The 57,671-nt window shown below is 63.3% G+C and carries 44 protein-coding genes (2 of these 44 running past the window's edge); 19 read left to right on the top strand and 25 right to left on the bottom strand.

Annotation, left to right across the window (positions count from 1 at the left end; translation table 11 throughout):
- The 4 genes from CQW31_RS05885 to CQW31_RS05870 form a co-directional block, all read left to right on the top strand.
- Positions 1–591, top strand: partial view of a glutamine synthetase family protein gene (locus CQW31_RS05885; protein ID WP_054885413.1) — the 3' portion only. It extends 768 nt beyond the left edge of the window; only the last 591 of its 1,359 coding nucleotides appear in the window; its start codon lies beyond the left edge, outside the window; it ends in the stop codon at positions 589–591.
- A 67-nt stretch (positions 592–658) separates the two neighbouring features.
- Positions 659–1,747, top strand: a complete 1,089-nt coding sequence (locus tag CQW31_RS05880; RefSeq protein ID WP_054885414.1) for a polyamine ABC transporter substrate-binding protein — start codon at positions 659–661, stop codon at positions 1,745–1,747.
- Between the two features lie 14 nt (positions 1,748–1,761).
- The gene (locus CQW31_RS05875) at positions 1,762–3,057 is read left to right on the top strand and encodes an FAD-binding oxidoreductase (protein WP_099814040.1); all 1,296 of its coding nucleotides are present in this window, start codon (positions 1,762–1,764) and stop codon (positions 3,055–3,057) included.
- A 205-nt stretch (positions 3,058–3,262) separates the two neighbouring features.
- Positions 3,263–3,940 (top strand): DUF3313 domain-containing protein, encoded by a 678-nt coding sequence (locus CQW31_RS05870; protein ID WP_099814039.1) that lies wholly within the window; start codon positions 3,263–3,265, stop codon positions 3,938–3,940.
- Between the two features lie 111 nt (positions 3,941–4,051).
- Here CQW31_RS05870 and CQW31_RS05865 read toward each other — a convergent pair whose 3' ends face one another.
- Positions 4,052–5,428: an L-serine ammonia-lyase gene (locus CQW31_RS05865; RefSeq protein ID WP_099814038.1), complete on the bottom strand. Its 1,377-nt coding sequence runs from the start codon at positions 5,426–5,428 to the stop codon at positions 4,052–4,054.
- Between the two features lie 146 nt (positions 5,429–5,574).
- Here CQW31_RS05865 and CQW31_RS05860 point away from each other — a divergent pair, with 146 nt between their 5' ends.
- Positions 5,575–6,519, top strand: a complete 945-nt coding sequence (locus CQW31_RS05860) for a LysR substrate-binding domain-containing protein (RefSeq protein ID WP_054885417.1) — start codon at positions 5,575–5,577, stop codon at positions 6,517–6,519.
- Here CQW31_RS05860 and CQW31_RS05855 read toward each other — a convergent pair whose 3' ends face one another.
- The 11 genes from CQW31_RS05855 to CQW31_RS05805 all read right to left on the bottom strand — a co-directional run bounded on the left by CQW31_RS05855 (position 6,520) and on the right by CQW31_RS05805 (position 18,633).
- The gene (locus CQW31_RS05855; RefSeq protein ID WP_249341971.1) at positions 6,520–8,172 is read right to left on the bottom strand and encodes a phosphoethanolamine transferase; all 1,653 of its coding nucleotides are present in this window, start codon (positions 8,170–8,172) and stop codon (positions 6,520–6,522) included. It lies immediately after the preceding gene.
- Positions 8,173–8,210: 38 nt separating this feature from the next.
- Positions 8,211–9,632, bottom strand: a complete 1,422-nt coding sequence (locus CQW31_RS05850) for an undecaprenyl-phosphate glucose phosphotransferase (RefSeq protein WP_099814037.1) — start codon at positions 9,630–9,632, stop codon at positions 8,211–8,213.
- A 185-nt stretch (positions 9,633–9,817) separates the two neighbouring features.
- Positions 9,818–10,579, bottom strand: coding sequence for a WecB/TagA/CpsF family glycosyltransferase (locus CQW31_RS05845; protein ID WP_099814036.1), 762 nt, complete (start codon positions 10,577–10,579; stop codon positions 9,818–9,820).
- Positions 10,579–11,766, bottom strand: a complete 1,188-nt coding sequence (locus CQW31_RS05840) for a glycosyltransferase family 2 protein (RefSeq protein ID WP_099814035.1) — start codon at positions 11,764–11,766, stop codon at positions 10,579–10,581. Before CQW31_RS05840 ends, CQW31_RS05845 begins: the two co-directional genes overlap by 1 nt.
- Entirely contained in the window at positions 11,760–12,965 is a 1,206-nt protein-coding gene (locus CQW31_RS05835) for a glycosyltransferase (RefSeq protein ID WP_054885421.1), read from the bottom strand. The genes CQW31_RS05840 and CQW31_RS05835 overlap by 7 nt, the downstream gene beginning before the upstream one ends.
- A gap of 22 nt (positions 12,966–12,987) precedes the next feature.
- Positions 12,988–13,935 (bottom strand): DUF535 family protein, encoded by a 948-nt coding sequence (locus tag CQW31_RS05830; RefSeq protein WP_054885461.1) that lies wholly within the window; start codon positions 13,933–13,935, stop codon positions 12,988–12,990.
- A 7-nt stretch (positions 13,936–13,942) separates the two neighbouring features.
- On the bottom strand, positions 13,943–14,920 hold the full coding sequence (locus CQW31_RS05825) for a glycosyltransferase family 2 protein (RefSeq protein ID WP_054885422.1): 978 nt from the start codon (positions 14,918–14,920) through the stop codon (positions 13,943–13,945).
- A 28-nt stretch (positions 14,921–14,948) separates the two neighbouring features.
- Positions 14,949–15,473, bottom strand: coding sequence for a serine O-acetyltransferase (locus CQW31_RS05820; RefSeq protein WP_054885423.1), 525 nt, complete (start codon positions 15,471–15,473; stop codon positions 14,949–14,951).
- 8 nt (positions 15,474–15,481) lie between these two features.
- Positions 15,482–16,438, bottom strand: a complete 957-nt coding sequence (locus CQW31_RS05815; protein ID WP_054885424.1) for a glycosyltransferase family 2 protein — start codon at positions 16,436–16,438, stop codon at positions 15,482–15,484.
- Entirely contained in the window at positions 16,431–17,048 is a 618-nt protein-coding gene (locus CQW31_RS05810; protein ID WP_054885425.1) for a transferase, read from the bottom strand. Before CQW31_RS05810 ends, CQW31_RS05815 begins: the two co-directional genes overlap by 8 nt.
- Before the next feature lie 121 nt (positions 17,049–17,169).
- Entirely contained in the window at positions 17,170–18,633 is a 1,464-nt protein-coding gene (locus CQW31_RS05805; RefSeq protein WP_054885426.1) for an FAD-dependent oxidoreductase, read from the bottom strand.
- Positions 18,634–19,115: 482 nt separating this feature from the next.
- On the opposite strand from CQW31_RS05805, the gene CQW31_RS05795 reads away from it, so the two are divergent.
- From CQW31_RS05795 to galE, 3 genes are all read left to right on the top strand, one after another.
- A complete protein-coding gene (locus tag CQW31_RS05795; protein WP_099814034.1) occupies positions 19,116–20,642 on the top strand; it encodes an O-antigen ligase family protein in 1,527 nt (508 codons plus the stop codon).
- A 4-nt stretch (positions 20,643–20,646) separates the two neighbouring features.
- The gene (locus CQW31_RS05790) at positions 20,647–23,247 is read left to right on the top strand and encodes a glycosyl hydrolase family 5 (RefSeq protein ID WP_099814033.1); all 2,601 of its coding nucleotides are present in this window, start codon (positions 20,647–20,649) and stop codon (positions 23,245–23,247) included.
- A gap of 75 nt (positions 23,248–23,322) precedes the next feature.
- Positions 23,323–24,285, top strand: a complete 963-nt coding sequence (galE, locus tag CQW31_RS05785; protein WP_099814032.1) for a UDP-glucose 4-epimerase GalE — start codon at positions 23,323–23,325, stop codon at positions 24,283–24,285.
- Between the two features lie 47 nt (positions 24,286–24,332).
- Here the strand turns inward: galE and CQW31_RS05780 are convergent, their stop codons facing one another.
- From CQW31_RS05780 to CQW31_RS05755, 7 genes are all read right to left on the bottom strand, one after another.
- Positions 24,333–25,139 (bottom strand): CpsD/CapB family tyrosine-protein kinase, encoded by an 807-nt coding sequence (locus tag CQW31_RS05780; RefSeq protein WP_099814031.1) that lies wholly within the window; start codon positions 25,137–25,139, stop codon positions 24,333–24,335.
- Positions 25,140–25,150: 11 nt separating this feature from the next.
- On the bottom strand, positions 25,151–26,716 hold the full coding sequence (locus tag CQW31_RS05775) for a Wzz/FepE/Etk N-terminal domain-containing protein (protein WP_099814030.1): 1,566 nt from the start codon (positions 26,714–26,716) through the stop codon (positions 25,151–25,153).
- Between the two features lie 20 nt (positions 26,717–26,736).
- Positions 26,737–27,855, bottom strand: coding sequence for a hypothetical protein (locus CQW31_RS05770; RefSeq protein ID WP_178075556.1), 1,119 nt, complete (start codon positions 27,853–27,855; stop codon positions 26,737–26,739).
- 25 nt (positions 27,856–27,880) lie between these two features.
- Positions 27,881–28,426 (bottom strand): polysaccharide biosynthesis/export family protein, encoded by a 546-nt coding sequence (locus CQW31_RS05765; RefSeq protein WP_054885433.1) that lies wholly within the window; start codon positions 28,424–28,426, stop codon positions 27,881–27,883.
- Between the two features lie 287 nt (positions 28,427–28,713).
- Positions 28,714–28,890, bottom strand: coding sequence for an EPS-associated small membrane protein EppA (gene eppA / locus CQW31_RS31295; protein WP_177332388.1), 177 nt, complete (start codon positions 28,888–28,890; stop codon positions 28,714–28,716).
- Between the two features lie 215 nt (positions 28,891–29,105).
- A complete protein-coding gene (locus tag CQW31_RS05760) occupies positions 29,106–30,242 on the bottom strand; it encodes a glycosyltransferase family 61 protein (protein ID WP_054885434.1) in 1,137 nt (378 codons plus the stop codon).
- Between the two features lie 74 nt (positions 30,243–30,316).
- Positions 30,317–31,474 (bottom strand): hypothetical protein, encoded by a 1,158-nt coding sequence (locus tag CQW31_RS05755; protein WP_099814029.1) that lies wholly within the window; start codon positions 31,472–31,474, stop codon positions 30,317–30,319.
- Between the two features lie 341 nt (positions 31,475–31,815).
- Here CQW31_RS05755 and CQW31_RS05750 point away from each other — a divergent pair, with 341 nt between their 5' ends.
- Positions 31,816–35,415, top strand: a complete 3,600-nt coding sequence (locus CQW31_RS05750) for a dermonecrotic toxin domain-containing protein (RefSeq protein WP_099814028.1) — start codon at positions 31,816–31,818, stop codon at positions 35,413–35,415.
- A gap of 11 nt (positions 35,416–35,426) precedes the next feature.
- Here the strand turns inward: CQW31_RS05750 and CQW31_RS05745 are convergent, their stop codons facing one another.
- The gene (locus tag CQW31_RS05745; RefSeq protein WP_099814027.1) at positions 35,427–37,028 is read right to left on the bottom strand and encodes a bifunctional diguanylate cyclase/phosphodiesterase; all 1,602 of its coding nucleotides are present in this window, start codon (positions 37,026–37,028) and stop codon (positions 35,427–35,429) included.
- A 138-nt stretch (positions 37,029–37,166) separates the two neighbouring features.
- On the opposite strand from CQW31_RS05745, the gene CQW31_RS05740 reads away from it, so the two are divergent.
- From CQW31_RS05740 to CQW31_RS05730, 3 genes are all read left to right on the top strand, one after another.
- Positions 37,167–38,786, top strand: coding sequence for an NADP-dependent glyceraldehyde-3-phosphate dehydrogenase (locus tag CQW31_RS05740; protein WP_099814026.1), 1,620 nt, complete (start codon positions 37,167–37,169; stop codon positions 38,784–38,786).
- 111 nt (positions 38,787–38,897) lie between these two features.
- Complete coding sequence (locus CQW31_RS05735; protein ID WP_099814025.1) at positions 38,898–39,365, top strand: VOC family protein; 468 nt, start codon at positions 38,898–38,900, stop codon at positions 39,363–39,365.
- Between the two features lie 63 nt (positions 39,366–39,428).
- Positions 39,429–40,616, top strand: coding sequence for a hypothetical protein (locus CQW31_RS05730; RefSeq protein WP_054885440.1), 1,188 nt, complete (start codon positions 39,429–39,431; stop codon positions 40,614–40,616).
- Between the two features lie 175 nt (positions 40,617–40,791).
- On the opposite strand, the gene yiaY is transcribed toward CQW31_RS05730, so the two are convergent.
- The 3 genes from yiaY to CQW31_RS05715 form a co-directional block, all read right to left on the bottom strand.
- A complete protein-coding gene (gene yiaY, locus CQW31_RS05725) occupies positions 40,792–41,940 on the bottom strand; it encodes an L-threonine dehydrogenase (RefSeq protein WP_054885441.1) in 1,149 nt (382 codons plus the stop codon).
- Positions 41,941–42,018: 78 nt separating this feature from the next.
- A complete protein-coding gene (gene ilvA / locus CQW31_RS05720) occupies positions 42,019–43,581 on the bottom strand; it encodes a threonine ammonia-lyase, biosynthetic (RefSeq protein ID WP_099814024.1) in 1,563 nt (520 codons plus the stop codon).
- Between the two features lie 184 nt (positions 43,582–43,765).
- Positions 43,766–44,197: a PACE efflux transporter gene (locus CQW31_RS05715; RefSeq protein ID WP_099814023.1), complete on the bottom strand. Its 432-nt coding sequence runs from the start codon at positions 44,195–44,197 to the stop codon at positions 43,766–43,768.
- A 273-nt stretch (positions 44,198–44,470) separates the two neighbouring features.
- Here CQW31_RS05715 and wecB point away from each other — a divergent pair, with 273 nt between their 5' ends.
- From wecB to CQW31_RS05690, 5 genes are all read left to right on the top strand, one after another.
- Positions 44,471–45,625, top strand: a complete 1,155-nt coding sequence (wecB, locus tag CQW31_RS05710) for a non-hydrolyzing UDP-N-acetylglucosamine 2-epimerase (protein ID WP_099814022.1) — start codon at positions 44,471–44,473, stop codon at positions 45,623–45,625.
- A complete protein-coding gene (gene nrfB, locus CQW31_RS05705) occupies positions 45,622–47,796 on the top strand; it encodes a cyclic di-3',5'-guanylate-activated glycosyltransferase NrfB (protein WP_099814021.1) in 2,175 nt (724 codons plus the stop codon). The genes wecB and nrfB overlap by 4 nt, the downstream gene beginning before the upstream one ends.
- The gene (locus tag CQW31_RS05700; protein ID WP_099814020.1) at positions 47,793–50,795 is read left to right on the top strand and encodes a phage receptor; all 3,003 of its coding nucleotides are present in this window, start codon (positions 47,793–47,795) and stop codon (positions 50,793–50,795) included. The genes nrfB and CQW31_RS05700 overlap by 4 nt, the downstream gene beginning before the upstream one ends.
- Positions 50,795–51,634: a DUF4434 family protein gene (locus CQW31_RS05695; RefSeq protein ID WP_054885446.1), complete on the top strand. Its 840-nt coding sequence runs from the start codon at positions 50,795–50,797 to the stop codon at positions 51,632–51,634. The genes CQW31_RS05700 and CQW31_RS05695 overlap by 1 nt, the downstream gene beginning before the upstream one ends.
- Before the next feature lie 141 nt (positions 51,635–51,775).
- Positions 51,776–52,867 (top strand): GGDEF domain-containing protein, encoded by a 1,092-nt coding sequence (locus CQW31_RS05690; RefSeq protein WP_099814019.1) that lies wholly within the window; start codon positions 51,776–51,778, stop codon positions 52,865–52,867.
- Here the strand turns inward: CQW31_RS05690 and CQW31_RS05685 are convergent.
- Both CQW31_RS05685 and CQW31_RS05680 read right to left on the bottom strand, forming a co-directional pair.
- Positions 52,842–54,140, bottom strand: coding sequence for an ATP-binding protein (locus tag CQW31_RS05685; protein ID WP_054885448.1), 1,299 nt, complete (start codon positions 54,138–54,140; stop codon positions 52,842–52,844). The two genes, CQW31_RS05690 and CQW31_RS05685, sit on opposite strands and share 26 nt — an antisense overlap.
- 6 nt (positions 54,141–54,146) lie before the next feature.
- Positions 54,147–54,848 (bottom strand): response regulator transcription factor, encoded by a 702-nt coding sequence (locus CQW31_RS05680; RefSeq protein WP_099814018.1) that lies wholly within the window; start codon positions 54,846–54,848, stop codon positions 54,147–54,149.
- 270 nt (positions 54,849–55,118) lie between these two features.
- On the opposite strand from CQW31_RS05680, the gene CQW31_RS05675 reads away from it, so the two are divergent.
- Together CQW31_RS05675 and CQW31_RS05670 are read left to right on the top strand one after the other, a co-directional pair.
- Positions 55,119–56,288 carry an efflux RND transporter periplasmic adaptor subunit gene (locus CQW31_RS05675; RefSeq protein WP_099814017.1) on the top strand — a complete coding sequence of 390 codons (1,170 nt, stop codon included), beginning with the start codon at positions 55,119–55,121 and terminating at the stop codon, positions 56,286–56,288.
- An 11-nt stretch (positions 56,289–56,299) separates the two neighbouring features.
- Positions 56,300–57,671 carry the 5' end (the start) of an efflux RND transporter permease subunit gene (locus tag CQW31_RS05670; RefSeq protein ID WP_099814016.1) on the top strand. 1,751 nt of this gene lie beyond the right edge of the window, so the window shows 1,372 of its 3,123 coding nt (coding positions 1–1,372); it begins with the start codon at positions 56,300–56,302; its stop codon lies beyond the right edge, outside the window.

The following is a 57,671-nucleotide window of genomic DNA, read 5'->3' as shown; positions in this document are numbered from 1 at the left end:
GGCAGCGCCATGCACCTGCACCAGAGCGTGGTCGACATTGCCACCGGCAAACCGGTGTTCGCCAATGACGATGGCAGCATGAGCGAACTGTTCCTGCACCACATCGGCGGCCTGCAGAAGTACATCCCCAAGCTGTTGCCGATGTTCGCACCCAACGTCAACTCGTTCCGTCGCTTCCTGCCGGACACCTCGGCACCGGTCAACGTCGAATGGGGCGAGGAAAACCGCACCGCCGGCCTGCGTGTGCCAACGTCCAGCCCCGATGCGATGCGCGTGGAGAACCGCCTGCCGGGCGCCGACGCCAACCCCTATCTGGCGATCGCCGCCAGCCTGCTGTGCGGTTACCTGGGCATGGTCGAGCAGATCGAGCCGAGCGCGCCGGTCCAGGGCCGTGCCTATGAACGGCGCAACCTGCGGCTGCCGATCACCATCGAGGATGCGCTGCAGCACATGGAAGACTGCGAAACCGTGCAGCGCTACCTGGGCAAGCAGTTCGTCCAGGGCTACGTCGCGGTCAAGCGTGCCGAGCATGAAAACTTCAAGCGCGTCATCAGTTCGTGGGAGCGCGAGTTCCTGCTGCTGAGCGTGTAATTCTCCGGGGGCGCCAAGCGCCCCCCCTTGCACCGAACTCAAAGAACAAGACCAACGAGGTGTCGACATGCGTCATCTGCAAGCCCTGATCCCCGCTACCTTCGCCCTGCTGTTCTGCGCCGCCGCACAGGCCACGCCCAGCGTCAGCGTGTACAACTGGACCGACTACATCGGTGACACGACCCTGGCCGACTTCCAGGCCAGCAGTGGGATCAAGGTGGTCTATGACGTGTTCGACTCCAACGAAACCCTGGAAGGCAAGCTGCTCGCCGGCCGCACCGGCTACGATGTGGTGGTGCCCTCCAACCACTTCCTGGCCCGCCAGGCCCAGGCCGGTGCGTTCCTGCCACTGGACCGCAGCAAGCTGCCGAACTGGCAGCACCTGGACCCGAAGCTGCTCAAGCAGCTCGAGCAGAATGACCCCGGCAACCAGTACGCAGTGCCCTATCTTTGGGGAACCAACGGCATTGGCTATAACGTCGACAAGGTCAAGGCCGCACTGGGTGTGGACCATATCGACTCCTGGGCAACGCTGTTCGAGCCAGAGAACCTGAAGAAGCTCAAGCAATGCGGCGTGGCCTTCATGGATTCACCCGACGAGCTGTTTCCGGCAATGCTCAACTACCTGGGCATGGACCCACGCAGCGAAAAACCGGGCGACTATGCCAAGGCTGAAGCGCGCCTGCTCGAACTGCGCCCGTACATCACCTACTTCCATTCCTCCAAGTACGTCTCGGACCTGGCCAACGGTGATATCTGCGTGGCCTTCGGCTATTCCGGCGACGTGTTCCAGGCGGCCAACCGGGCCGTGGAAGCGAAAAACGGGGTCAAGATCGCCTACAGCATTCCAAAGGAAGGCAGCAACCTGTGGTTCGACCTGCTGGCAATCCCCAAGGATGCGCAGAACCCTGAGCAGGCCCTGGCGTTCATCAACTACCTGCTTGACCCGAAAGTGATCGCCAAGGTCAGCGCCACGGTCGGCTACGCCAACGCCAACCCGGATGCCCAGGCCTACATGGACACGTCACTGGTCGACAACCCGGAGATCTACCCACCCCAGGAAGTGCTGGACAAGCTGTACATCTCCAGTACCCCGAGCCCGAAGATCATGCGGGTCATGACCCGCTCCTGGAGCAAGATCAAGTCCAACCGTTGAACCGAGAACGCATCATGTCTTTCGATACCCAACATACCGCGTCGTACTACGCCGCCACGGCGCGCAACGCGGCGCCCTACCCCTGCCTCGACGGCGAACTGACGGCTGACGTGTGCGTAATCGGCGGCGGGCTGACCGGGGTCAACACCGCGCTGGAACTGGCTGAGCGCGGGCTTTGCGTGGTGCTGCTGGAGGGCCGTCGCGTCGGCTGGGGCGCCAGCGGGCGCAACGGCGGCCAGCTGATTCGCGGCATCGGCCATGATGTCAGCGGCTTTGCCCGCTACGTTGGCCAGGATGGCGTGCGCTACCTGCAGCAGGCCGGCATCGAGTCGGTGGCACTGGTCGCTCGCCGCATCGAGCAATACGCGATTGCCTGCGACCTGCGCTGGGGCTTCTGCGAACTGGCCAATACGCCGGCACAGTTCGCTGCCTTCAAGGCTGAACAGGAAGACCTCGCCAGCCTGGGCTACCGCCCCCAAACCCGCCTGGTCGGGCCCGAGGGCATGCATGAAATCGTCGCCAGTGACCAGTATGCCGGCGGCCTGGTGGACATGGGTTCAGGCCACCTGCACCCGCTCGACCTGGTCCAGGGCGAAGCACGCGTGGCCCATGGCCTGGGAGTACGCATCTTCGAGCAGAGCCCGGTGCTGCGCATCGAGCATGGCCCGACCGTGACCGTGCATACGGCACGCGGCAAAGTACGGGCACAGAGCCTGGTTCTGGGCTGCAACGCCCACCTCGACGACCTGGAGCCACGGCTGAGCGGTAAAGTGCTGCCGGCCGGGAGTTACGTGGTGGCCACCGAGCGGCTGCCGGAAGCCGTGGCCAGCACGCTGATCCCGCAGAACATGGCCCTGTGTGACCAGAAAGTCGGCCTGGACTACTACCGCCTCACTGCCGACCGACGCCTGCTGTTTGGCGGTGCATGCCACTATTCCGGCCGCGACCCCAAGGACATCGCGGCCTACATGCGGCCCAAAGTGCTCAAGGTGTTCCCACAACTGGCCAACGTGCGCATCGACTACCAGTGGGGCGGCATGATCGGCATCACCGCCAACCGCTTCCCGCAAGTGGGGCGCTTGAGCCAGCACCCCAACGTTTTCTATGCCCAAGGTTATTCCGGGCATGGGCTGAACGTAACCCACTGGACGGCGAAGCTGCTGGCAGAAGGTATCGCGTTGGGGCAGAGCCAGGGGCTGGATGTGTTCAGCGCGGTGCCGCACCTGACGTTCCCGGGCGGCAAGGCGCTACGCTCGCCGCTGCTGGCGCTGGGGATGTTGTGGTATCGGTTGCGCGAGGCGCTCGGGTAACAGGGCGTACGCCTTGAAAGCTGCGCCGTGCTTGAGATCGAGCGCCGCCCGCGCGGCGCTCGATGTCAAAGGCACTACAGTTTTCAAGACATGCACAACCATAAAACACCAGGCAAGACCTCAAGGGTTTTCAAACGTTCACTGGCCATCTGCCAAGCACCTGCTAGCGTTGTTCTGGCCGACCCATCATGGATGCAAAACCATCATGAAATCCCTGCCCCGCGTTACCCTGTTGTGCGCCGCTTTGCTCGCTGTGGCCGCCTGCTCCAGCAACCGCGTGGACCCCAAGGACTATTCCGGCTTTCTCAAGGACTACAGCCGCCTGCAGGAAGCGAAAAGTCCATCGGGTGCATCGGTGATGCGCTGGATCGACCCCAAGGTCAATATCAACCAGTATTCGCAAGTCTTCATCGAGCCGAGCCAGTTCTACCCCAAGCCGCAGGCCACGGCGGTCATTTCCCAGCAGACGCTGAATGAAATCACCCGCTACTTCAACGATGCCCTGCGCCGTGAAATGGGCAGCGTGCTGACCCTGGCCAAGGCGCCCGGGCCGGGCACCATTGTGGTACGCCCGGCAATCACTGCGGTGTCAACCAGCAATGAAAGCCTCAAACCCTACGAATTCATCCCGATCGCGCTGATTTCCGCAGGCGTCAATACCGCCATGGGTGGCCGCGACCAGCAAGTGGATGTCGGTGTCGAAGCGGCCTTCCTCGACGGCGGCAACCAGAAGGTACTGGCCCAGGTAGTGCGCAAGGGTACCGGCAAGGAGCTGGAAAACGACAAGACCAAGCTGACCCTGAACGACGTCAAGCCAGTTCTCGACGGCTGGGCCAAGGATATGCGCGCCAGCTTCGTCACCCTCAAGAACAAGGGCAAGTAGCGTCAAGGTACCCTGTGTACACCATAGATCGAGCGCCGCCCGCGCGGCGCTCGATTTACGCCTCACGCCCAATTCAAGGCAGGCACTGGCATCTTGCCGGCGAAACGCCAATCAACATTCGACGAATGCGACCGCCAGGCCACCCCGCGAGGTTTCCTTGTAGTTGGCATGCATGTCGGCGCCGGTGTCGCGCATGGTGCGGATCACCCGGTCTAGCGAGATGAAATGCTCGCCGTCACCGCGCAGGGCCATCTGCACGGCATTGATCGCCTTTACCGCAGCAATCGCATTGCGTTCGATGCACGGCACCTGGACCAGCCCGCCGACCGGGTCGCAGGTCAGCCCGAGGTTATGCTCCAGGGCAATCTCGGCGGCGTTTTCCAGTTGCGGCGGTGTGGCCCCCAGCACTTCAGCCAGACCGGCAGCGGCCATCGAACAGGCCGAACCGACTTCCCCCTGGCAGCCGACTTCAGCCCCGGAGATCGAGGCATTCTTCTTGCACAGGATGCCGACGGCGGCGGCGGCCAGCAGAAACGCCACCACATCGTCGTCACAGGCACCTGGGTTGAATTTCATGTAGTAGTGCAACACAGCCGGGATAATGCCGGCGGCGCCATTGGTGGGCGCGGTGACCATGCGTCCGCCAGCGGCGTTTTCTTCGTTGACCGCCAGGGCAAACAGGTTGACCCACTCCATGGCGCTCAAGGTCGAACCGATCACATTGGGCTGGCCAGCTTCCTGCAAGCTGCGGTGCAGGCGCGCAGCACGGCGCTTGACGTTGAGGCCACCGGGCAGGATGCCTTCGTTGCGCAGGCCGTTGTCGACGCAATCGCGCATCGCCGCCCAGATCCGCAGCAGGCCTTCGCGCACTTCGGCTTGCGGGCGCCAGGCGCACTCGTTGGCCATCATCAGTTGCGCCACACTCAGCTGGTTGGCCTTGCACAGTGCCAGCAACTCTGCAGCGCTGGAAAACTCGTACGGCAGCTGGACCGCATTGTCTTGCGCCTGAGGCGCATCGATCTCGCCCTGCTCGACGATGAAACCGCCACCGATGGAATAGTAGGTCTGATGCAACAGACGACCCTGCCCGCCCAGGGCCTCGAGGGTCATGGCATTGGGGTGGTATGGCAGGCTTTCGTCCAGCAGCAGCAGGTCGCGGGCATTATGGAACACCAGCGGATGGCTGCCATCGAGCATCAGGCACTGCTCCTGCAGCAACTGGCTGATGCGCGGCTCGATGGTGGCCGGGTCGATACGATCCGGCCATTGTCCCATCAGGCCAAGCAGGCAGGCGCGATCCGTGGCATGGCCTACCCCGGTCGCTGACAGCGAGCCGTACAGGCGTACTTCGATGCGCTGCACCTGGGCCAGCAAGCCCTGTTCGCGCAAGGCTTGGGCAAAGCTCGCCGCTGCCCGCATCGGGCCTACGGTATGGGAGCTGGACGGGCCGATGCCAATCTTGAAAAGGTCGAAAACACTGATAGCCATACTAATGCCTGACCGTGTCGGCGCTGTACTGTGCCGCACGGCTGTCTGAGAAAATTGAGTGGTACTGCCAATTTGCGCGATACTGCCGCGATCACTGACCGATGACCAACGAAACTTCCTAAGCAAGGCTTTAGCGATACTAAACGATGCGACGACAACTCAATGGCCAACTGTTCGTCTGGCTGCATGTCTTCTCCTGCGCAGCGCGGCACCTTTCGTTCACCCGCTGTGCCGACGAACTGCACATCACCCCCGGTGCTGTCAGCCAACAGATGCGCCAGCTGGAAGAGCGCCTGGGCTACAAGCTGTTCCTGCGCCGGGCACGCGGTGTGGAGCTCAGCGCCGAGGGCCAGCGCCTGGCACAGACGGTCACCGAGGCCTATGGCAGCATCGAGGCCGAACTGTTGCGCCTGGATGCCGGTGAAATCCGCGGTACCTTGCGCCTGCGTTCGATCCCGTCGTTCCTGGCCAAGTGGCTTACCCCTCGATTGCCGCGTTTCCAGCAGCGTTACCCGGACATCGAACTGCGCCTGGTCGCCGAAGACAGCGCCCATGCCTTGCACCCCGGCGACTTCGACCTGGCCATCGACCTCAACGACGGCAGCTACCCGGGCATGCTGTCGACGCCTTTGCTGGACGAACAGATCTTCCCGGTCTGTTCACCTGCGCTGCTGCGTGGTCGCCCACCGCTGCATGGCCCGGCCGACCTGGCGCATTATCCGCTGCTGCACGACATCACCGCCTGGCGCGGCAGCTCGGAATATGCGGAGTGGGAGTTTTACCTGGAGGGCATCGGCGCCGGCGGGCTGGACGTGCGCCGGGGGCATACCTTCAACCGCAACCACCTGACCATCGAAGCGGCGATCGCCGGCGTCGGCGTGGCGATTGCCCGGCGCACGCTGCTCAATGACGAGCTCGAACGCGGCGCCTTGATCGTGCCGTTTGGCCACCCGATAGCCAACCACAAGCGCTACATGGTGCACTACCCCCCAGGCGGGCTGAACCAGCCGGGCGCGCGAGCGGTGCATGACTGGCTGGTGGAAGAAGCGCAAGGCTTTCGCGCCTTGCACCCGCTGACGCTACCGGCCTGATCACTCGACGGCTATGTGCTTGATGTCGAAGTCGAACGACGGCACAAAGCCGGTCGCGAGCAGGTGTGGGCATTCCGAGGGCTTGTAGTCATCGCTGAGCAAGTCCTGGCTGCTGTCATAGCCAGGCATGGATATCCCGGCCATGTTCAGCAGCATATGCGGCAGCGAGCCGATGCTGACCTGCTGGTCCTCCCTGGCCTTCAACTTTTCCAGTTTAGCCATCTGCTCTGGCGAGAGGTTGCCGCTGGACCAGACAAACGCCGATGTCGACAGGTCGTACTGGTTACCGATGCCGTGGCCCAACAGCTCTCGGCTGTCATCCAGCAGGTTCTCGCCATGGTCCGACGCGTAGACCAGCAGTGCTTTCTTGTGCCTGGCCGCCAGCGTTTGCATGATCGAGAACAGCAGCCAGTCGGTGTACAGGACCGAGTTGTCGTAATCGGCCGTGATCCGGTCTTTCTGGCTGCCGCTGGCCGGCTTGAACCGGGCGAAGTCGCCTGGGAAGCGCCGAGCGTATTCGAAGTGGCTGCCCTTGATGTGGATGAATATCGCCTGGCGGCGCCTATCGGCCTTGCCCAGCACCTGCTGCAAGACCGGCACCAGCGCACCGTCATAGCTGCGCTCCAGGTACTGGCGGTAGTGAGCTTCTGCGGCGATCTGCGGAATGATCCCGCCAAAGCTGTCGACCTCCTGCGAAGACAGCCAGTACGTGTCGTAGCCGGCCGCACGCAAGATCCCGACCAGCGACTTGTTCGATGCAATCAGGTCCCAGTCGCGGATGGGGTACAGGCTGAGCAGCGAAGGCACGGCAACCGACGTGTAAGGCGCGGTGGTGCACATGCGCTTGAGCTTGAACAGCCCCGCCTGCTGATCGAGGTGGGGCGTGGTGCTGTTCGGGTAGCCGTACAATGACCAGTTGTGCGGGCGCGAAGACTCGCCGATGACGAACACCAGCGTCTCGATGTCGGCCTGGTCGGAGATGCGGGTGATGTTCACCTGCGCCGCCATGCGTTGCTGGATATACCCCTTGGATTCCCAATACAGGGCCGCCGTCAGGCCGAGCTGCGACAGGTAGCCTACGGGCGTGCTCTGGTCTTTCGCCAACAGGTCGAGTACTGCGCCCTTGCTCAGTGAGTTGAGCGTGACGGTCTTGTAGAAATAAGCCCCATAGCCCAGCAGCAAGCCACCGAGCGCCAGCGCCAGCACGGCCTTGTTGCGGTGCTGGCGGCGGCCGTGAAGCCCGGCCAAGCCCACCCCGTAGCACACTGCGAACACCGCCAAGGTCGCAGCGATCGAGCGCCAGTAGGTGGCGAAAAAGTCCGTCGCTTCCTTGTAGTTGGTCAGGGCAATGTACAGGTAGGCCGCCGTCAGCCGCGAACCGAAGTTCAGCACCACGAACAGGTCGATGCTCGCCAGCAGGTAGAACGGCAACAGCAGCACATGCACCCTGAACGGGTTGGCCGATATGAAGCGGATTGCCAGCAGCCACAGCAACGAAATGGCAAAGGTGTACAAGACCAGCAGGTCGATTTTCGCGCATTGGCAATCCGCCAACAGCCTGGCGAATTGCGGCGAAAACAGAAAGGCCCAGAGCAGCAGCGAGGGCCACTCGGCTTTCAACAGCCTGGCGATAACGGCTCCTCCCGCGGACAAGATGATGATGCCCCTCCCCGCCCCGCTGGCCTGCGGCGTCAATAAGCCTGCTTGCCAGTGAAGGCATTGAGGGTTCTTATCAGGATCACGAAGTCGAGCCACAACGACCAGTTGTTGATGTACTCGATGTCCGAATTGACCCGCTGGATCATCTGCTCGATATCCTTGGTTTCCCCGCGATACCCGCGTACCTGCGCCAGGCCCGTCATGCCGGGCTTGATGTTGTGGCGGGCGAAGTAATCGACGATGTCCTGCGAGTACAACGTGTCGTGCTGCAAGGCATGGGGGCGCGGGCCGACCAGCGACATGTCGCCGGTCAGCACGTTGAACAGCTGCGGCAGCTCATCGAGGCTGGTGCGCCGAATGAACGCTCCGACCCGGGTCAGGCGCGGGTCATTGCGCTGCGCCTGCTCGACCACGCCGTTTTCCGGCTGATGCACATGCATGCTGCGGAATTTCCAGATACGAAACGATTCCCCGGTCCAGCCGGTACGGTCCTGGCGGAAGAACACCGGCCCGGGGCTGTCGAACTTGATGATCAACGCGACCGCCAGCAACACCGGCGAGGCGCACAGCAGGATGAGCGCGGCCAGCACGCGGTCTTCCAGGTTCTTCAGGAACAGGCTGGTCCCGGTCAGCGGCGTTTCCGACAGGGTCAGCACCGGGATCCCGGCAATTTCGCGCACGCTATGGTTGATCAGGCGCAGCGAGAAGATGTCCGGAACCCAATTGACCGCAATGCACTTGTCGAGCAACTTGAGGTACACATCCTGAATCACTGCCGACCCGCCAAGGGGCGTAACCAGGTAAACCGTGCGGATGCCATGCTGGGCGATGATCTCGTCGAGATCGGCAATGCTGCCCAGCACGGGCAGGCGCAGCTTTGCATCCTGCCCCTCGCGGGCCTGATCTTCTTCCTGATCGACCCAGATGCACCCCATCACCCGCTCGCCGAACCACGGGTTGTTGCTGATCTTCTGATACAGGAAGTTGGCCAGGTCGCCATTGCCGATGATCAAGGCATTGTCCAGCCGCGCATGGGCGGTGAAGCGCTTTTGCAGCTCGCGCATGGCCACGTGCAGGAACAGCTGGACGATGTAGCCGATGACAAACAGTTGAACGACCAGCAAACGTGAATAGGTTTCGCTCTGCTTGGTCAGGAAGGCGATCACCACCAGGAAACAGAACGTCGCCGACCAGGCCTTGAACAGCCGGAAGGCCTTTACCGATAGCCCCACATTGCTGCGGTAGATGGCGTAGTGGTCATAAATGACCGCCAGCGCGCCAATCAGCAACAGCAGCATGATCACGTAGTCCGAGGTGATGTAGCCAAACTGGTCGTAGATCAGGTACCACGCCACACTGGTGACGGCAATCCCATCAAGGCCGGCTTGCACGGCGTTGCTGACGCTACTTCTTCGCTGGAGTAACGACCGACTGCTTCTGGGTTCGAACACCATCGTAAGGCCTCACTGAACTGTGTGTGGCAAAAGCCTGACCATCACAACGAAGCGATGGAAACTCACCTCAGGTAGCTGAAAAACCTTTGAAAATTCGCAGCACGGCGCCCCGCCTCGATTGATATCACTGTAGCAGTACCCGGCGTTTGCTGCGGGGGCTCATCGACCGCCCCGACAGGCAGCATTCAGCTTCGCCGTTGTGCTCGCTGCCCAAGCGCTCTGGCATAAAGCAGCGCACGCAACAGGAACAACGGATTACCCAGCACATAACGGGCAAACAGGCGCTTGGGCTCTTTGAGCAACCGGAACACCCACTCACCGTTCAGGCGGCGCACCCAGGAAGGCGCTCGCGCCACCTTGCCACCCAGAAAGTCGACAATGGCACCGCCGCAGACGATCAGGCAGGGGCAATCCAGCGCCGCCAGGCGAGCGGCGAGCTGTTCCTGCTTGGGCATTCCCATGCCCAGCACGATCAGCGCAGGCTGTTGTGCCTGGGCAAGGCCTAGGTAAGTGTCGAGTTCGGCGAAACCCTCATGCCGTGACACCACGTGCACGCCATAGCGCGCTTCGCAGCGTTGCGCGGCCTCGGACAGGAACGGTTCACGGGTTCCCCAGAATGCCACGCGCCTGCCATTGAAGGCCGTCAGCAGCTTGGGGATGAAGTCCGTGCCATTCATGTTCAGCCCAGGAGGCAGTCCCAGGCGCCGCAGCAATATCGCCATGCCGGCACCGTCGCGCAGCAGCACGTCAGCGGCCGAGAGTGCCTGGCAGTAATCAGCCTTGCCGGCAACCAGGTTCATGGCATGGGCGTTGACGAAAGCCAGTATGGTTGCCCGCTGAGGTGAACCTAACGTCGCGAGCAGACATTGCTCATCCGTTGCATCCTGGACCAACCGCAGCTTGCCGATGACCGTGTCCCAGCGTTGCAACCCTGTCCAATCCCGCATCAGCTGTCATCCCGCTTCGATCGCACCCAGTCGACCTGGCGCTTGAGTAGGAACCCCAGGTACAGGGGGATTTTCCTCGCCGCATAGAACGGCGCGTACAGCAGTACCGAAAACGGGATCAGCTCCCGTGCAAAGCGCCCCCACGCCAACAATACAGCGGCCCCGAGCAGGCCCGACGCCAGCGTGGCAAGTAGCGCCGGCAGCAGCACGCCGAACACGCCGAATGCCAGCCAGGTGACCGCAAACAGCACCATCAGCAGCAAGGACAGCAAGGCCAGCGGCGGTACCAGAAGGTCCATGGCCATGCCCAACAGCGGCCAGTTACGTCGCACCAGTGCCTGGCCGAAAAGCCTGGGCCCCTCAGCCAGCACAACACCCAGGTACCCATGCTCCCAACGCTTGCGCTGGATGTTCAGGCCTTCCTGGCTGGTCGGGAAGTGACTGTTGACGACGGCGGCCGGGCAAAACAATGGCGGTTTTCCCAGTGCGGCACACTCCAGGCCCAGCTTCAGGTCTTCGACCAGGTGCCCGGTCGCCAGGTTGAGGGCCGACAGGTCTTGCCAGGCAAATGCCATGCCCGCCCCCATCAGCTGGCAAGGCATCCCCAGCCGAGCCCAGCCCCGTGGGCGGACCAGGTTCTTCACGCGCCAGGCAAAGGCAGCCACCTGCACCTTCAACCCTGCACCGGCAGGCGCATGCATCAGATACAGCGCTTGTGCCGGCCGGGCATAGTCGACACAACAGTGCGCCAACTGCTCGAGCGCACCCGCGCCGAGCTGGCAGTCGGCGTCGATGATGATCAACACCTCTGGGGGCGACTGGCGCAGGTGCTGCACCCCGAAGTCCAGCGCGTAGCCCTTGCCACGCCGCTGGAGATCCTGGCGCTCGACCACTTGCGCGCCCGCCGCGCGGGCCAGGTTCGCAGTCTGGTCCGTGCAGTTGTCGGCGACCACCAGCAACTGGTCGCCCTCGCGCAATTGCGGCGTGATACTGGCCAGCGTGGAGGTGATCAGCGTTGCCTCGTTGTGCGCCGGCACCAGCACTGCCACCCTGGCACGCGTAGCTTGCCGGGCAACCCGCGCAGGCGCAGGCAAACAGGCGAGCACCACCTGGGTAAACAGCACCAGGGTCGGCATCAGCACCAGCAACGCCGCCAAGCCCAGCAACCCGCTCAACAGGTTCAGCATGTCGGCCCCCTGAAATGGCTGACCAACCGCGCTGCTTCGGTGTCGATGTCGTGGCGCTCGAGCACGCGCTGGCAAGCAGCCTCGCCCATGCGTTGCAGCACCTCCACCGGTTGCTGCAGGGAGTCGAGCATGGCCTCGGTCAACGCCTCGACGGAACCTGCCGCGAACAACCAGCCGTTGTCACCCTGGCAGACCAGTTCGGGAATGCCTGCCACGTAAGTGGTAAGGACCGGCCGACGCAACGCCATGGCCTCCATGATGACCACCGGCAAGCCCTCGGCAAAGCTGGGTAGCACCAGGGCACGCGCGGCGAGGATTTCATCGCGCACCTGCGCACTGCTGATCCAGCCCGTGATACGCACCTGCGCCTGCAAGCCGTACCGGGCGATCAACGCCTCGATCGGGCCGCGCATCTCACCATCGCCAGCCAGCACCAGCTTAAAGTCCACGCCCCGGCTCGCCAGAGCGCGGGCCGCCTCGACCAGCAGCAACTGGCCTTTCTGCTCGCACAGCCGCCCCACGCATACCAGCCGGGGCGCGGCGGGCGGCGCCAGTGCAACCCCCTCGTGGAAGCTGCGCTCCAGGCCACAATGCACCACCTTGACCTTGTCCCAATGCTCATGGGCCACCCAGCGATACAACTGACTGCGACCGAAAGAGCTGACAGCCGCCACGAAAGCGGCCCGGCGCACCTTCTCGCCCAGATGCAGGATCTGCGCCTTGTCGAACTCTTCCGGTCCATGCACGGTGAAGCTGTAGGCCGGCCCGCCGAGGGCATTGGCCAGCATCACCACCTCGGTCGAGTTGGTGCCGAAATGCGCATGCACATGTTCCGCAGCGGATGCCTGCAGCCATTGCAGCAAACGGCATGCTTCGGCCAGGTAGACCACGTGGTAGGGCCATGGGCGGTCAGCGCGCCAGCCCAGGCGAAGCGCCAGGCGCAGTGCGCCAAGAAAACGCTTGGGTTGTGCCCGCACGACGTCGAACAGCGGCCTCAGCAACCCCTTCAACCCTTGCTCCAGCACATAGCGGGTCTTGCCCCGTTCGGCCAGGTCTTCAGGGTCGTGCAGTTCGGCATCCCAGCCTCGCAGGGCGATGCGCTGAACCTCGATGCCCTGGCGCTCCAGCGCCTGTATTTCGCGGCGGATGAAACTGTGGCTGACCTTGGGATACTGATTGATGAAATAGGCGATACGCATAGAGCCCCGAATCTGTGTCCGTTTACGGGATGACCAGGTCTGCCCTGGCCTGCTGCACCGGGCTGTCGGCCAAGGCGGCCTGTATCTGGCCAAACACGTCATCCAGCAACGCATGGCGCCTGCGGTACATGGCCCGTTTCTTCGCCGCAACGTCCTCTGCCGCGCGTTGTGCGGGGGCCAAGGGAATGCTGAAGAAGTCTTCGCGGTCCGATGGCCCGGCGCCATTTTCCTGCCAGATGACATCGTAGTTGGCCGCCAGGTCCTGGTGCTTGTCGGCGCCAAAATAGGGATGGCGATGGTGGCGGTATTGGTCCCCCACCGCGTAGATACGCTCGGCCCCCACCGTCCTCGCCACGCATTTGATCGCCTCGATCAGCAGGCTCCTGGGGCGCAAGCCTTCGAAATCCTTGGTCAGCTCCCGGTAGATGGTCAGCGAGGTGTCGCTGTCCACGCCCTTGTGGATGCCCTGCACGGCGCCGATGTACAGGCACACGCCCGCCGCTTCCCGGCACAGGGTAAAGGCCAGCGAAGCCACCCGCAGATCGCCCTGGAACAGGTTGACCACCAGCTCGCCTTCGCGCTGAAACCAGATCGGCCGGTCGAGCACCAGGCTGCAACCGCTGGCGTATGCCGACAGGTCGCACAGCTGCCGATGCTCGTCACGTCGCAACAGCAGCAACGGGGCACAGTGCGCGGCCACCACTTCGTAGTGCGACGCCACCGCTTCAAGCCGCTGCGGGGCGCCCCAGCACTTGCTGATGTAAGGCCACTGAACCACGCCGATGCAGTCGACGCCCAATCGCTCGAAGCGCTCCTGGCCCAGGGCCTGCGACATGCGCTGGGCGAACGCCTGCAGGCCGGACCACTCCCGGGCCATGGCTACTGTCAGCTTGAACTTGTTGTTGAGCGCACGCAGCGAATAGCCGGGCTGCAAGGTGAGCACGCTCCTGGCCAGCGATCTGAACGTCATCGTCATGTCATTTGTACTCGATCAGCAGCGCCTTGCCGGCCGCATGCCTGTTGAGCAGGAACTTCGCCTGGCCGAGCATTTCCGGAAACTTGCCCACTACCAGGAACACCGCCTGCCACCAGTTCTCCCGCGTCGAGCGCCCACCGCGGCGGGCCAGGCGCACGATCTGCATCGGATAGACCAGCAACAACCACAGCCCCCAGCCGCCCGACAACAGGCTCACCGCCAGGATCGCCAGTGGCAGGTTCAGGCCCCACAACCAGGCGCGCCGTGACTCGCGCAGCCAGTGGCGCTCCGGCGTCTGCCCATGCAGGTAGGCGCCTTCGGCATAGGCATAACCGGCACGCAGGCTTCGCCGCCACCATTGCCCGAATCGGGTCATGGCGGCATCGTGCAGAGTCATTTCATCGGCCAGGCGCCAGACCTTCCAGCCCCCTGCACGCAGGCGCACGCACAGCTCCGGCTCTTCACCGGCAATCAGTTCCGGACGAAAACCGGACACCGCCATGAAGGCATCGACTCGCATCAGGGCATCGCCCCCACAGGCCTTGGCTTCCCCTACGGGGGTATCCCATTCGAGGTCGCAGAGCAGGTTGTACACCGAACGCTGAGGGAAGCGTTCGCGTCGGCGGCCACACACCACCGCCACGTCCGGGTGCTGGTCGAGAAACGCCTGGGCCTTGCCCAGCCAGCCGGCATCCACTTCGCAGTCACCGTCGACGAACTGCACATGGCGGATGCCGGGCACGATGCCTTGCAGGCAGGCAAAGCCTTCATTGCGTGCGCGTGCGGCGGTAAAGGGTTGCGTCATGTCCAGCGCCACCACTTCAACGCCCAGCCGCTTCGCCAGCTGTACCGAGCCATCGGAGGAGCCGGAATCCACATACACCAGCTGATCCGCACGCCCCATCAGCGACAACAGGCAGCGCTCCAGGCGCTGGCCTTCATTGCGGCCGATCACCACCACTCCAATGCCTGTCTTCATCGGCGTCACTCGTCAGTTGCGGGCCAGGTCAGGTGTACTGCATCGCATCACTGTGCTTGCGTGCCTTGATGGTCGCGGGTACCCCTACTGCCAGGCAATTGTCCGGCACATCGGTCAGCACCACCGCGTTCGAGCCTATCGCCACGTTGTTACCGATGCGTATATTGCCCAGCACCTTGGCGCCAGCGCCGATGTCGACGTTGTTGCCGAATACCGGGGCAATGGGTTCGTCGACATTCTTCAGGCCTACCACCACGCCGTTGCGGATCCGGCAATCGTCGCCAAAACGCGCATAGCCACTGATGACGATGCCGCCGAAGTGGTCGATGACGAAGTTGCGGCCGATCACCACCTCACAGGGCAGCTCGACCCCGGTGATGATCTGCACGAACTTGAACAGCACCTTGTAGACCAAGGAGCACGGTTTGCGCAGCAAGGCCGGGCGCACGCCATAGCGCCAGCGGCCAAAGCGGTAGACCAGCAGTACCCAGAACCCCTGGGCGCCCCAGTCACCACCATGAGCGCGCAAGTCTGCACGGATGTTATCGAACATGGTTTCACCTACCGTGTGGGCTGGCTGGCAAACTGGGTCTTGAACAACAGTGACCAGGTGGCGCGGGTATGCCGCCAGCACGCCTTGATCGCGGCCAGGCCGCGGCCCTTGAGCAATGCCTTGAGCGCCAGCACCAGGTCGCCCAGGCTCACCAGCAGCATGTGCAAGGCCAGCCCCGCTGCACCGTGATGCTTGCGGAAATACAACAGTTCGCTTTCGATCTGGTAGCCGGAGATCTGCCGGCTCGCCGCTTCCAGTTCAGCCACCGACTTGGAGCTTTCTCCGCCGATGTGCACCACGGTGGTATCGGGGAAGTACACCACTTTCCAGCCGGCCGCCTTTACCCGCTTGCAATGGTCCACTTCCTCGTAATAAAGGAAGTAGCGCGGGTCGAACAGGCCTACCTGATCCAGCACTTCGCGGCGCACCAGATAGAAGCAGCCGGGCAGCCAGTCACACTCACGCACCGAGGCGTGGTCCCAGTCCATTTCATCGACCATTTTCAGCCCGGGGAAGAAACGCTGGAGCCCGGTGCGCCCGACGAACACGTTCAAGGGGGTCGGGAAATAGCGACAGCTCGGCTGCAGGTCACCCTCCCGGCCTACCAGGCGCACCCCGAGAATGCCGCACTCAGGGTGTGCGTCCATGTAGTCGATGGTTTTCTGCAGACTGTCGGCGGCCACAAAGGCGTCAGTGTTGAGCAGCAGCGCGTACTTGCCCTGCAAGTGTGCCAGCAACTGGTTGTTGGCGCGGCCGAACCCGACATTGAGCTTGTTGCTCAACAACAGGGCTTGCGGGCAGACCTTGCCCAGACGCTCCACAGAATCGTCAACCGAGGCATTGTCCACCACCAGGTAGCTGGCCAATGCCTCACCCCCTGCGGCGCGCAGCGCATCGAACATCGGTTGCAGCAACGCTGCGGTGTTAAAGTTGACCACCATCACGTCGACAGGCTTCTTATCCATTGCTGCCGTCCCCGAAGAAATAGCGACGCCTGTGCATCGCCAGGGTTGACTCCAGCGACGGGTCGAAGGAGCCTTTGCGTTGCTTGATCAGGTCTATCCAGGGGTAGGCGTTGCAGCGCGCTTCGACCCGCTTGATCAGGTCTTCGGTGGTACAGATGAACTTGGCCGGGTTGCCGCCGACCACCGTCCCGGGCGCTACGTCTTTGGTCACCACCGCACCGGCAGCCACCACCGCATCTGGCCCGATGGTCACTCGCGGCATGACGATTGCGCCGTGGCCCACGAAACTGTTGTCCTTGACGTCGATGACACCGACCGAGTCGAGCTTTCTGCCATAACAGAGTTCGATCAGCGCCACCACGCCGTCATGGCCAATCAATGTGCAGTCGGACAAGCCGACGTTATTGCCGATGCGTACCAGGGCCGGGTCGGTGACGTTGCAACCGACATTCATGTGAAAGTTGCTGCCCACCGAATAGAACTTGCCCCATCGATGCTGAAACTCGCCCCATTGCCGCGGAGTGGGTTTACAGAGTTTCAGGTAGGCCGTCACGCCCCGCCCGGTGGTGTTGGCATAATGCGCCACTGCACTGCGTATCCATCCAAACATATGGCAAGCCTCGCAAATCAAGCAACCCTGGACTGTCCCTGAGGCGAACACGGTCTCGTTCTTGTGAGTGTTGACCCTGTTGCACTCAACCCTTGCACACCGCTGTTTCAGTTCAACCGGCTCAGGCCGCCGCCTTTGCCGCACGCATCTTCTCGTTGAGGTGGTCGGCCAGCCTCAAGGCGAATTGCAGCAGTGGCATGGTCGGGTTCGAAGCCCCGCCGGTAGCGAACACGCTGCTGCCGGCGACATAAAGGTTTTCAATGCCAAACACCTTGCAGTTGGTATCGACCACCCCGTCCTTGGCATTGGCCGCCATCCGCGTGGTGCCCATGTGATGCGCATGCGGTGACAACCTCAACGGCAGGCTGGTGTCGTAGACGTAGTCGTTCAGTTTGACGAACCCCAGGCCCATTTCTGCGAACTGCTTGGCCAGTTCACTGCCGATGCACTTGATCGTGTGCCGGTCGCTGGCGCTCAGTACCCAGTTGACGTTGACCTTGGCCACCCCCAGCTCGTCCTGCTCGTCCAGCAGCGATATGCGGCTCTGCACGTTGGGGAACTGCTCGATCAGGGTGCTGATCACGCCATCGCCGGGGCAGCTGAACTTGGCAACGAATTCGATCTTGCTGGCCACGCCCATTTCGCAGGCCAGGTTTTCCAGGAAGTACTTCACCTCAGCCGTACGCCCGTAGGTGCGCACATCGGCCAGCACAGACGCCAGGACATTGCCTTTACCGGCGTGATACTCGGCGACGAAGGCATCGGTGGTGAAATACTGGCGGGGCTCCGTGTCTTCGCCGCTGCGCAGGACGAAGGTACCCATGTCGATATTCAGGTGCTCCATGAAGCACCGCCCAACCAGCCCGTCCTTGTGCACCACGCCGGCCTGCACCAGCGACTGGCTGTTTAGCAGTTGCCTGGCGTTTTCAATGGCCCCCATGGCGAGGATGTAATTGCGCGCGTTGACAGGCTGGCGCTTGCCGTCGTAGTCGGAAACCTGCACGGCCTTGAGCTGCCCAGCGGCCTGATCGAACAGCAGGTCGACACAGTTGCAGTTGATGAATACATCCAGCCCAGGCGTTTCGTTGAGCGCTGTGGCGTACTTCTGCGCAAAGCGCGTTGGCGGGCTGAGCAGAAAGCGGTCGGCATCGAAATCGCCACCGTTGAGGCCTGCATTCACCGCGCGAAATTCCGCGCCCTGTGGCAGATCGACGATTTCCATGGCGCCTGGCAGATAGCGTTCGACTTCCGCATAGGGGATTGGCCAACCCGGCATGTCGACGGGTGGTGGCACGGCAAAATCAGAAGCAGTGAAAGGCCGGCAGCGGCCCATCCAGTGATTGGAGGTGCCGCCCAGGTAACGCAGGCGGGCTTCCCCGGGGTACAGCTCGAGGCCAGTGGAGGTGCACTTGTACAGCGCCTGCGAGCGCGGCGTGTATTCGCGCCCGCCACCTTCGAGCAAGGCTACGCTCCAGCCGGCCGCGGCCAGGCGCAACGCCAGGGTGATCCCCGCAGGGCCTGCGCCCAGGATGCAGAAATCGTAGGCGTTTCGCAGGCTTTTGTCGGCGTCGTAATCCTTGATCATGAGCGTCCATCCTGGAAGTATCCGACCGGCAATACCCAACCATTGATGATGACGAAACCGCCCTTGGGCTCAGGGTTGCGCGCTGCCCTGGCGTTGGCGCAGACACCGAACACGGCCGCCCCGGCACTCAACAAGACACAACTGCGAACAAAGCTTCTGCGCCCCAGCGAAGAAGTACAAAACTGCAGCTTCCCCATGATCACAGCCCCATACCGTTGGTTTTTTCTTATGCCCCGCGCACTGCTGCGGGCCTTGCCGGGCGACCATCAGGATCAATCGGAAACGCGCGTCAACAAGGCACCCCTATCGCAATCATAGGCATAACCAACGCCACTCGCCTGTGCTGGAATGTTCGCATCGCCATGACTCCAATCGACTGCATGACTTCAATCTCCGACCGAATGGCTAGAAGTCACTATAGTTTCATTTAGCCACGATGCTAGCCTCCATCCAGCCCACCGAGGGATAGGTGCCTACAGCCCATGCCAGAACATTTGCGAGCCCTGGTCGTCATTCTGCTTGTGGCCAGTGTGGTTTTCTTCATGGCCCGCCGTCCGGCGGCCGATCTGATCGCCGTTGCGGACTTCAAACGGCGCCGCAATCTATGGTTCACCCTGACCCTGATGGCGTTCTTCGCCCACAGTTTCTGGGTGTATGCCGCAGCCGCCACGGTCATCCTGCTGGTCGCCAGGCGACGTGAGCACAACCCGCTGGCGCTGTTTTTCATGCTGTTGTTCCTGATCCCGCCGGCCATGACCGAAATACCTGGCTTTGGCGTGGTCAACTACCTGTTCGACATCAATCACCAACGGGTACTGACCCTGTGCGTACTGCTCCCGGCGGCGCTGGTGCTGAGCAGGCAAAGCGAGAGCGTTCGCTTCGGCCGGCTGCTGCCCGACAAGCTGCTACTGGCCAGCCTGGTACTGACCAGCGTGCTGGCGCTACGCGAGACGACGGTCACCGACACGCTGCGCCAGGTGTTGAGCCTGTACATCGATGTGTTTCTGCCTTACTACGTGGCCAGTCGTGGCTTGCGCGAACTCAATGACTTCAAGGACGCCATGCTCGCGTTCGTCCTGGTTGGCTTCCTCCTGGCGCTGCTCGGGGTCGCCGAGTATGTCCGTCACTGGCTGCTGTACAACGCCCTGCTCGATGCCCTGGGCCTGCAATGGGACATGAAGGCCTACCTGAGCCGTGGAGGCTCGCTGCGTGCCAGTGTCACCACCGGCCAGGCCATCGTGCTCGGCTACGTGATGGCGGTGGCCGTGGGTTTGTTCCTGTTCGTCCAGCACTTCGTGCAGCGGCCTGCGCACCGCTACCTGGGCGCCCTGCTCCTGGCTGCCGGGCTGTTTGCGCCACTGTCGCGCGGCCCGTGGATCGGCGCCGGGGTGATCGTGGTGGTGTTCATCGCCCTGGGCCGGCACGCGGTGTCACGCCTGGCATTGCTGGCCCTGGCCGGCGTATTGAGCATACCGCTGCTGAGCGTGATGCCCGGTGGCGACAAGATACTCGACCTGCTGCCCTTCATCGGCAAAGTGGACACAGAGAACATCACCTACCGCCAACGCCTGCTCGACAATTCGTGGATCGTCATCCAGCGCAATCCGCTGTTCGGCTCCTTCGATTACCGCAGCACCCCGGAAATGCAGTCCATGATCCAGGGCGAAGGGATCATCGACATCGTCAACACCTACGTCGGCCTGGCCCTGCGCATCGGCTTGGTGGGGCTGGGGCTGTTCCTCGGCTTTTTCGCCTGCATCCTGCTGGGTATCTACCGGGCGGTACGCGCGGTCAGCGATAACGCTGACCCATACCGCCTGCTAGGGCGTGTTTTGCTGGCGACCTTGCTGGGGATCCTGGTCACCATTTTCACCGTCAGCAGCATCACCGTCATCCCGATCGTGTACTGGTCGATAGCCGGGCTCAGCGTCGCCTACATACAGATGATGCGCCGACAGGCCATTGAAGAGCCCCGCCAGGTGACCACCATCAGCCTTCAACCGAGGTAGTTCGATGCCCAGCCTTGCCCTGTGTACATGGACCCGCACATCGCTACTGGTCGGCCTGCTGGCATTGCCAGTGGGCGCCTGGGCATCCGAGTGGGTGGTGCGTGTCGACGAACAGAACGGCCTGCCCACATTGACCCACGGGGGTGGCCCGGCGTTTGTTTCCAGCTTTGACTTCTGGGGCGCGAACTGGGGCTGGACCGGGTTCTATCCGACGCTCAAGGTCGATGGCCCCTACCGTTACATGCTGAGCGGCACCAACAAGGACCTGGACTTCGACCTCAAGGCCGTCATCCACAAGCCCCAGGCACAAACCCTCAGCTGGGACTTCGACCTGCAGGCGCACAGCCGGCAGAGCGACGTGATGGGCGGCGGTATCGTCTGGCGCTTCGACCCCACACTGATTGCCGGGGAAATGGGCGACCCGGTGCTGTTGCCCGACAACCGCGGCTGGGCGTGGGGCAAGAACCCCCAAGGGCCGCACGTCGAAATGCGCTTCGATCCACCGCTGGCCAAGGTCTATTTCGAACGCGGCAACACCGACCAGGTGCGCACCTTCTTCTACACCGACCCGATCAAGCCTGGGCAGCAGCAAATCAAGGCGCAACTGAGCGTGACCGGGGATATCACCATCGGCCAGACCGCCACGGAACGCTTCGGCATGAGCGACCCCACCACCTGGCCAGATGACCAGCTCGACTGGCGCACCTCGCCGGTTGACCTGTCGTTCCTCAACGCGCCGGAGAAACCGGCCGGCAAGCGCGGCTTCGTCAAGGCCGAGGGTGAGCAGCTGGTGTTTGCCGACGGCACACCGGTACGCTTCTGGGGGACCAACCTGTCGGCCTATTCGCTGTTCCGTACGCCCGACGAGGAAATCAGGCTGCAGGCCAAGCGCCTGTCGGCGCTGGGTTTCAACCTTGTGCGCCTGCACCATCACGACTCCCCTTGGGTGACCCCCAACATTTTCGGCGACCTGCAACAGATCAAGGACACGCAAACGCTCAGCGCCGAGTCGTTGAAGAAGATCGACCTGTGGATCAAGAGCCTCAAGGACGAAGGCATCTATGTCTGGCTCGACCTGCATGTGTCGCGGCCAGTCACGGCCGCTGACAACATTTATGGCTTCGACGAGTTGCCCAAGGACCATGGTGTCGCCGGCCTCAAGGGCTACCTGTTCGTCAACACCAGCATGCAGCAGGCCTTGAAGCGCTTTGCCGAACAGTACCTGACCCACGTCAACAGCTACACCGGGCTGGCCTACAAGGATGACCCGGCGATTGCCGCCGTGCTGATCACCAATGAGAACGACGTCACCCACCACTTTGGCAACGCGCTGCTACCCGACAAGGATGTACCCAGGCACAGCAAGCTCTACATGGACCAGGCCAAGGCCTTTGCCGAGCGCCATGACCTGCCCGCAGACAAGACCTGGCGTGCCTGGGAGCATGGCCCTTCGAAGCTGTTCCTCAACGACCTGGAGCAGCGTTTCTATGCCGACATGATCGGTTACCTGCGCACGCTGGGCGTCAAGGTGCCGATCGCCACTACCAGCACCTGGGGCCTCAATGGCTTGTCCTCGCTGCCTGCACTGACTGCAGGTGATGTGGTCGACGCCCACAGTTACGGCGGCCTCGGCCAACTGGAGAAGAACCCGCTGAGCAGCGACGGCATGATCAACTGGCTGGGTGCGGCGCAAGTACTGGGCAAGCCGATGACCGTCACCGAGTGGAACGCCGAACCCTTCCCCCTGCCTGACCGCCACACGCTGCCGCTGTACGTGGCCGGCACCGGCAGCCACCAGGGTTGGGACGCGATCATGCAGTACGCCTACAGCCAGCAGGCATTCTTCGAACAATGGCGCCGGGCCGACAACTGGAACGCCTACAACGACCCAGGGCTGATCGCCACCCTCCCCGCCGCCGCCCTGCTCTATCGGCGCCAGGACGTGCACCAGGCCAAGACCCGCTACGTCTTTGCGCCCACGGCAGAAACGCTGTTCAACCAGGACATCTCGCCGGCCAATTCGGTGATGTTGCGCACGGCCATGGAAAAAGGCCGCCTGCAGATCGCCATGCCGCACACCCAGCAGTTGCCGTGGCTGCAGGCCGGCACGCTGCCGGCTGACGCGCAGGTGCTGAAAGACCCGGGGCAGTCACTGATCGATGCCAATGCCAGCGAAGCCGTAAGCGACAGCGGCGAGCTGCGCCACAACTGGCAGGAGGGCCTCTACACCATCGATACGCCCATGACCCAAGCGGCGAGCGGCTGGCTGGGCGGCCAGTCGCTCAATGTCGGTGACATTCAGGTCCAGCTGAAAACCGGCTATGCCAGTGTCGTGGTGCAAAGCCTGGACAGCAAGCCGCTTGCCCAGTCGCGCAGCCTGCTCATTTCACTGGGCAGCCGCGCCATCCCCAGGCCCGAAGACGTCACGCCCTTCCATGTCGAACCACTCGAGGGCAGCCTGAGCATCAAGGCGCCGGCAGGCCTGAAACTCTACAGCCGCAGCAGCGATGGCAAGGAAAATGCCTTGCCGGCGAGCTACAAGGATGGGCGCTACCTGATCACGTTCGATGGCCAGCACATGGCCAACTGGCTGTTCTTGAAATAGGGCATATCGCCATCTACAGTCATTGAAGCCCTGTACGCCAGGCATTCAACGCTGCGTCTGCTCCAGGAGGATTGGATGAAGTATCTGGTTGTCGGTGGTGCAGGTTATATCGGCTCACACATGGTCAAGCACCTGCTGCGTGCCGGCCATGACGTGGTGGTGGCAGACCTCGAGGCGCCGGCATCCGGCGTCGAATGGGTGTGCCTGGACATCGCCGACGGCCACGCGCTGGACACCCTGTTCGGCGATTACCACTTCGAGGCCGTGTTCCACTTCGCCTCGTTCATACAGGTCGGCGAGTCGGTGGCAGACCCCGACAAGTACTACCTGAACAATGTCTGCTCGACCCTCAGCCTGTTGGAGGCCATGGTACGGGCAGGCATCAAGCGGCTGATCTTCTCCTCCAGCGCCGCCGTATATGGCGACCCTCTGTCTGTTCCCATCGACGAGCAACACCGCAAGCTGCCGATCAACCCCTACGGGCGCACCAAGTGGATGGTGGAGCAGATGCTCGAAGACTTCGACCGGGCCTATGGCCTGCGTTCGGTCAGCTTGCGCTATTTCAATGCCGCAGGCGCTGACCCGGACGGTGAGCTGGGTGAATGCCACGAGCCGGAAACCCATCTGATTCCATTGATCCTGCAGGCAGCCTCCGGGCGGCGCGAGGCCGTGACCGTGTTCGGCCATGACTACGACACCCCGGATGGCACCTGCATCCGCGACTATATCCACGTTGCCGACCTGGCTTGCGCGCACGCCCTGGCCGTGGAGTACCTGCAGGCCGACGGCGCGACGACGGCGTTCAACCTGGGCAACGGGTTGGGGTTCTCGGTGCAGGAAGTGATCGATACTGCGCGGTCGGTTACCGGGCGGCAGATCAATGTGATCGAGGCCCCCCGCCGCGCTGGCGACCCGCCCCGGCTGGTGGCGGATGCCGAGAAAGCCAGGTCCGTGCTGGGCTGGCAGCCCGCGCTCAGGTCACTGGATGAGATCGTCAGTCATGCGTGGGCGTGGGAGTTGAAGTATCCCTGGAGGTGACAGCCAGCCCCTTCACGGTTGCTCGACGCGAAGGGGCCACCTCTCACTCAATAGTAGGTCCGCGGTTGCTCATCCGCCTTGTTCAACACCGCTCCCACCAGGTTCGATGAAGCCAGGTGATACAGGCAATCCTCGATGTCCTTCTTGCTGTTCATGCCATTGGCCACCACCAGCAGCACGCAGTCGAACCGCGGCAGCACGGTGATCGCATCGTCCGAACTCAGCAGTGGCGGCAAATCGAAGATGCAGATCCGCGATTCATAACGGTCGCGCAGCTCGCCGATCAGGGTGTTCACCTTGGGCGACGACAGTACCTCGGTAGACATCGGTACCGGCTCGCGTGTCGGCAGCACGACGAAGCGTGGCAGGGTCGGATTGACCAACGCCTCTTCGAGCCAGGCCTTGCCATCGAGCACGTCGTTCAGCGCCTTCTCCATCGGCAAGCCGAGGCTGCTGCCAACCCGTGGGCGACGCAGGTCGAAGTCCACCAGCAAAGCGGTCTTGTTGGTGTGGTGGGCGATACTCATGGCCAGGTTGACCGCCAGCACCGTCTTGCCCGCCTCGGGGGTTGGCGAAGTGATCGCCAGGGTGCGCCAGCCATTGTCCTCCATGGCCTGCAGCACCTGGGTGCGCAGCAGATCGATCGCCCCGCTCAGGTTCGAGTTCTTGTTGAAGGAAACGATCCGGTTGCGCTCCAGGTGGTCCGCATTCAGCGGCACCACCTTGGTCTGCACATAATCGAACAGCCCGAGTTCCCCAGGTTTGTCCATGACCGATGGCACCTGCGCCGTATCGGACGTGGCTGGCGAAACCTGATGAATGTTCTTACCAATAGCCGGCGTACTTCTGTCCATCGCTGCGCTCCCTATTCAAACCGAGCCATAGCTTTGAAAAGCAGGAGGTCCAGAGGCATGTAGAACATGTGGACACCCACCAACAGGATAGCAACCACCAGCAAAGCGGCAGCGATCATCATGGTCAGCAGCCGCTTGCGCCTGGCCTTTTCCGCCTTGGTCGCGATATACGGCACAGCCACCAGCACGCGCCGGCCCAGTACGCTCTCCAGGGCACCGACACCGCGCACGCGCTGATTGAGCATTTCCAGCAGCATCACCAGGCCACCGCCAGCGGCCGGGGCCAGTACCAGGCCAAGGGCGACGATCTTCTTGCGGTTGGGTTTGACCGGTTTTTCCGGCATCAGCGGCGGCTCCAGCAGCACGAAGCGCTCGGCCTTGTTCTCCTGCTCGAGGCTTTCGGTGATTTTCGCGCCCATTTCCTTGTTGCGGATTTCCTCGTACTTCTTGCGCGCGTTGTCGTGATCGCGCATCAACGTCACCAAGCCGCGCTCGACTTGCGGTGCCTCGAGGATATCGGCCTCGTAGCCTTCCATCTTGGTGGTCAGCTGGCGCTTCTGCTCGGCCAGCGAGGCGATGCGCGATTGCGCGGCAGCCATCTTGGTACGGACCCTGGCGGCATCCAGGTTGGTGGCTCCCGCGGCGGCGATCCCCTGGTCGCCAGAAGCCTTGAGCGCGTCGATCTTGCGCTTGACCGCCACCACATCCGGGTGCGCTTCAGTGTACTTGGTCAGCAGGCGTGCATACTCCGCCTTCAGGCCTGGCAGGTCTTGCGGATCGGGTGCAACGGCCCTGCCGTTGGCCGTCTGGGCCGGCGCGCCGGCGTTGGCTGCGGCCAGCTCCAGCTCCAGGTAGCGCAGTTCTTCCTGCGCAGACTTGTAGTCGCGGTCCACTTCGCGGAACTCAAGCTCCGAACGCGAGAGCATGCTCATGCGCAGTTGCTGGTTCTCGGGCAATGCGTTGGCGTGGGTCTGCTTGAAATCGGCCAGCTGGTTTTCCAGGTCGGCCAGCTCGGCACCAAGCTTGTTGGCTTCCTGGGTGAGGAATTCGGTGGTTTCGGTGGCGCGTTCGGTGCGCTGCTTCATGTTCTCGTTGAGGAACAGCGACACCAGTTCGTCAGCCACTTCCTTGGCCACTTCGGCGCGTTTGTCTTCGTAGGAAACCGTAAAGGCCACGGTGGCCTCGCCGCGCCCCTTGACGTAGGTGCTGAGCGTGGCGACCACGATCGCACTGCGCATCTGCTCGATCTTGTCGGTTTCGCTGAAGCGGCTGCCGCGGTCGGCGAACAGCTTGTACTTGTCGATGATCCGCAGCAGGTTCTCGCGAGTCATCACTCGCTGGCGGATGACCTCGATACGCTCATCGGCAAAGGTATTGTTGCCGGCCGAGACCAGGTCCGGGGAGATCTGCTGCGACTCCACCAGAATGGTCCCGGTCGACTGATAGATCGGCGGAACGCTGATCGCCACCCCGATGGTTGCGGCCACCACGACCACTATGACGATCCCCAGCAACAAGGCACGGTCCTTGATGATGGCGATGTAATCTTTGATAGAGAGCTCGTACTCAGATTTCATAGTGGCCACCAATCCGAAATTCAGATGTCGGGGTATCGGTACGTCAGCGTCAAACCAGCGATGGTAGCGTCGGCATTGGGCAGGCCCTTTTGCTGGCGCTCCTTGTACAACAACGAAAACCGCAGGTCCCAGGCCGGCGAAAACGCCCGGCTGGCCCAGACGCTGTAGGTTTGCAGGGTATTGGGGTTCTGCCCTTTGCTGTCCTGCCACCAGGCGTCTGCGCCGACCCGGGTGGTTTCAGTGAGCAGGTAGCTCCAGCTGCCACGCACCATGTCCATCTCGGCGGCACCGCCCTGGGCGTTGGACATCGTGCTACGGTCGGCGCTGAAACTGGCCTCGTGGCGTGAGCCGCGGTAGGTCAGCGATGCGCCGCCTTCACCACGGCGCTGAGTCCCGGCACCGTTGGTCTGGTTGACCCCGACATGCATGGCGCCGACCAGGCTGTCGGAGAACTGGTACTTCAGACCGATGCTGGGGACATAGCTGTTGGTGGCGACTGCCGTGGTGGTGTCATCCGGCTCGTAACGCCGCGCTTCGAAACCGGTGATGATGTCGGTACGTTCGCTCCAGGCGTACGTCCAGGTGAAATCGTTGGCGTACTCGTCGTAACCGGTCAGCGTACTGATGTTGTAACTGGCGTGGGAGTAGCGAAGTTCGTTGGCCAGGGTGCTGCGCTCGCTTACCGCGCTGCTCCAGTTGCCTGTGAGCCGTGACATCTTCTGGGTGCCGTCGGTGGTGGTCACCACACCGGTATCCTGCACCGCGCCAGAAAGCGTCGAGCTTTCATCGTACTGCGCCAGCAGGCCAAAGCCACCGCTTTCGGTTTCGCGTTGCCAGCCCAGGCTCAGGTTGGGGTCTTCACGGTCATCCATCACCGAACGGTCGGATGAGCGCAGCACATGCATGCCCACGCCCATGCGCAGCTGGTCGCGATCGAACTGACCTACCAGGGTGTAATCAGGCGCAATGATGGTACGCGTCACACCTTTCTCCTTGGAGGTAAGGAGCAATGGGTTGCTGTCGTACTCGACAGTCGTGGGAACCTCGACTGAAGACTGCCAGTTGGCGGCATCAACCACCCCGGAGAACGGCATCATCATGATCGCCGTTACAACACTCGTCGTTTTATTGATAGGCACAAGTCGTTCTTAATTATTAGGAGAGTCAGGGTACGACCAGCGTATCGCCAGCCTGAAGTTGGAAGTTGGTGGACATGTCACGCCCAGAAACCAGATCCTTGTAACGCACCGGCATGACCTTTTGGCCGCGGATGACCTTGATGGCGCTTTCGTCGGCGAATTTGTCCATTCCACCCGACATGCTCAGGGCCTGAAGCACCGCCGTAGGGCCTGCCATCGGCACCGGGCCGGGCTTGATCACTTTGCCTTGAACATATACCAGGTTACCCGCGGTGCTGGTGACGACCACGCTGACATTTGGCTGGGCCAGGTAAGGTTTCAACGCGGTCTCGATTTTCTTTGCCACGGCGGTGGCTTCAAGGCCGGCAACATCCACACGCCCTGCCAGCGGGAAAGTGATACTGCCATCGGGAAGAACAACGGTTTCCTGGCGCAGGGTGTCTTCCTGCCACACCGAGATCATCACCTTGTCACCGGGACTTAACAGGTAAGTCGAGGAGGACGTGTCGGCGGCGGCGCTGCCAGAGCCGACTACCAGGGCGCAGAGAACGGACATCAGCAAACGTACCATGAGGGATCCCTCCGGCCAGTCGGCCCAGGTTAAGAGCACTGAATGAGTACAACGACGAACCTCTCGCTCCGCTTCGCAGCCCGTTTGCTGCGACGGCCACACCCATCCTGGAGGCGCTTTGCCGCGATGCCGCCCTGCCTGCCTGTTTATCGACTGTTCGCGTCGAGGACGCTGGCTACTGGAATATAGCAACAGCTGTAAAATTGACAAGCATCGGCCACCCCGAAAAACATAAACGTCCACGCTTTAGCGTCAACGCATTGGCATCGCGATAAAACCGAAACAACTTAGATCTTCTTTCTATTGGCCACCGCGATGAAACCGATCACGGCGGCGGCGAACAACCAGCCCGCCGTGGACAGCGGCACAATAGTGTTTTCCGATAAGTAAGAATCCGCCGCTCGCGCTGCACCAGTCAATAACACCAACAGGAAGAAAGACTTGATGAGCAAGGTCGAGCGCATATTCGTCACCTTCAAAGAGGAACGTTGTTATTTATTGGCGGAAGACTGGATCGCTGTTGATTTGAGCTTATGGGCACAATGACATTACGTCAATGATCCGACACCATAATAAATCTCAATCGGACAGGGCTGGCAGAGTCAAAAAGCCGTCAACATGAATTCGCCGACCTCGACGCCGTGCCAGTGCTGCATTGCGCACGCAGCCGGCCAGTCGATCATCGCCCCGTCGAGGTTGAATATGGGAACAGATCCAGCGTTCGCTCCACTTCATCGACATCGATGGTGAAGCCTTCACCTTGCGGCGTCCCGACCACGAAACCGAAGTGCTGATGATCGCGATCCGTCAGGTATTTGTAATAGCTGACAAACCGGTTCGGCGGCTGCAGCGCCAGGATCGAACCGCCGGGCTGCAATACATTGACCCCGTGTACCAACTGGCTGCCTTCAACGCCGATCACCGTCCGCGCCCCGGCACAGGCGGCAACGATACCTGGCACATCGGTTTTCATCGGGTCGACAATGCGAAAACCACGGTACTTCTGCAGGTGCATGGCGACTTCGAGCTCATTGCGCATGAGGCGCAAGTCGCCCTCGCTGCCACGCAGGATAAACACCCCCGGGTGCGGCGAAGAGTCAACATGCGACAACAGCTTGTCACCCATGGCGCGATAACGCGAATACCTGCTGCGGTTGTTGCTGAGGTCGTCGAACAACACCAGCTCGCGGAAAAACGCCCCACGCGTGCGCAGCGGTTGCATGCCCAGCCAGCGCTCATACGCCGGCCCCTGGGTGAACAGCGGGTAACGTGCCGAGGGCGCCGTGGTCACCGGCACGCCTTCTTCGCAGGCCAAGGCATAGGTCGGGCAGTCTTCCATCAGCCAGGTACCGAACCAGGTGTTGCCGTTCTGGGTGCAGTAGATGGCCCCACGGTCGATCTCGTGATCCACCGTGATGCCAGGGAACCGGCCCGGTTTCAACGACAACCAGTGGCTGGCATTACCCTTGTACAACGCACCGTCGACCAGCCAGACATCCTTGAACAGGTAGCCCCGGGTCGGCCCCTGTTCGACCGTGATCCCGCCTTCCATGGTCCGCCCGGGATGCACATACGGGTAGAAGCGCTTGGCCTCCCAGCCCGTTACGCGTTCCAACTGGTTGGGCAAATAGAACGCCGGCGGCGATACGGTTGTTTCACCAGGGGCGATATCCCACGTTTTCTCGGCGACACGCTTGATATCGATATCGGCCTTGCGTGCCAGGCGCTTGCGCGCGATGTGCCGGTAGGCGGCCAGGGTCCAAGTGTTCTGGCTGGCAAGCGAAGAACCGCTGAGGTTCGAGATACCGCTACCCATGAAATGCCCCTCCCGAGGTGACACGTCTCTGGCCTGAGGCAAGGCACGCATTCCTGGCATGCCTTGAAGCCGGTTCAGCTGGAAACGACAACCCGTTCCATCATGGGCGGGGACTGTAGCGTGGCGTAACGCGAGCGCAGGGTTTGCAGGAATGACTCGCCGCTGCTCCTGGCGCCATAGAGGTAGATCTTGTGCAGCCCACCAAACACCATTTCGTGATAACGGCTGGCGACCTCGTCGTCACTCGGCCCCTCTGGCAACCCCAGATGCAGCGTCAGTTTGTTGCCCTCGACAGCAAACAGCGGTGTATCCCAGAGGAACTGCGCAGTCCCCGTGCGCGGCAGGCGGACAAACAGGTAGGCATGGTTGCCCAAGGCATCGATATCGCCACCACGCCGGCGCTTCCACTTCAGCAGGCCATCGTCCGGCCGCGCCAGGCAAAGGCCGATATCGTAATAGTCATAGCCGTTGGCCAAAGCCCATTCGAGGGCCATGAAGGTGGTGATCGAGTTGACCTCGCGCAGCCTTTTCGGGTCTGAGAACACCGCCTCGCAATAACCGAAGCGCAGGGTGCTCCAATAGCGTTTGCCATCGCGCGTGATCTCGCAGCCCAAATGGCAACCGATCACCTCTTCACCGCAGGTAATCAGGTCAAGGCGCCCGACTCCCTTGGCCAGACGGAACACTTCGTCGGTGGGAAACTGCGCTGCATGGATGCCCTGCCTGGCCGTGGCGTAAGGCCGCAACAATTGTTGATCGGCCATGGCGATCTCGTCATCGGCGAGGGTCTGGCGCATCTGGTAGAGCGGGCGGTGCTTGCGAATGCTGCGGCGCAATTCACTGTCGTAGCGAGCAGTGATGTCATCGAGCGAACGCCCCAGGGGCACCACCGCGCTCAGGTAATGGGGCACGGTCAACGCGCCGGACGTCGGCATTTCGCTGACAACCACCACGTGGCGGCTGGTGGCCGGTGCAGCCGCCTCGGCCGCTTCGACGGCTGACTGCTGGCCCTTGCCGCCGATCAGCAGCTTGGCCATTTCGCGCTGTTGCTTGCGACCGATGTAGAGAATTTCGTAAGGGCTGGCTTGCTGCAGGCGGAAACGCGAGATTTCCCAGCGCCATAAGCAAGTTCGAGCCAGCACTTCGCGTAACTTGCTTGAAACAGTCCGGATCTCGTAGCGCATGGAAGGCGAGATCACTTTTCGCGCCACAGCCGCCAGGTTCTCTTTCATGTCTGCTTCGACATCCTTTGATGTTGTCAACGGGGCTGATCGGAAAACAAAAGAGCGGTGCGATAAAGCCGGCATAACCAATTGATTTATAAAGCCTCAACTTTGGATGCGGCCTTCATGTTCAGTAACCATTTAAGATGCAGGAATGCTGCTTGGCAAGCGGCATCTTGACAGCATTGCAGCGTCATTAATGGCGTCAAATTTCCCGTTACCTGGCGGCTTCCACAACGGCTTTCGCTATATATAACGCAGTGCCACGTTCACACGTTGCGCTACCCCACTACCACAGCGCGCTCTTGCAACTGCGGCCTGATGGTCTCTTTCAACGAAGGAGCCCCAACATGGCCAACCTGACTGACGCTGTGCCGCATGCAGAGCTGATCTCTGCGCAACTGCCCCTCTGGGCCCGCCACATCACACCCCAACATTGGCAAGCCATGCGCCGCAGCCAGCGCTTCGAGGCCTTTGACCAAGACTGGTACAACAATGCCGCGCCTGATCTGCGTGAAGCCGTAACGGCCAGCCATGCTCGCCTGCAGCGCGCCCAGGCAGCGCTGGCCCGTTCGCTGAAAGGCCTGAAGCAAATCAGCGAATTTGCCGAACCGTTGCTACAGACGCGCCTGGCCGAAGCCGGCTTCACGGCATCGCTGCACGGCAGCGAATTGCTGCGCGTCGAACGCACGTGGACCTGGAGCGTGTCGGGCTATCTGTACAGTCATCGCCGTGACCCTTTGCTGCAGGCTGCCTTGCAGAACTTCGCCGATGACGAAACGTTCACCCGGGAAAGTGCCATTGCCTTGAGCGACAAGATCCATGTGACGCCCATCAAGGTGCATGGCAGAGCGCCAACCGGCCCGCAGACGCCACCCGCGCATTTTCTGCTGGCATCCGAGCGCTATGAAGTCGAGCGACTGGCGCTCACCCCGGAGGCGTTTGCCCAACTGTGCCGCGAACTCGACCTAGGGGGTGCCTACCAGGCGCATCTGCAGCAATGCTTCGCCGCACCGCAGGCAAGGGAACAGGCCATCGCGGTCCGACGGGACCGCTTGCGCCTGGCAGCGGACGTTGCCTACCTGCGCCACACGTTGAGCGGTGCTACACGCGACCAAGTGGACAAATTGCTGCAAGGCGGCGACGTGCCCTGTTGGCAACTGGCACTGTTCGGCATCGTCTTGCATGAGGTGATGCTGATCGATGCGGGCAGCTCAGGCTGGCTGCTCTATTTACCCGACGACAGCCCTGCCCTGCACCTTTGTACCGACGTCGACGCCATCAACCAGCTGCTGGTGGATCTGCTGAAGGCGCCAGAGAACCGACAGCGCCTGCATCCGTACCTGAGCCAGGCCGACCAGCCGCGCATGCTCGACCTGCTGCAACAAAATCTTGACGAAACCCGCGCGGCCGACCTGCACCCCACCCTCCAGGCCATCAACGGCAAGCCCTTCGACTTTTATCAGGACCAACACCTGGCCCGCCTGAAAAGCGCTGCCGAACAAATCGCCGTACCGACTGCCGTGGCCGACGCCCAGGCCCGTGCCAAACGCATCGCAGCGTGGGAAAGCCTTGGCCTGGACGTGCTCAACCTGGCCGCTTTCTTCATCCCGTCCGTGGGCACCGTCATGTTGGCTGTGACGGCCTGCCAGTTGCTCGGGGAGGTCTACGAAGGCTATGAAGCGTGGCACGAAGGCGACCGTCACCAGGCCTTGCAGCACCTTGAGGCCGTCGGTCTGAATCTGGCCCTGATCGGAGGCCTGGCAACCGCAGGCCGCGTCGTGCCGAAGCTGTTCAGCAGCCCCTTGCTGGAAAGCCTGCAGGAAGTTCGCTGCAGCGATGGCCGCGACCGGCTCTGGCAGCCAGATCTGCTGCCCTACCGCAGTCCCCAGGTGTTGCCAGAAGGGCTGCCGGCCAATGCGCAAGGCCAATACCTGCAGGGTGACAGGCATTACATCCGCATGGACGGCCAGCTCTATGAACAGCGCTTCGACCCGCACATTCAGCAGTGGCGGATCGTCCACCCCGAGGCACCGGACGCCTACCAGCCGCCACTGGAACATAACGGTCAGGGCGCCTGGCGCGCTGCTCACGAACAGCCGCAGGCATGGCCATTCACTGTATTGGCACGACGGTTGGGCGAGGACTACGCGGCGTTCACACCCGCGCAACTGGAACTGGCCGGCCAGATATGCGGCGTCGACGCAGCGCGCTTGCGCCTGGTACACCTTGAAGGCCGGCCGGCGCCCGCGCTGATGCTCGACACCTTGAGGCGCATGTCCGGCGAGCCGCTCGAGCTCATCCAGAACGAAGCAGAACCGCTTTTGCAGCGACACCGCGAATGGCCACTGGTTCGCGCGCTGGAGGGGCTGCTGGTGCACCAGCAAGGCACCACCGACAGTGAACGGCTGTTGCTGAGCTGCCTCGATGACATGCCGGAATGGCCTGCTGACCTGCGCCTCGAACTGCGCGCAGGCAGCCCGCAAGGCCCGCTGCTCGACAGCAGCGGAAGCAATCTGGCAGGCACGGTCTGCCGAGTGATCAAGTCAGCCAGAGGTTACGAGGCCGATCTGGGCGAACGACCTGCACCGGCGCCCCAGGACCAGGACCTGTGCCGAGCAGTCGAACAAGCACTACCAGGCGCCTGGCGCAAAGCTCTGGGTATTTCGACCACCGATGGCAACACCTTGCGCCAGCGCGTAGTGGCCTGGACCGAACCCCGCCGCACCGAGTTGCTGCAGCGCCTCTGGGGCGCTGGCGCCCGGCGCCAGAGCGCTCGGACAGGCTTGCGAGGCGGCCGTCGCACACTACCCAGCGGTCCCTATCTGCAAGTGCCATTGGCCAGCCGCTACCGCCGTCTGTACCCCGCCTCGACCGATGAGGAGTTCCTGAGCGCAATGGACGACTGGCAACAGCAAGGGCGTTCGCCGGCAGCAGAAATGCGCAACCTCGAGCGACGCCTGGAAGCCCTGCGCCGCGACCTTGGCGAGTGGGCACGCCCCGACCCGCATTACCCCCATCGGCGACAGCAGGCCGTTACCCCGATCATCAATGCCTGGCGACGGATCTCCAGGTTACGGCTGGGCGAGGACGCAATGGTCTACAGCCTGGACCTCGCGCGCCTTGACCTGGAGGACCGCGATCTGGCGAGCCTCGCCCTGCCGGACGATTTCACCCACATCGAGCATGTGTCGCTCCAAGGTAACCGCAACCTGAGCCTGTTGCCCGCCGAGTTCTACGAACGCTTCCCCAGGCTCAAGCGCCTGCTGCTGAGCCATTGCCGCTTCGCCCGCTTGCCGCGCCTGGCCAACCCCCAGGCGCTGGCGTGGCTGGACCTCGACAACAACCGCATCACCTGGGACGACAGCGCCCAACAGATGTTCGACCAGTTCACCAACCTGGGCGTGCTGGACATGGGGGGCAACCCGTTGCTGCGCGCCCCTGACCTGAGCCGCATGCCACGCCTGTTCACGCTGTTCCTCGACAATTGCGCGCTGACCGAGTTGCCCCGAGGGCTGGAGAGCATCACCAGCACGCCGGTGACGCTCGACCTGGCCGGCAACCAGTTGCAGCAGCTACCAGCCAACTTTCGAGTATCGCAGCCGGTCGCCCAGGCAATGCGCCTTGAAAGCCGATGGCTCAGCTCACGCATGCTCGAGGAAGTCGAGGCCTACAACGCCGCGCATCAGGTGGACCTGCTGGTGGATGAAAGTGATTACGATGAGTTCTTCAGAGGCGCGGGTCCCCATGAAGAGGCGCTATGGCAACGCCTGCCGCTGCAGTACCGCCGAGACCTGAGATCACTGCTGGACCTCGAACCCTTCACTTCAAGGCCCAGGCGTGCCCGCACTGAATTCTGGCGCCGCCTGACGGCGATCGATCACAACCCGCAACTGCGCGAGCACGCCTTGGCGCGGCCCGCCCACGAGCTGTTCGATATCGCACTGTAAGTACGCTGTCATCAACGTGGCAAACGCGCCCTGAGCGGATTGTGCGCGATCCACTTCTGCAACTCGGCGGCCGGCATCGGCCGCCCCAGCAGGTAGCCCTGGCCCTGGTCGCACCCGGCATTGCGCAGGAAGTCATACTGCTGCTGGGTCTCGATCCCCTCGGCAGTGATGCGATAGCCCAGCGCATGCCCCAGGTCGATGATCGCCCGGGCAATGGCCACCGCATCATCGTCATCCGGCAAGTCCTTGATGAACGCCCGGTCGATCTTCAGGTGGTCGATGGGTAAGGCGCGCAAGTAGGCCAGCGACGAATAACCGGTACCGAAGTCGTCCACCGCCGTGGCCACGCCCATCGCCTGCAACTGGGCCAGCGCCGCACAGGCCTGTTGCTGGCTTTCCATCAGCAGGCTCTCGGTGATTTCCACTTCCAGCAGGTTAGGTGCCAGCCCATGACGTTCCAGGGCAATGGCCAGGCTTGACACATAGTCGCTGCGCTCGATCTGCAGCGCCGCCACGTTGATCGCGAGCGGGCCCGGCAGGCAATCGGCGGCGCGCCAGGCGGCCATCTGCGCACAGGCAAGATCGAGTACCCGCTCGCCCAAGGGAATGATCAGGCCGGTACGTTCGGCCAGCGGGATGAACTCGCCGGGCGGAACCAGCCCATGGTCCGGATCACGCCAACGCAGCAAGGCTTCGACACCTTCCAGCTGGCCGCTGAACAGGTCGACCTTCGGCTGGTACCACAGTTCGAACTCGTTTTCCTGCAAGGCCCGGCGCAAGTTGCGCTCCAGTTCCAGGCGCTGGTGCAGCCGCGCGGTCATGTCCGGGTGATAGGGGCGCCAGGCGTTGCGCCCACCCTCCTTGGCCGCATACATGGCCGTGTCGGCATGGCGCAGCAGGCTGCCGACGTCCTCGCCATGTTGCGGGCACCAGGCCAGGCCGATGCTGCCGGTCACCAGCGCGGCGTTGCCATTGAGGTCGAACGGCCGCTGCAGGCAGCGCAGCAACTCGCGCAACTGGTGGCTGACCTGTCCCTGGGTGCCCTGCAGCATGAACACGAATTCGTCACCGCCCAGCCGGCATACCCGGTCGCTGCTGTCGAGTTCCTGCAAGAAGCGCGCAGTCGCCTGCTGCAGCAGCAGGTCTCCCATGGCGTGGCCCAGGCTGTCGTTGACCTGCTTGAACCCGTCGATATCCAGTAGCAGCACGGCCAGCCCATGGCCTTGGGCAGTGGCCTCGGCGAGCTGTTGCTGGAACAGCACCCGGTTGGGCAAACCGGTGATGGTGTCGTAATGCGCCAGGCGCTCCAACTGCGCCTGGGAGCGCTGTAGCTCGCGGTTACGCTGTCGCAACTGGCGCTGCTTGCGGTTGATCTGCGCGATGAACAGGCTGAGCAGGCCGCTGCAGGTCAAGGCGAACCAGAACAACGGCGAGGAGAACAGGCTTGCGACCTGGTGGTTTTGCTGGCGCTGGATATCCACGTGCCCAAGGGCCATGGACACGCCGATACCGGCCAGGGAAACGCCCACCGGCAACAAGCGGCAGAGGGCCCGTCGCAGCGTGCCGGTGGTCGGTTTCTGTTCGTAGGTCATCGGGGAATTGGACAGGGTCATAAGCCTGCAGGCGTGAGCGATTGCCCCTGTATCGGCGCGGTGCCGGCGAAATTGAGCCAGACTGGTGTTTTTCTTGCCCAGGGTGCATGCTCGAAGCTGAAGCGTTTCACCCGTCCAGACACGTGAGGTGCAGTACCCATGGAACATCTGCTCGATTCGCTGTTTCCGACCGCCGAAGACATTCCTGAAAACTGGCGCCTGGAAGCACCACTGGAACAACGCGACTATCTGGTGAACGGTGAACTCCGGCGCTGGGACGGGCCACTGGCCACGGTCCGCAGCCCGGTCTGGCTGAAGGAAGCGGATGGCGAGCGCCAGGTCGTGCTCGGCAGCGCGCCCTTGCTGGATGCCGACACCGCCCTCACCGCCCTGGACGCGGCAGTGAACGCCTACGACAAAGGCCGTGGCGCCTGGCCGAACATGCGCGTGGCCGAACGTATCCAGCACGTGGAAACCTTCCTCGCGCGCATGCGTGAGCAGCGCACCGCCGTGGTCAAGCTGCTGATGTGGGAAATCGGCAAGAACCTCAAGGACTCGGAAAAGGAATTCGACCGTACCTGCGACTACATCGTCGACACCATCAACGCCCTCAAGGACCTCGACCGCCGCTCCAGTCGCTTCGAACTGGAACAAGGCACCCTTGGCCAGATCCGCCGTGCACCGTTGGGCGTGGCGCTGTGCATGGGCCCCTACAACTACCCGCTCAATGAAACCTTCACCACGCTGATCCCGGCCCTGATCATGGGCAATACCGTGGTGTTCAAGCCGGCCAAGTTCGGCGTCCTGCTGATTCGCCCGCTGCTCGAAGCGTTCCGCGACAGCTTCCCACCGGGCGTGATCAATGTCATCTATGGCCGTGGCCGCGAAACGGTCAGCGCGCTGATGGCCAGTGGCAAGGTCGATGTATTCGCCTTCATCGGCACCCACAAAGCCGCCAGCGACCTCAAGAAACTGCACCCTCGCCCGCACCGGCTGCGTGCGGCCCTGGGCCTGGATGCGAAGAACCCGGGCATCGTCCTGCCCCAGGTGGACCTGGACAATGCCGTGGAAGAAGCCGTGACCGGCGCCCTGTCGTTCAATGGCCAACGCTGCACGGCGCTGAAGATCCTGTTCGTGCACGAGGATGTGGTCGAACCCTTCCTCGACAAGTTCCAGCGCAAGCTCGCCGCGCTCAAACCCGGCATGCCCTGGGAGCCGGGCGTCGCGCTGACGCCACTGCCGGAGCCGGGCAAGGTCGACTACCTCGACCAGTTGGTAGCCGACGCCAAAGCCAAGGGTGCGCAAGTTCTCAACGACGGTGGCGGGCAGAGCCGCGGCTCGTTCTTCTACCCCGCCCTGCTCTACCCGGTTAACCGCGACATGCGCGTCTACCACGAGGAGCAGTTCGGCCCGCTGGTACCGGTGGTGCCTTATCGCGACCTGCAGACCGTGATCGACTACGTGCTCGACTCCGACTACGGCCAGCAGCTGAGCCTGTTCGGCAACGACCCGGCCACTGTCGGCCACCTGGTCGACATCTTCGCCAACCAGGTCGGCCGCATCAACCTCAACGCCCAGTGCCAGCGCGGCCCGGACACCTACCCGTTCAACGGCCGCAAGAACAGCGCCGAAGGTACCCTGTCGGTGCACGATGCCTTGCGCGTGTTCTCCATTCGCACCCTGGTCGCGACCCGCTTCCAGGAAGCCAACAAGGCGCTGATCAGCGAGATCATCCGTAACCGCCAGTCGAGCTTCCTGACCACCGACTACATCTTCTGACCGCCGCGCTTATAGAAAATCGATCTAGCCGGGTTGTCGATTTTCCCCGTGCGCAGACGACCCTATTGCATCAGGGCGCCCATCGGCGCCCCTTGCAAAGGAGCGTCGCACATGGCAGCCAAACCGATCCCCGAAGGCCAGCACAGCATCACCCCGTACCTGGCCATCAACAACGCCGCCAAGGCCATCGAGTTCTACAAACTGGCCTTTGGCGCCACCGAAATGTTCCGCCTGGAAGGCCCGGGCGGCACCGTCGGCCATGCCGAACTGCGCATCGGTGACTCCTCGCTGATGCTCGGCGACCCTTGCGACCGCGAGGGCGGCCTGACCGCCAGCCAGAAACTCACCGGTGCCGGCGTCGGCCTGCACCTGTACGTCGAGGACTGCGACAAGGTTTATGCCCATGCCCTGGCGGCCGGCGGCACCTCGTTGCACCCGGTGACGGACCAGTTCTACGGCGACCGCAGCGGCACCCTGAAAGACCCGTTCGGCAACATCTGGTTCGTCTCCACCCACAAGGAAGACCTGACCCCCGACGAAATCCGCGCCCGCGCCGCCAAGATATTCAGCGGCAGCTGAGCGACGAGTTGAAAGCGCGGCGCATTTGCCTGAAGCTTGTGGCTCGTAGCTTGGAGCTGCTTCATGCGAATCATCGACAAAACCGCCGCGCAGGTGCGCAGCCTGATCCCGGCCGAAGAAGAACTGCTGGTCGGTTTCGTCACCGGCAACCTCGCCGGGCCACGCCTGCTGCAGGCCAACCAGCTGCTGATGAAGGTGCGCAGCGCCAACCAGTGGCTGGCCTGCGATTGCCGCAAGGACGCCTTGCCGGTGCTCAATGTCACCCTCAATGGCAGCACCGGCACGCTGTTTCTGAAAAACAACCCGGGCACTGCCGAGCATGCGCCCGGCTGCCCGTTCACCAAGGACGAGCGCGAAGCCAGCGAGCGTGAAGACCAGCCAGCGGTGCCTGCCGCCTGGCTGGCCCCTGACACCCCGCTGCGCCTGATCGGTGATTACCGTAAAGCCAGCGACACCGATACTGGCGCGGTTGACGGCAACGAGCGCCGCGAACAGCAGCGCCTGTTGTCGCTGCTGCTGACCTGGATCGAGACCAGCGGCCTCAACCTCTACGCCACCCACCTGAAGAAGGACCTCACCGGCCAGTTCGCCGAGCTTCGCAGTGTCGCCAGCCGCTACCCGCTGCTCGAACGGGTCCCGGCCAGCAACTACCTGGAAACCCGCCTGGACATGAAGCACATGATGATGCTCAAGTCCCGCCTGCGCGAAGCCACAGTGTTCGGCAATCATCGGCGCCATGGCCTGCTGCTGGACTGCGTCGACCAGATCAAAGGGCGCAAGTTGTTCAACAACCGCAGTGAGGACGGTTTCGACTTCCAGGGCCACCATTTGTATTGGGCTGGCAACCGCGCGTCTGGCCCGTTGCTGGCCCTGGCCCTGTACTCACCGACCACGGCAGGCAGTCACTTCTATGAACTGATCCATGTGGCCAGTGTGCCGGTGCTGTCGCGCGCGCACCTGTTCCCGGTGTACCGCGACGAAGAGCGCGAGCCGCTCAAGGCGCTGGTGTCGCTGATCGACTGGATGGCCAGCAAAGGGGTGAAGGTGCAGATGCGCCGGCCGGTGATCGGCGGGCAGGTGATGGATGAGCTGGTGCTGACCTCGGATCAGGACCGGGTGCTGTCGGTATCGTTGCTGGAGCAGCCGATCGGGCCGGAGCCCGATGCCGAGAACTTCAAGCGCTATGCCGACTTCAAGAGCCTGGAGACCTTCCGCAAGTATGTGGCCGGGTTCTTCATGCGCGAGCGCTGAGCACCGCATCGCCTGCTTCGCGGCTAAAGCCGCTCCCACAGGGACCGCGCCGAATCTGAAACTGGCGCATTCCCTGTGGGAGCAACGGTCTTGCTCAATTGCTTAAAGCTGGTGCGATCCCAGTGGGAGCGGCTTTAGCCGCGAAGAGGCCGGTGCAGCCATACATCCTCGACTATCAGAATGCCGCCCGGAAAATCCCCTCGATCTCATCCTGGCTGGCCGACCGCGGGTTGGTCAGGCCACAGGCATCCTTCAAGGCGTTCTGCGCCAGAATGCCGATATCTTCAAGCTTGGCCCCCAGCTCCGCCAGCCCCGCCGGAATGCCCACAGCCGCCGCCAGGTGCTCGATGGCGGAAATCGCCGCCCCCGCGCCCTGCTCCGCATCCAGCCCACACACCTTGATGCCCATGGCCTTGGCCACATCACGCAGGCGCGCAGCACTGACCTTGGCATTGAAACGCTGCACATGCGGCAACAGCACGGCATTGCACACACCGTGGGGCAAGTCGTAGTAACCGCCCAGCTGGTGCGCCATGGCATGCACATAGCCCAGCGAGGCATTATTGAACGCCATGCCGGCGAGGAACTGCGCATAAGCCATGTTCTCCCGCGCCTGCAGGTCGTTGCCATCGTTGACCGCCTGGCGCAGGTTCTCGCTGATCAGGCTGATGGCCTTGAGTGCACAGGCGTCGGTGATCGGCGTAGCCGCCGTCGACACATAGGCCTCGATCGCATGGGTCAACGCATCCATGCCGGTGGCCGCGGTCAGCCCCTTGGGCATGGCAACCATCAACGCCGGGTCGTTGACCGACAGGATCGGCGTGACGTTACGGTCGACGATGGCCATTTTCACGTGGCGGCGCTCGTCGGTGATGATGCAGAAACGGGTCATCTCACTGGCCGTGCCGGCCGTGGTGTTGATGGCGATCAGCGGCAGCTGCGGCTTGCGTGAGCGGTCGACGCCCTCGTAGTCGCTGATATGCCCGCCGTTGGTGGCGCACAGGGCTATGCCCTTGGCGCAGTCATGGGGCGAGCCACCCCCCAGCGACACCACGCAGTCGCAGCGTTCACGCTGCAACACGGCAAGGCCCGCCTCGACGTTGGCGATGCTGGGGTTGGGCTTGGCGCCGTCGAACACCACCGAGTCGATATCCCGCAAGGCCAGCAGGCGCCCTATTCTTGCAGCGACGCCGGCCTTGGCCAGGCCCTGGTCGGTAACGATCAGCGCCTTGCGCAAGCCATAACCGGCAATCGCGGCCATGGCCTCGTCGAGGCAGTCGATGCCCATGATGTTGACGGGCGGGATGAAAAAGGTGCTGCTCATGACCGGATCCTCCTGGTGGGTCTGTCTACCCGTGAGAATCCGCCGGTTCAATGCAGCGGATATTGATCCAGCGCAACATTAGCCAAGGAACAACTGGTACGCCGGATTAGCGGTTTCGTCCCAGTAGCGGTAGCCCATCTCGTCCAGTGCCTGAGGCATGCCGGGTTGCTCATCGACCGGCACTTCCAGCGCGGCGAACACCCGCGCTTCGGCCGCGCCGTGGTTGCGGTAGTGGAACAGGCTGATGTTCCAGCGCTTGCCCAGCCGTTCCAGGAAACCCAGCAACGCGCCTGGCCGCTCGGGGAATTCGAAGCGCAGCACCCGCTCATCCGCCCCCGGCGCAGCATGCCCACCCACGGTGTGACGCACGTGCAGCTTGGCCAGCTCGTTGTCGGTCAGGTCGAGCACGCTGTAGCCCTGCCCGCGCAAGCTGGCCAGCAGCTGCTCGCGCGGGTCGTGCACGGGGTGGGTCTGCACGCCGACGAACAACCGTGCCTCCTTGCCGGGGTAGTAGCGGTAGTTGAACTCGGTGATCTGCCGCTTGCCCAGGGCCTGGCAGAACGCCCGGAAGCTGCCCGGCTGCTCAGGGATGGTCACGGCAATGATGGCCTCACGCTGCTCGCCCAACTCGGCCCGCTCGGCCACGTGGCGCAGGCGGTCGAAGTTGACATTGGCGCCGGAGTCGATGGCCACCAGGGTCTGACCCTGCACGCCCTCGCGGGCCACGTACTTCTTGATCCCGGCCACGGCCAGGGCACCCGAGGGCTCGGTGATCGAGCGGGTATCGTCGTAGATGTCCTTGATCGCGGCGCACAGCTCATCGCTGCTGACGGTCACCACGTCGTCGACAAAATGCCGGCACAGCTCGAAGCAATGGGCGCCGATCTGCGCCACCGCCACGCCATCGGCGAAGGTGCCGACCTGCGGCAGGATCACCCGCTCGCCTGCCGCCATGGCAGCTTGCAGGCAGTTGGAGTCTTCCGGTTCGACACCGATCACCTTGACCTCGGGGCGCAGGTACTTGACGTAGGCAGCAATGCCCGCGATCAGCCCGCCGCCGCCAACCGGCACGAAGATCGCGTCCAGCGCACCCGGCTGCTGGCGCAGGATCTCCATGCCCACGGTGCCTTGGCCGGCGATCACGTCCGGGTCGTCGAACGGCGGCACGAAGGTCGCCCCGTCGCTGTCGGCCAGTTTCAGCGCGTGGGCCAGGGCATGGGGGAAGCTCTCGCCGTGCAGCACCACATGGCCACCCCGCGAGCGCACCCCTTCGACCTTGAGCGATGGCGTGGTGGTGGGCATGACGATGGTCGCCTTCATGCCCAGGTGCGCCGCCGCCAGGGCCACACCTTGGGCATGATTGCCTGCCGAGGCGGTGATCACGCCACGTTCGCGCTGGGCCGTGGTCAGGCGCGACAGCCGGGTATAGGCACCGCGGATCTTGAACGAGAAGGTCGGCTGCAAGTCCTCACGCTTGAGCAACACCTGGTTGCCGAGGCTGGCAGACAGCGCGGGGGCGGCCTGCAAGGGCGTCTCGATGGCCAGGTCATACACCGGCGCGGACAGAATGCGGCGCACCTGTTCCGACAGCAGTTGCTGCGGGGTGGACGGGGTACGAGGGCTGACATTGAGGCTGGTCATCGATTGCAACTCCTTGGCTTTTTTCACGTTGCCCAGGAGTCAGAGAGAAGAAACCCGCCTCCAGGGCGGGTTCGGTGCACGTACGCGCTAGCCCGCCAAGCTGATAATGGCGGTAATAATAATGGCGTTCACGTGCGGGAAGGTTTTCATGGGGTAGGACGTTATCCCGCCCGCCCTGGCCAAGTCAACACTTTGCTGGCTGTGCCGAAAGCGGCACGTCGAACACCTTGTCGAAGCTCCACTGGAACACGAAGGCATAGACGAAGAAGAACACGAACAGGGCCAGGTTGGTGAGGAACGCCGCCCACAGGCTGACATCCAGCCAGTACGCCACCAGTGGCAGCAGGATCAGCACCAGCCCGCCCTCGAAGCCCAGCGCGTGCAGCCCCCGGCGCAGCAGCGTGCGCTCGCGCTTGCGCTGGCGTGCCTCCCAGCGCTCGAAGGCCCAGTTGTAGGCCATGTTCCAGCTCATGGCGATACCCGACATCAGTACCGAGAGCACCGTCGACTGCGCCATGCCGGCGCCGAACGCCAGCTCCAGCGCCGGCGCTACGCACGCCACGGCAATGGCTTCGTAGAGAATGGCCTGGACGATCTTGCGTGCCTTGCCTTGCATGTTCAGCGCCCTGAAGAAACGACCTACAAAATTACAAGATCAAGCCAGCAAGAAAAAGCCTGAAATACTTTATTGACTGACCGTTCAATCAAGAATTATTAAGCTTTATCGTTTCCGCAAACCCCTTCCCCTGGCGTCCGGCCTCTCCTTGCTCGACACGGCTTCCCCCGATTACGCATTGGACAACCCTGCATGCGACTGCTTGTATCTATCACTGGCAAGCGGCGACATGTCCCACCCCTTCGTCCAGGGAAATGAACGAGGAACAAGACGATGGCGTATAGCGTCATGATGGTATTCGGCACCCGCCCCGAAGCGATCAAGATGGCACCGCTGGCCCGGGTGCTGCGCACCTGGCCCGAGGTCAACCTGCATATCTGCTCCACCGGCCAGCACCGCGAGATGCTCGAGCAGGTGCTCACCGCCTTTGGCCTGAGCGTCGATCAGGACCTCAAGGTGATGACCCAGAACCAGACGCTCAATGGCCTGTCTCGCGACCTGCTGAACAAGCTCGACCAGGCCTATGACCAGGTCAGGCCAGACATCGTGCTGGTCCACGGCGACACCACCACCAGCTTCATCGCCAGCCTCGCGGCCTTCCAGCGGCACATTCCCATCGGCCATGTCGAAGCCGGCCTGCGCACCGGCAACTTGCAACAGCCCTGGCCCGAGGAAGCCAACCGGCGCCTGACCGGGGTACTCGCTGACCTGCACTTCACCCCGACCCGCGACTCGGACGCCAACCTGATCCGCGAAGGCGTGCCGCCAGAGCACATCGAAGTCACCGGCAACACCGTCATCGACGCCCTGTTGTGGATGCGCGACCACCTCGCCGAACGGCAATGGCAGCCGGCCGCCGAATCGCCGCTGAGCGTGCTGCGCCCCGAGCAGCGCATGGTGCTGATCACCGGCCACCGCCGAGAGAACTTCGGCCCCGGCTTCGAGCGTATCTGCCTGGCCCTGGCACAGTTGGCCGAACGTTACCCCGACGTGCAGTTCGTCTACCCCGTGCACCTCAACCCACAAGTGCAGAAGGCCGTGTATGGCGTGCTGTCGAATCGCAGCAACATCCACCTGATCGCCCCGCAGGACTACCCGCACTTCGTCTGGCTGATGAACCGCGCCCAGATCATCCTCACCGACTCTGGTGGCGTTCAGGAAGAGGCCCCGGCACTCGGCAAGCCGGTGCTGGTGTTGCGCAAGGTCACCGAGCGCCCCGCCGTGCTCAAGGGTGGCACGGTCAAGCTGGTCGGCACCCTGACCGAACGCATCGTCGAAGAAACCCGCCAGCTGCTCGACGACCCGGTGGCCTACGCACGCATGGCGCGGGTCTATACCCCGTTCGGTGACGGCCACGCCAGCGAGCGCATTGCCGAGCGCCTGACGCGCTGGTTTGCAGAAACGGCCAACCCGCGAGATGACGCATGAGCCTGGCCTTCATCGACTTCCTCACCTATGTGCTGTTCGGCCTTAAAATCCTGGCGATCATCCTCGCCTCGCTGATGTTCCTGCTCGGCCTCGACGACCTGTTCATTGACCTTTGCTACTGGGGCCGCAAGCTGATCCGCCGTTTCCGCATCTACGACAAGTACGAAAAGGCCGACGAGAAACGCCTGTTCGAAGTAGCGGAAAAACCCCTGGCGATCATGGTCCCGGCCTGGAACGAAGTGGGCGTGGTCGGCGAAATGGCGCGCCTGGCGGCCTCGACCATCGACTACGAGAACTACCAAATCTTCGTCGGCACCTACCCCAACGACCCGCAGACCCAGGCCGACGTCGACGCCGTGTGCCTGCACTACCCGAACGTGCACAAGGTGGTCTGCGCCCGCCCCGGCCCCACCAGCAAGGCCGACTGCCTGAACAACATCATCGACGCCATCCTGCGTTTCCAGGACGATGCCCGCATTGAGTTCGCCGGCTTCATCCTGCATGACGCCGAAGACGTGATCTCGCCCATGGAACTGCGCCTGTTCAACTACCTGTTGCCGAACAAGGACATGATCCAGATTCCGGTGTACCCCTACGCGCCGGAATGGAAGGGCTTCACCGCCGGGCACTACGTCGACGAGTTTGCCGAGAACCACGGCAAGGACGTGATCGTGCGCGAAGCACTGACCGGCCAGGTACCCAGCGCCGGCGTCGGTACCTGCTTCAGCCGCCGTGCCATCAGCGCCCTGCTCGAAGACGGCGATGGCATCGCCTTCGACGTGCAGAGCCTGACCGAAGACTACGACATCGGCTTTCGCCTGAAGCAGAAAGGCATGAAGTGCATCTTCGCCCGCTATTCCATCACCGACCCGGCGCTGGCCCTCAAGCACGAGTGGCGGCCGGGCATGAGCCGCGAATTTTCCCAGGTGATCTGTGTGCGCGAGCACTTCCCGCGCGACTGGCAGCATGCCATCCGGCAGAAGTCGCGGTGGATCGTCGGCATCGTCTTCCAGGGCACCAGCAACCTCGGCTGGAGCCGCACCGGCGCGCTCAACTACTTCCTCTGGCGCGACCGCCGCGGCCTGTTCGCCTACCTGCTGAGCTTCCTGGTCAACCTGTTGCTGCTGGTGCTGCTGGCCATGTGGCTGGTAACCGTGATCGCCCCCGATTCCTGGCGCTTCATGTCGATCCTCAGCGACAGCCAGTTGCTTACCACCCTGCTCTGGCTCAATGGTCTGATGCTGATCAACCGCCTGTTCCAGCGCGGCTGGTTCGTCACCCGCTATTACGGCATCTTCGAAGGCCTGCTGTCGGCGCCACGGATGATGTGGAGCAACTTCGTCAATTTCTTCGCGAACCTGCGCGCCCTGCGCCAAGTCATGGAGATGGGCGATTCGCGGCGGGTGGCGTGGGACAAGACCACCCACGAGTTCCCTGCCCTTGCCTCGCCGGCGCGCACGCCACTGGGCCATCGCCTGGTAGAAAAGGGCTATATCACCGAAGAACAGCTGGAGCAGGCCATCACCAGCCCGGTGCGCCGGCGCCTGGGTCGTGAACTGCTGCTGCGGGGCTGGCTGACCAGCGAGCAGCTGGTACAGACGCTAGCCGAACAGCTCGACCTGCCCTGGGCACCGCTCAACCCGTTCAAGCTCGCCCCACAACTGATCGCCCAACTGCCGCGGCGGCTGGCCACGCACTACGGCGTGCTGCCGGTCGCCGAAGACGGCAATACTCTGGTGCTGGCCAGCGAAAGCCCGGTCAGCCAGGTGTCGCTGGGGGTCATCAGTCGCCAGCTCAAGCGCCCGGTCAGTTGCCGCCTGGCGCCTCAGGGCCGAGTCACCCTGGGCCTGCGCTATCACTACCCAAGCCCCTGGCAAATGCCTGAAACCCAGCAGATGCTCAGCGTGCTGGAGCGGCACCAGGATGACGCCGACCTGATCGAGCAGGTCAGCCATCACCAGGTGATGCTTGGCGCCCTCCTGCAGGTACGCGGCATGGTCCCGGTCACCCTGTTCAACCAGGCACTGATCGATTTCAACCCCGAGCAGCAAAGCCTCGGCGAACACCTGATCGCCCGCGGCATCATCACCGAAGAGGTGCTGCAACAGGCCCTCGCCGAACAAGCCAGCGAACAGCAGGCTGCCTTTGACCTGACCCGGGAGGTGGCATGAAGCCGCGCCTTTCCCTCACCCTGTCCGGGCTGTTGCTGTGTTCCACTGCGCTGGCGAGCCAGGCAGCCCCCATGAGCGAATTCCAACGCTTCACCAGTTACCCCTTCATGGAACGCAGCTACCGCGAGGCGAAGAAGGACAACTGGGCCGAAGTCGAACGCCTGACCCGCCATGTACTGAGCCGCGTGCCGAACAACGACGAAGCCCGTACGCTGCTGGTCGAAGCCCTGGCACACCAGCGCCGCTACAAGGAAGCCGAAGCCATGGCCGAGCAGGTCGGCGATGGCCCCGAATACGCCAACGCCCTGCTCGAGCTGCGCCTGACCTGGATCGAGCAGGACCCGCCTGCGGCCAGCCAAGTGGAAGGCTGGCTGGCCAACGCCGATGGCACCCAGCGGGTACGCCTGTGGCAGGCCTACAGCCTGAGCCTGGCCAAGTTCGGCGGTGCCGGCAAAGCCCTGGAGTGGCTCAACCAGCTGCCGCCACGCGACGATGGCCAGGTGCTGCGCCTGGCCCGGGCCAACTTCGCCGAACAGTTGCGTAACTGGAAGGAAACCATCGAGCAACTGCAGCCTCTGGCCGACAAGGGCCAATTGCCGCCCGAAGACTGGCAGCGCCTGGCCAACGCCTATGTCCAGCAGGTCGATGAAAAGGGCCTGGAAAAGCTGCTGCAAAGCGCCCCCTCCCCCGAAATCGCCAACCAGACGCGCCTGGCCATGGCCAATCGGGCCATCGCCGTCGGCCACAACCAATTGGCGCAGCGCTGGTTGGAAAAATTACCCACCGAGCAGTTGCAGCAACCTGAGCAACGCCAGCAGTTGTGGGAGCTGGCCCGTGAAGGGGATGACGCGCCACTGGTACGGCAGCTGAGCAACGAGCTGCAGCGCCCTTGCCTAGAAACCGTCGACTGGTTGTCACGCCGTGACCCGGACGTTGCCCGCGAACAGTTCAAGGACTGCCCGGCCAGCGCAGACCCGCGCGCTTATGCAGTGCTCAAGCAGCGCCTGTATGGCGACCCGGTGCAGCCGCCGCAACCCCGCACAGCCACCGAGTGGGAAAAACGCTACCGTCAGAACGGTGACCTGGCCGCGCTTGAGCAAGCAACCTACCTGTTGCTGCATCAAGGCCAGAGCGAGCGCGCCCGCAACCTGCTGGAGCAGGCTTATGACCGTCGCCAGGGGCGCCTGACACCTTCCCTGCTGCAGCGCCTGGGCAATATCTATGCGCGCAACGATGGCCCACTGAACAGCCAGCGCATGCTCGGGCTGATCCCCAGGGTCGACGCCGATACCCGCGCCCAGCTGCTCGGCCGCCTGGCTGAAAACGGCCAATGCGCCGCCGTGCGCCGGGCCATCCCGGCGAACCCGAGCGAAGCCGGCCAGTACCGGGCCCTGGGCCGCTGCGCCATGCCCGATCAACCCGGTGAGGCGGTGGTCTATTACCAGGCCGCCGAACGTCTGGGCGACAGTGGCAACCGCCTGCCCCTGGCCTACGCCCTGGAAGCGGCCGGCGATTCCGAAGCGGCCATGCCGATCTGGCGCAACCTGCCGGCCAGCGCCTGGAACGACAACGCCCGCCTGACCGCTGCCCGCGGCGCCTTGAATGCGGGCGATGCCGACGCCGCCCGCCGCTACTGGGACGCCGCCGCACACAACAGCGCCGATGACTGGGCACTGGGTGCCGCCATCGCCCAAGCTCAGGGTGACCTGCACGCGGCACTGGGTTTCCAGCGCCAGGCCCTGGCGCACAACCCGCGTGCCGACCACTACTATGCCGCCGCCAGCACGGCGCAACTGGCCGGCGACAGTGCGCAGAGCACCGCGTGGCTGGCCGAAGCCGTGCGCCTTGAGCCCAACCAGCCGCGCTATCGTGCCGACTACGGCATGCGCCTGGCCGGCTCGCAGGACAAGGCCCTGCGACAGCAGTCCATCCCTTATCTGGAACGCGCCACCCACGACTTCCCCGAGGACTATCGCCTGGGCGAGACCCTCGCCCTGCGCTACGACGAAGCCGAGAACAGCGCAGCGGCCCGCCGCGAACTGCGCCGGGTGATCGATGTGGAAGAGAACCTGGTCGATGGCGACGACGAATACGGCAGCCTCGAAGCCCGCAAGTACCGCCAGCGCCGCGCCCACGAAACCCTCTCGCGGCGCGACACCATCACCCTGGCCAGCACCTGGTCGCCGGCAGGCACCTCGACCAACGACAAGTTCCTCGATAACGGCGAGCGCAGCGGCACCTCACGTCGCGCCCAATCACAGAACGTGCAGCTGGCCATGTGGGACCACGCCCTGGGCGAGGAACCCAGCCGCAACGGCAGCACCTTGTCGGTCTATGGCCGGGTGCTGTTCGGCGGCCAGAGCCGCACCGACTATGCGCAAAGCATGGGCACCGGCGTCGGCCTGCGCTACAAGCCGCTCGGCCAGGCCAACCTGAACCTGTATGCCGAGCTCTACCACCAGCGGCAGATCGACGATGACCACTACAGCGGCCTGAGCCTGGGCCAGCTGCTGAACCCCTCCAAGGTGGGCGGCAACTGGGGCGACTTGCGCCAGCACGCCGAATCGAGCAACGACCTGCTGCTGCGCGCCACCGCCTCGTTCCTCGACCAGGGCGACTGGCGCAACGACTGGCGGGTCGACGAAGACGACTGGAACGAGCGCTTCCTCTACCTCGATGCCGCCTGGTGGACCCGCGCCGGCGACCACGCCTGGCTGTCGCGCTACCAGCAGGGCCATGCCTGGAAGCTGCCCGGCAACTCGCCACAAACGCTCATGCCGTACGGCTTCTTCGAGTTTTCCAGCCAGGACCCAAGCAACGACTGGCGCCAGGACACTCGGGCCGGGGTCGGTGTGCGCTGGCAATGGTGGTTCGACGACGACCGCTACAACGCCTACCGCGGCTCGCTGAAGGTGCGCGCCGAGTACCAGCAGTCGCTGGGTGGCAACCTCTACAAAAGCGCCAATGGCGTGCTGGTTGGCGCGGAGATGAGCTTCTGATGCGTACGTTCCTGGCAATCTGCATGCTCGCCCTGTGCCTGCCGGCCGTGGCCGACCAACGCCTGTTCTACCAGCCACTCAACCGCGACGCCGCGGTGACCCAGTCGCAATGGCAGCAACTGTGGCGCGCCACCAAGGCGCAAGGTGGCACGACGCTGATCGTGCAGTGGAGTGCCTACGGCGACAGTGACTTCGGCGGTGCCCAGGGCTGGCTGGCCAACAGCCTGCGCGAGGCCCATGCCCAAGGCCTGGAGCTGGTGCTCGGGCTGTACCTGGACCCGGCCTACTACCAGCGCATCGAGGAACTCGACGGTGACGGCCTGAACACTTACTGGAAGTCGCAACTGGGCCGCTCCATGAGCCAGTACCAACAGGTTCGCCAGCACTGGCAATTGCCCGTTGCCGGCTGGTACCTGCCCATGGAACTGGACGACCTGCACTTTCGCGACAGCAGTCGTCGCGAGGCGTTGTACAGCCAACTGCAAGCCTTCAACCGGCGGCTGGACAAGCCGCTGCACATCAGCGCGTTCAGCGCCGGCAAGCTGGCGCCACGGGTCAATGGCGCCTGGCTGGATCAATTGGCCGGGTTGGGCTTGACTGTGTGGTGGCAGGACGGTGCCGGGACCGGGCGCTTGCCGCCGCTGGTGCGCCAGCGTTACGAACAGGCGCTGCCCTGTCGGGTGGGGGTGGTGCGCGAGGCGTTTCGCCAGGTGAGCGGTCCAGGGCAGCCGTTTCGGGCTGAACCTGCGCAACCGAAGATGAGCGGTGGGTGCCATGCCGAGGCGGTGTTTGCGCTGCGCTACCGGCCTTGGGCCCGGAGTGTTCTGCCACAGAACTGAAGTCTGTCTGTATCGGCCTCTTCGCGGGTGAACCCGCTTCACAGGATCTCCACTGTCGTTCGGATCTGTGCAATCCCTGTGGGAGCGGGTTCACCCGCGAAGAGGCCAGTACGGGCGATGCAGTACTCCCAGGAGCCCCTGATGTTCAAGACCATCGAAGAGCACGTGCGCAAGCAGGTCGCCCCCGCCGCCCTGCGCGCCGAATTCCGCCAGCACGAATTCGAATCGATGCGCCCGTTCTGCATGCTGATATTCTGCGTCAGCATCGCCATCTGGCTGGTCTTCGACCTGATTGTCAGCTTCCTTGGCAGCCAGGGCTTCACCTGGCTGTCCTACCTGTTCATGGGCCTGCTCGGCTGCATCACCGTGGTACTGCGCTTTACCCGTCGCAGCCACCATTTCGACGTGCTCAACCTGCTGTTCATCGCCGTCATCACCCTGGGCATGCGCCTGGTGATCGAAGGCATTCCCGAACCCTTGCGCCCGGTGTGGCTGGTGCTCGGCGTGTCGACCGTGCTCTATGCCGTTTCGGTGCTGCCGGTACGGCGCTGGTCGTTCTTCTGCGCCATGGCCATCACCTGGGCCATGCTCAGCCCCTTCTACCACACCCGCATCGATGTCGATCAGCTCGAAGGTGCCATGCTGCTGAGCTACGCGGTGTTCCTCAGCGGGCTGGTGATCTACAGCTACCTGCAGATGCGCCAGGCCAAGCTGCACAATTTCTACCTGTCCAAGGTACTGCTGGAGCAGGCTTACTTCGACGCCCTGACCGAGATCCCCAACCGCCGGGCGTTCATGACCAATGCCGAACGCCAGATCCGCCTGGGCACGCCCGGGCAATACCTGGCGATGATCGACATCGACAATTTCAAGCGGGTGAACGACCGCTACGGCCATGACGTGGGCGACGCCGTACTCAAGCGCGTGGCGGTGCATATCAAGGCGGGGGTGCAAGGGCACGAATTCGCCCGGCTGGGTGGCGAGGAGTTCGCCATCTTCTTCGCCGGGCTGAATCAGCAGGCTGCCGAGCGATGCGTGGCGGCCTTGTGCGAGCGGGTGCGCAAGGATCTTGGCGTGCCACCGGTGACCATCAGTATCGGCCTGGCCAGGGTGGACAGCGGGGAGACGCTCAGCATGGCGCTGATACATGCCGACCAGGCGCTGTACGAGGCCAAGCACAGCGGCAAGGACCGCTTCGTGCTATGGACTAGCCAGCTGGCAGCCGAATCCTGAACTGCGCCCCGCCCAGCGCCGACTGCGCCACGGTCAGCGTCCCGCCCTGCCCCTCGATTGCCCGGCGGCTGATCGCCAGGCCCAGGCCAAAGCCACCGGTATTGCGGTCGCGGCTGCGGTCCAGGCGGTAGAACGGCTGGAAGATCCGCTCACGCTCCTCGGCCGGGATGCCGATGCCGTCATCCTCCACGGTCAACAGGCAAGCACCGTCCTCCTCCAGTCGCAGGCGCAGCAACAGGCTTTCATCGCAGTAGCGCATGGCGTTGCGCACCAGGTTCTGCACCGCCCGGGCGGTCAGCCGCGGGTCCAGCACGAAGCGTGGCAGGTTGCCCTCGGCCTGCACTTCCCACTGGATGGCGCGGGTATCGAGTTCTTCGGCAAAGCCGCCGAGCACGCTGTCAACCAGCTCCAGCAACGACACTTCGACCCGCTCACGGGCCTGGTCGGCGTTGTACAGGCGGCTGTACGACAGCAGCTCGAGCACCAGTTCATCCAGCTCGCGCACGTGCCCGACCAGCTCCAGCAGGCGCTTGCGGCTGGCGGCTGGCACCTCGTCGAACAGCAGCACCAGGCCGAAATCCAGCCGGGTCAGTGGCGTGCGCAGCTCGTGGGACACCGCGTTGAGCAGTTCGCGCTGCTGGTTGACGTGGCGTTCGAGGTCACTGGCCATGGTGTCGAACACCCCTGCCAGTTCGCCGATGTTCGAGTGCGGCGAGATGTGCGTGCGCTCGGCCATCTGCCCTTGGCCCAGGCGCCGGGCGGTTTCCTTCAGGCGCTCAAGGTCGCGCCAGTGCGGCCACACCCAGAGCAGCAGGCAGCCGAGCATGGCCGCGCCGATCAGTACCGTCACCCCCCAGGACAACACGTTGATGTCCAGTGGGTCTGGTGGTGAATGCAGGCTGACCAGCCAGTCCTGATCCAACGGTGCCAGTGCCGTTCTGTAATAGCCCCAGTCACCGATGCGCACGGCATACAGGCCGTGCTCCAGACGCGCTTTCTCTTGCGCGCTCAGGCCGGCCTCTTCGCTACGCAGCAGCTTGACCTCCAGTGGCGCAAAGACCTTGGCCAGGTCCTGCTCCACCGCCGGCCATTGCGCCTGCGGCGCCTGCTGGAACTGGCGCACGATGAGCGACTGTACACCCTTGGCCTGGTCCAGGTTGTAGGCCATGAAACGGTCATGGAACAGGCCGACGATGGCGTCCGGGATCAACAGCAATGCCCCGGCGTAAGCGACGATGATGACCAGATACAGGCGCACCAGGATTTTCAGCATGGCGCGTCAGCACTCCCACTCGACACGGCTGAACAGGTAACCCTTGCCCCACACGGTCTTGATCTTGCGGGCCTCGCCGGCATTGTCGTCGAACTTGCGGCGCAGCTTGGAAATGGCCACGTCCACCGAACGGTCGGTACCGTTGAATTCGATGCCGCGCAGTTGCTGGAGAATGCGGTCGCGGCTGAGTACCACACCGGCATTGCGCGCCAGCACCACCAGCAGGTTGTATTCGCCGCTGGACAGCTCCACCTCTTCGCCACGCCAACTGACCTGGCGCTCGGCGAGGTCGATACGCAGGCCACCGATGACGATCTGGTGGTTGTCCAGGCGCGGCTCGTTGACGCTGCTGCGGCGCAGCAAGGTGCGTACACGGGCCAACAGCACCCGGGGCTCACAAGGTTTGGTCACGTAATCGTCGGCCCCCATCTCCAGGCCCAGCACCTGGTCGTGGCTGTCGTCGCGGGCGGTCAGCATCAGGATCGGCAGGCTCTGCGATTCGTGGCGCAGCAGGCGGCACAGTTGCAGGCCGTCGATACCGGGGAGCATCAGGTCGAGAATCACCAGGTCGGGGTGGTCTTGCCGGAACGCGTCCAGCACGTGATCGCCACGGGCTATCACCCGGACATGGAAATCGTTGCGTTGCAGGTAGCTGGCGATCAGCTCGGACAGCGCACTGTCATCTTCGACCAGGAGAATGTTGGGCATATGAGAAGGAAATAAATGTGAGGAAAGCTTCACCGGCCTCTTCGCGGGCAAGCCCGCTCCCACAGGTACATCACAGGATTCAGATCTTGCGCGGCCCCTGTGGGAGCGGGCTTGCCCGCGAAGAGGTCGGCACAGGTTGATGGAGAATATAGAATCCTACAAACCGGTAGGATTGTTCTTAACACTTTTTCACACAGGTCCTACAGGTGTTAACAGCCGTCCGAGGAACGATTGCCTTAGGATATGCGGGGTCATTATCGGAAGATCCGCATGCCTATCACCCTCTCCCCACACCTGCGCCCCCTGGCGCTGGTGGCGCTTCTTGCACTGCCCCTGGCCGGTTGCGATCCTTCGGCCGAGCAGGACCTACAACAACCCACGCCGCAAGTACGGGTAGAAACCCTGCAATTGCAGCCCCTGGCCATCAGCACCGAGCTGAGTGGGCGCATTCTCGCCCCGCGTACTGCCGAAGTACGCGCGCGCGTCGCTGGCGTGGTGCTCAAGCGCGTCTATCGCGAAGGCAGCGACGTCAAACAGGGCGATGTGCTGTTCCTCATCGACCCGGCGCCGTTCAAAGCCGACCACGACAGCGCCCGCGCCATCCTGGCCAAGGCCGAAGCCACCCTGTACCAGGCACGCCTGCAAGAGCAGCGCTACCGCCAGCTGGTCGACGACAAGGCGGTCAGCCGCCAGGAGTACGACAACGCCCGCGCCGCCTTCCTCCAGGCCGACGCTGCCGTTGCCGAAGCCAAGGCTGCGCTGGAGCGCGCCCGCCTGAACCTGGGTTACGCCACGGTCACCGCGCCGATTTCCGGGCGCATCGGCCGCGCCCTGGTCACCGAAGGTGCCCTGGTCGGCCAGAACGAGACCACGCCGCTGGCGACCATCCAGCAGCTCGACCCGATCCATGCCGACGTCACCCAGTCGACCCGCGAACTCAACGCCCTGCGCCGTGCACTGCGCGCCGGGGAGCTGCAACAGGCCGGCGACGGCCAGGCCCGTGCCACGCTGATCCAGGACGATGGCAGTGCCTACCCGCTGCCGGGCAAGCTGCTGTTCTCCGACATCAGTGTCGACCCGAGCACCAACCAGATCACCCTGCGCAGTGAATTCCCCAACCCGGACCTCGACCTGCTGCCGGGCAGCTACGTGCGCGTGCGCCTTGAGCAAGCTGTGCAGCCCAAGGGCCTGAGCGTGCCGCAGCGGGCCATCCTGCGCGACAGTGCCGGGGTACCGAAAGTGCTGGTGGTCGACGCGCAGTCGCGCATCAGCGAACGCCAGGTGGTGCTGGGTACAGCCCAAGGTGATCGCTGGCGGGTCACCGAGGGCCTGGCGCCCGGCGAACGGGTCGTGGTCGAAGGCCTGCAACACGTCAAGGCGGGCGACCAGGTCCAGGTCGACGCCGAGGCTCAGTCCATCGTCCAGCACAACGGCCAGTGAGGACCTGATCCATGCCGCAGTTCTTCATCGACCGCCCGATCTTCGCCTGGGTGATCGCGCTGTTCATCCTGCTTGCCGGCGCCCTGGCCATTCCCCGGCTGCCGGTGGCGCAGTACCCCAACGTGGCGCCGCCGCAGGTGGAAATCTACGCCGTGTACCCAGGCGCCTCGGCGGCGACCCTGGACGAAAGCGTGGTCAGCCTGATCGAGCAGGAGCTCAACGGCGCCGACAACCTGTTGTACTTCTCGTCACAAAGCAGCCTGGGCAGCGCCACCATCACCGCTACCTTCGAGCCGGGCACCCACCCCGACCTGGCCCAGGTCGATGTGCAAAACCGCCTCAAAGTGGTCGAGTCGCGCCTGCCGCGCCAGGTCACCCAGCAAGGCCTGCAGGTGGAGAAGGTGTCCACCGGTTTCCTGCTGCTCGGCACCCTCACCTCCGAGGACGGCAGCCTCGATGAAACCGCACTGTCGGACATCCTTGCACGCAACGTGATGAACGAAATCCGCCGCCTCAAGGGCGTCGGCAAGGCGCAGCTGTATGGCTCCGAGCGCGCCATGCGCATCTGGATCGACCCGCGCAGGCTGATCGGTTTCAACCTCACCCCCAACGATGTGGCCGAGGCCATTGCCGCGCAGAACGCCCAGGTCGCCCCCGGCAGCATCGGCGACCTGCCCGCCCGCGGCACCCAGGAAATCACCGCCAACGTGGTGGTCCGCGGCCAGCTGAGCACGCCGGAGGAATTCGCCGCCATTGTCCTGCGCGCCAACCCGGATGGCTCCAGTGTCACCGTCGGCGATGTCGCCCGGGTCGAAATCGGCGCCCAGGAGTACCAGTACGGCACCCGCCTGAACGGCAAGCCGGCCACCGCTTTCAGCGTGCAACTGGCACCGGGCGCCAACGCCATGGAAACCGCCACCCTGGTGCGGGCGAAGATGAAAGAGCTGTCGCGCTACTTCCCCGAAGGCGTCAAGTACGACATCCCCTACGACACCTCGCCGTTCGTCAAGGTGTCAATCCAGCAGGTCATCAACACCCTGTTCGAAGCCATGCTGCTGGTGTTTGCGGTGATGTTCCTGTTCCTGCAGAACCTGCGCTACACGCTGATCCCGACCCTGGTAGTACCCGTGGCGCTGATGGGCACGTTCGCCGTGATGCTGGCCATGGGTTTCTCGGTCAACGTACTGACCCTGTTTGGCATGGTGCTGGCCATCGGTATCCTGGTCGACGATGCCATCGTGGTGGTGGAGAACGTCGAGCGGATCATGGCCGAGGAAGGCCTGCCGCCTCGCGAGGCCACACGCAAGGCCATGGGCCAGATCAGCGGCGCCATCGTCGGCATTACCCTGGTGCTGGTGGCAGTATTCCTGCCGATGGCCTTCA

Source organism: Pseudomonas sp. 382 (assembly GCF_002759075.1).
GTDB lineage: Bacteria > Pseudomonadota > Gammaproteobacteria > Pseudomonadales > Pseudomonadaceae > Aquipseudomonas > Aquipseudomonas vlassakiae.
Note: the sequence above shows the minus strand (reverse complement) of the source record. Positions and strands in the feature narration are given on the sequence as shown.

Coding starts and splice junctions, on each gene's coding strand:
- CQW31_RS05700 (WP_099814020.1), top strand. CDS start 47,793: ATGAAGCCGCGCCTTTCCCTCACCCTGTCCGGGCTGTTGCTGTGTTCC.
- CQW31_RS05780 (WP_099814031.1), bottom strand. CDS start 25,139: ATGGACAGAAGTACGCCGGCTATTGGTAAGAACATTCATCAGGTTTCG.
- eppA (WP_177332388.1), bottom strand. CDS start 28,890: ATGCGCTCGACCTTGCTCATCAAGTCTTTCTTCCTGTTGGTGTTATTG.
- CQW31_RS05695 (WP_054885446.1), top strand. CDS start 50,795: ATGCGTACGTTCCTGGCAATCTGCATGCTCGCCCTGTGCCTGCCGGCC.
- CQW31_RS05845 (WP_099814036.1), bottom strand. CDS start 10,579: ATGCGGGATTGGACAGGGTTGCAACGCTGGGACACGGTCATCGGCAAG.
- CQW31_RS05795 (WP_099814034.1), top strand. CDS start 19,116: ATGCCAGAACATTTGCGAGCCCTGGTCGTCATTCTGCTTGTGGCCAGT.
- CQW31_RS05755 (WP_099814029.1), bottom strand. CDS start 31,474: ATGAAAGAGAACCTGGCGGCTGTGGCGCGAAAAGTGATCTCGCCTTCC.
- CQW31_RS05735 (WP_099814025.1), top strand. CDS start 38,898: ATGGCAGCCAAACCGATCCCCGAAGGCCAGCACAGCATCACCCCGTAC.
- CQW31_RS05730 (WP_054885440.1), top strand. CDS start 39,429: ATGCGAATCATCGACAAAACCGCCGCGCAGGTGCGCAGCCTGATCCCG.
- CQW31_RS05860 (WP_054885417.1), top strand. CDS start 5,575: ATGCGACGACAACTCAATGGCCAACTGTTCGTCTGGCTGCATGTCTTC.
- CQW31_RS05880 (WP_054885414.1), top strand. CDS start 659: ATGCGTCATCTGCAAGCCCTGATCCCCGCTACCTTCGCCCTGCTGTTC.
- CQW31_RS05680 (WP_099814018.1), bottom strand. CDS start 54,848: ATGCCCAACATTCTCCTGGTCGAAGATGACAGTGCGCTGTCCGAGCTG.
- CQW31_RS05830 (WP_054885461.1), bottom strand. CDS start 13,935: ATGACGTTCAGATCGCTGGCCAGGAGCGTGCTCACCTTGCAGCCCGGC.
- CQW31_RS05760 (WP_054885434.1), bottom strand. CDS start 30,242: ATGGGTAGCGGTATCTCGAACCTCAGCGGTTCTTCGCTTGCCAGCCAG.
- CQW31_RS05865 (WP_099814038.1), bottom strand. CDS start 5,428: ATGGCTATCAGTGTTTTCGACCTTTTCAAGATTGGCATCGGCCCGTCC.
- yiaY (WP_054885441.1), bottom strand. CDS start 41,940: ATGAGCAGCACCTTTTTCATCCCGCCCGTCAACATCATGGGCATCGAC.
- CQW31_RS05805 (WP_054885426.1), bottom strand. CDS start 18,633: ATGATCAAGGATTACGACGCCGACAAAAGCCTGCGAAACGCCTACGAT.
- CQW31_RS05820 (WP_054885423.1), bottom strand. CDS start 15,473: ATGTTCGATAACATCCGTGCAGACTTGCGCGCTCATGGTGGTGACTGG.
- CQW31_RS05815 (WP_054885424.1), bottom strand. CDS start 16,438: ATGGATAAGAAGCCTGTCGACGTGATGGTGGTCAACTTTAACACCGCA.
- CQW31_RS05875 (WP_099814040.1), top strand. CDS start 1,762: ATGTCTTTCGATACCCAACATACCGCGTCGTACTACGCCGCCACGGCG.
- CQW31_RS05825 (WP_054885422.1), bottom strand. CDS start 14,920: ATGAAGACAGGCATTGGAGTGGTGGTGATCGGCCGCAATGAAGGCCAG.
- nrfB (WP_099814021.1), top strand. CDS start 45,622: ATGAGCCTGGCCTTCATCGACTTCCTCACCTATGTGCTGTTCGGCCTT.
- CQW31_RS05740 (WP_099814026.1), top strand. CDS start 37,167: ATGGAACATCTGCTCGATTCGCTGTTTCCGACCGCCGAAGACATTCCT.
- wecB (WP_099814022.1), top strand. CDS start 44,471: ATGGCGTATAGCGTCATGATGGTATTCGGCACCCGCCCCGAAGCGATC.
- CQW31_RS05870 (WP_099814039.1), top strand. CDS start 3,263: ATGAAATCCCTGCCCCGCGTTACCCTGTTGTGCGCCGCTTTGCTCGCT.
- CQW31_RS05675 (WP_099814017.1), top strand. CDS start 55,119: ATGCCTATCACCCTCTCCCCACACCTGCGCCCCCTGGCGCTGGTGGCG.
- galE (WP_099814032.1), top strand. CDS start 23,323: ATGAAGTATCTGGTTGTCGGTGGTGCAGGTTATATCGGCTCACACATG.
- CQW31_RS05850 (WP_099814037.1), bottom strand. CDS start 9,632: ATGGTGTTCGAACCCAGAAGCAGTCGGTCGTTACTCCAGCGAAGAAGT.
- CQW31_RS05775 (WP_099814030.1), bottom strand. CDS start 26,716: ATGAAATCTGAGTACGAGCTCTCTATCAAAGATTACATCGCCATCATC.
- CQW31_RS05790 (WP_099814033.1), top strand. CDS start 20,647: ATGCCCAGCCTTGCCCTGTGTACATGGACCCGCACATCGCTACTGGTC.
- CQW31_RS05765 (WP_054885433.1), bottom strand. CDS start 28,426: ATGGTACGTTTGCTGATGTCCGTTCTCTGCGCCCTGGTAGTCGGCTCT.
- CQW31_RS05750 (WP_099814028.1), top strand. CDS start 31,816: ATGGCCAACCTGACTGACGCTGTGCCGCATGCAGAGCTGATCTCTGCG.
- ilvA (WP_099814024.1), bottom strand. CDS start 43,581: ATGACCAGCCTCAATGTCAGCCCTCGTACCCCGTCCACCCCGCAGCAA.
- CQW31_RS05745 (WP_099814027.1), bottom strand. CDS start 37,028: ATGACCCTGTCCAATTCCCCGATGACCTACGAACAGAAACCGACCACC.
- CQW31_RS05715 (WP_099814023.1), bottom strand. CDS start 44,197: ATGCAAGGCAAGGCACGCAAGATCGTCCAGGCCATTCTCTACGAAGCC.
- CQW31_RS05835 (WP_054885421.1), bottom strand. CDS start 12,965: ATGCGTATCGCCTATTTCATCAATCAGTATCCCAAGGTCAGCCACAGT.
- CQW31_RS05810 (WP_054885425.1), bottom strand. CDS start 17,048: ATGTTTGGATGGATACGCAGTGCAGTGGCGCATTATGCCAACACCACC.
- CQW31_RS05690 (WP_099814019.1), top strand. CDS start 51,776: ATGTTCAAGACCATCGAAGAGCACGTGCGCAAGCAGGTCGCCCCCGCC.
- CQW31_RS05840 (WP_099814035.1), bottom strand. CDS start 11,766: ATGCTGAACCTGTTGAGCGGGTTGCTGGGCTTGGCGGCGTTGCTGGTG.
- CQW31_RS05685 (WP_054885448.1), bottom strand. CDS start 54,140: ATGCTGAAAATCCTGGTGCGCCTGTATCTGGTCATCATCGTCGCTTAC.